Annotated in this window: 32 protein-coding genes and 1 pseudogene (1 of these 33 running past the window's edge); 13 read left to right on the forward strand and 20 right to left on the reverse strand. The window is 70.1% G+C overall.

Annotated elements, in window-relative coordinates; translation table 11 throughout:
* Nucleotides 1-178: 178 nt before the first annotated feature.
* Complete coding sequence (locus tag GA0115234_RS42290; protein WP_161275590.1) at nucleotides 179-349, reverse strand: hypothetical protein; 171 nt, start codon at nucleotides 347-349, stop codon at nucleotides 179-181.
* Nucleotides 350-680: 331 nt separating this feature from the next.
* On the opposite strand from GA0115234_RS42290, the gene GA0115234_RS12245 reads away from it, so the two are divergent.
* Nucleotides 681-1,961, forward strand: coding sequence for a helix-turn-helix domain-containing protein (locus GA0115234_RS12245; protein ID WP_093540928.1), 1,281 nt, complete (start codon nucleotides 681-683; stop codon nucleotides 1,959-1,961).
* Nucleotides 1,962-2,210: 249 nt separating this feature from the next.
* On the opposite strand, the gene GA0115234_RS42295 is transcribed toward GA0115234_RS12245, so the two are convergent.
* Nucleotides 2,211-2,381, reverse strand: a complete 171-nt coding sequence (locus GA0115234_RS42295) for a hypothetical protein (RefSeq protein WP_161275591.1) — start codon at nucleotides 2,379-2,381, stop codon at nucleotides 2,211-2,213.
* Nucleotides 2,382-2,538: 157 nt separating this feature from the next.
* Nucleotides 2,539-3,642 (reverse strand): hypothetical protein, encoded by a 1,104-nt coding sequence (locus GA0115234_RS12250; protein WP_093540929.1) that lies wholly within the window; start codon nucleotides 3,640-3,642, stop codon nucleotides 2,539-2,541.
* A gap of 719 nt (nucleotides 3,643-4,361) precedes the next feature.
* On the opposite strand from GA0115234_RS12250, the gene GA0115234_RS12255 reads away from it, so the two are divergent.
* From GA0115234_RS12255 to GA0115234_RS12285, 7 genes are all read left to right on the forward strand, one after another.
* A complete protein-coding gene (locus tag GA0115234_RS12255) occupies nucleotides 4,362-5,501 on the forward strand; it encodes a M16 family metallopeptidase (RefSeq protein WP_093540930.1) in 1,140 nt (379 codons plus the stop codon).
* Complete coding sequence (locus GA0115234_RS12260; RefSeq protein WP_141718423.1) at nucleotides 5,498-6,313, forward strand: hypothetical protein; 816 nt, start codon at nucleotides 5,498-5,500, stop codon at nucleotides 6,311-6,313. Before GA0115234_RS12255 ends, GA0115234_RS12260 begins: the two co-directional genes overlap by 4 nt.
* Entirely contained in the window at nucleotides 6,310-7,263 is a 954-nt protein-coding gene (locus GA0115234_RS12265; protein ID WP_093540932.1) for an ABC transporter ATP-binding protein, read from the forward strand. The genes GA0115234_RS12260 and GA0115234_RS12265 overlap by 4 nt, the downstream gene beginning before the upstream one ends.
* Complete coding sequence (locus tag GA0115234_RS12270; RefSeq protein ID WP_093540933.1) at nucleotides 7,260-8,033, forward strand: ABC transporter permease; 774 nt, start codon at nucleotides 7,260-7,262, stop codon at nucleotides 8,031-8,033. The genes GA0115234_RS12265 and GA0115234_RS12270 overlap by 4 nt, the downstream gene beginning before the upstream one ends.
* Nucleotides 8,030-8,821: an ABC transporter permease gene (locus GA0115234_RS12275; RefSeq protein WP_161275592.1), complete on the forward strand. Its 792-nt coding sequence runs from the start codon at nucleotides 8,030-8,032 to the stop codon at nucleotides 8,819-8,821. The genes GA0115234_RS12270 and GA0115234_RS12275 overlap by 4 nt, the downstream gene beginning before the upstream one ends.
* Nucleotides 8,822-8,909: 88 nt before the next feature.
* Nucleotides 8,910-9,191, forward strand: a complete 282-nt coding sequence (locus GA0115234_RS12280) for a hypothetical protein (protein WP_141718424.1) — start codon at nucleotides 8,910-8,912, stop codon at nucleotides 9,189-9,191.
* 221 nt (nucleotides 9,192-9,412) lie between these two features.
* Complete coding sequence (locus GA0115234_RS12285) at nucleotides 9,413-9,604, forward strand: hypothetical protein (RefSeq protein WP_093540936.1); 192 nt, start codon at nucleotides 9,413-9,415, stop codon at nucleotides 9,602-9,604.
* A gap of 26 nt (nucleotides 9,605-9,630) precedes the next feature.
* Here GA0115234_RS12285 and GA0115234_RS12290 read toward each other — a convergent pair.
* The 3 genes and pseudogenes from GA0115234_RS12290 to GA0115234_RS12300 form a co-directional block, all read right to left on the reverse strand.
* Nucleotides 9,631-10,737: pseudogene (locus GA0115234_RS12290) on the reverse strand (cysteine protease StiP family protein); the annotation flags it as partial.
* Between the two features lie 141 nt (nucleotides 10,738-10,878).
* The gene (locus GA0115234_RS12295; protein WP_093540938.1) at nucleotides 10,879-11,934 is read right to left on the reverse strand and encodes a FomB family phosphonate monophosphate kinase; all 1,056 of its coding nucleotides are present in this window, start codon (nucleotides 11,932-11,934) and stop codon (nucleotides 10,879-10,881) included.
* 112 nt (nucleotides 11,935-12,046) lie between these two features.
* A complete protein-coding gene (locus GA0115234_RS12300) occupies nucleotides 12,047-12,997 on the reverse strand; it encodes a nucleoside-diphosphate kinase (protein ID WP_093540939.1) in 951 nt (316 codons plus the stop codon).
* Nucleotides 12,998-13,881: 884 nt separating this feature from the next.
* Between GA0115234_RS12300 and GA0115234_RS12310 the strand changes: the two genes are divergently transcribed.
* Nucleotides 13,882-14,481 carry a histidine phosphatase family protein gene (locus GA0115234_RS12310; protein WP_093540941.1) on the forward strand — a complete coding sequence of 200 codons (600 nt, stop codon included), beginning with the start codon at nucleotides 13,882-13,884 and terminating at the stop codon, nucleotides 14,479-14,481.
* Nucleotides 14,482-14,747: 266 nt separating this feature from the next.
* Entirely contained in the window at nucleotides 14,748-16,133 is a 1,386-nt protein-coding gene (locus GA0115234_RS12315) for an MFS transporter (protein WP_161275593.1), read from the forward strand.
* A gap of 54 nt (nucleotides 16,134-16,187) precedes the next feature.
* Here GA0115234_RS12315 and GA0115234_RS12320 read toward each other — a convergent pair whose 3' ends face one another.
* From GA0115234_RS12320 to GA0115234_RS12335, 4 genes are all read right to left on the reverse strand, one after another.
* Nucleotides 16,188-16,667, reverse strand: coding sequence for an NUDIX hydrolase (locus GA0115234_RS12320; RefSeq protein WP_093540943.1), 480 nt, complete (start codon nucleotides 16,665-16,667; stop codon nucleotides 16,188-16,190).
* A 30-nt stretch (nucleotides 16,668-16,697) separates the two neighbouring features.
* Entirely contained in the window at nucleotides 16,698-18,284 is a 1,587-nt protein-coding gene (lnt, locus tag GA0115234_RS12325) for an apolipoprotein N-acyltransferase (protein ID WP_093541001.1), read from the reverse strand.
* A gap of 166 nt (nucleotides 18,285-18,450) precedes the next feature.
* Nucleotides 18,451-19,014 carry a hypothetical protein gene (locus tag GA0115234_RS12330; RefSeq protein ID WP_093540944.1) on the reverse strand — a complete coding sequence of 188 codons (564 nt, stop codon included), beginning with the start codon at nucleotides 19,012-19,014 and terminating at the stop codon, nucleotides 18,451-18,453.
* A 58-nt stretch (nucleotides 19,015-19,072) separates the two neighbouring features.
* On the reverse strand, nucleotides 19,073-19,858 hold the full coding sequence (locus GA0115234_RS12335) for a glutamate racemase (RefSeq protein WP_176729143.1): 786 nt from the start codon (nucleotides 19,856-19,858) through the stop codon (nucleotides 19,073-19,075).
* Nucleotides 19,859-19,916: 58 nt separating this feature from the next.
* Between GA0115234_RS12335 and GA0115234_RS12340 the strand changes: the two genes are divergently transcribed.
* Nucleotides 19,917-21,089, forward strand: coding sequence for a glycosyltransferase (locus GA0115234_RS12340; RefSeq protein WP_093540945.1), 1,173 nt, complete (start codon nucleotides 19,917-19,919; stop codon nucleotides 21,087-21,089).
* A 52-nt stretch (nucleotides 21,090-21,141) separates the two neighbouring features.
* Here GA0115234_RS12340 and GA0115234_RS12345 read toward each other — a convergent pair whose 3' ends face one another.
* The 5 genes from GA0115234_RS12345 to GA0115234_RS12365 all read right to left on the reverse strand — a co-directional run bounded on the left by GA0115234_RS12345 (nucleotide 21,142) and on the right by GA0115234_RS12365 (nucleotide 28,668).
* The gene (locus GA0115234_RS12345; protein ID WP_093540946.1) at nucleotides 21,142-22,455 is read right to left on the reverse strand and encodes a TerD family protein; all 1,314 of its coding nucleotides are present in this window, start codon (nucleotides 22,453-22,455) and stop codon (nucleotides 21,142-21,144) included.
* Between the two features lie 76 nt (nucleotides 22,456-22,531).
* Nucleotides 22,532-22,906 carry a nuclear transport factor 2 family protein gene (locus GA0115234_RS12350; RefSeq protein ID WP_093540947.1) on the reverse strand — a complete coding sequence of 125 codons (375 nt, stop codon included), beginning with the start codon at nucleotides 22,904-22,906 and terminating at the stop codon, nucleotides 22,532-22,534.
* Between the two features lie 114 nt (nucleotides 22,907-23,020).
* Complete coding sequence (car, locus tag GA0115234_RS44115) at nucleotides 23,021-26,422, reverse strand: carboxylic acid reductase (protein WP_093540948.1); 3,402 nt, start codon at nucleotides 26,420-26,422, stop codon at nucleotides 23,021-23,023.
* Between the two features lie 195 nt (nucleotides 26,423-26,617).
* Nucleotides 26,618-27,817, reverse strand: coding sequence for a cytochrome P450 (locus GA0115234_RS12360; RefSeq protein WP_093540949.1), 1,200 nt, complete (start codon nucleotides 27,815-27,817; stop codon nucleotides 26,618-26,620).
* Nucleotides 27,818-27,882: 65 nt separating this feature from the next.
* On the reverse strand, nucleotides 27,883-28,668 hold the full coding sequence (locus GA0115234_RS12365) for an SDR family oxidoreductase (RefSeq protein ID WP_256088711.1): 786 nt from the start codon (nucleotides 28,666-28,668) through the stop codon (nucleotides 27,883-27,885).
* 302 nt (nucleotides 28,669-28,970) lie between these two features.
* Here GA0115234_RS12365 and GA0115234_RS12370 point away from each other — a divergent pair, with 302 nt between their 5' ends.
* A complete protein-coding gene (locus tag GA0115234_RS12370) occupies nucleotides 28,971-30,059 on the forward strand; it encodes an NADH:flavin oxidoreductase (RefSeq protein WP_093540951.1) in 1,089 nt (362 codons plus the stop codon).
* Nucleotides 30,060-30,158: 99 nt separating this feature from the next.
* On the opposite strand, the gene GA0115234_RS12375 is transcribed toward GA0115234_RS12370, so the two are convergent.
* From GA0115234_RS12375 to GA0115234_RS12395, 5 genes are all read right to left on the reverse strand, one after another.
* Nucleotides 30,159-31,085, reverse strand: a complete 927-nt coding sequence (locus tag GA0115234_RS12375) for a LysR family transcriptional regulator (RefSeq protein ID WP_093541003.1) — start codon at nucleotides 31,083-31,085, stop codon at nucleotides 30,159-30,161.
* Between the two features lie 97 nt (nucleotides 31,086-31,182).
* Nucleotides 31,183-51,279, reverse strand: a complete 20,097-nt coding sequence (locus GA0115234_RS12380; protein WP_093540952.1) for an SDR family NAD(P)-dependent oxidoreductase — start codon at nucleotides 51,277-51,279, stop codon at nucleotides 31,183-31,185.
* Nucleotides 51,276-53,321, reverse strand: coding sequence for an asparagine synthase (glutamine-hydrolyzing) (gene asnB, locus GA0115234_RS12385; protein ID WP_093540953.1), 2,046 nt, complete (start codon nucleotides 53,319-53,321; stop codon nucleotides 51,276-51,278). Before asnB ends, GA0115234_RS12380 begins: the two co-directional genes overlap by 4 nt.
* 34 nt (nucleotides 53,322-53,355) lie before the next feature.
* Complete coding sequence (locus tag GA0115234_RS12390; protein WP_093540954.1) at nucleotides 53,356-53,613, reverse strand: acyl carrier protein; 258 nt, start codon at nucleotides 53,611-53,613, stop codon at nucleotides 53,356-53,358.
* A 3-nt stretch (nucleotides 53,614-53,616) separates the two neighbouring features.
* Nucleotides 53,617-54,558, reverse strand: a complete 942-nt coding sequence (locus tag GA0115234_RS12395) for an ACP S-malonyltransferase (RefSeq protein WP_202553615.1) — start codon at nucleotides 54,556-54,558, stop codon at nucleotides 53,617-53,619.
* A gap of 244 nt (nucleotides 54,559-54,802) precedes the next feature.
* On the opposite strand from GA0115234_RS12395, the gene GA0115234_RS12400 reads away from it, so the two are divergent.
* On the forward strand, nucleotides 54,803-57,671 hold the 5' portion of the coding sequence (locus GA0115234_RS12400) for a BTAD domain-containing putative transcriptional regulator (RefSeq protein ID WP_237541285.1). The gene runs 461 nt beyond the window's last position; only the first 2,869 of its 3,330 coding nucleotides appear in the window; the start codon lies at nucleotides 54,803-54,805; the stop codon falls past the right edge of the window.

The following is a 57,671-nucleotide window of genomic DNA, read 5'->3' on the forward strand; positions in this document are numbered from 1 at the left end:
GCGTGCCCGGGAAACGGGTCCACCCGTGCCCCCGCATTCCTGTAACAGGCATGTATGAGGAGGCGGGCGAGTGGAACGTTTCACGGGCCGAGGGGGGTCTCCATGATCAGTAGCGCTCGCTCGGACGAGCACCACCCGGCACTGACCGCAGAGGAAGAAACAATGCGCGTTCAGAGGATCACCGTTGCCGCCCTGACCCTCGCGGCGGTCTCTCGCCCACCGCCTGCCAGGGGAACGAGGACTCCGCCACGAACTCGAACGACTCCCCGGCCTCCCCTGCGTCCTCGATCGCGTCCTCCTCCCCGGCCGGGCCCTCCGGCGGCAGCGGCACATCCGGCGGGAACGCCACGATCACCGGCGGTGGACCAGCCACCGCGCGGGGCAGCGGTAACGGAAAGCTCACCACGGGCCCCGCAAGACGGCAGACCTCGACCTCAACGCCTCCCACAGCACGGCCGAGGGCGACCTCATGGTCGGCCCCGAGAACACCGATGGCGACGCCTGCTCGGTCGTCGTGCTGTTCCACGCTACGTGTCCGCAGGACACGCATCACGGGAATGCGGACACCCACCCGTTTCCGACGCCTTCCCCGGGCAGGGCGACAACCACAGTGATGGAGCGGCTCGATCTTCTTCGGACCGGCCCCCTTCGGAGACTTGTTCACCACGAGGAGCACATTCATGACCAGTCGACCAGCTGACGGGGTAGAGCCGGAGCAGTCGCACAGAGCCATCAACACGGCCCCCACGCAGTCGTTTGGGCCCGCCTTGAGAGCCGCACGACGCGACCGGGGGCTCTCACTCGGACAGCTGGCCCAACTGGTCAACTACAGCAAGAGCCATCTCAGCAGGGTGGAGACCGACGCCAAGACGCCGACCGAGATGCTCGCCCGGCGGTGCGACGAGGTACTGCGCACCGATGGCCGGCTGAGCGGTCTCGTCGACGCCCGCAGGTCCGGCCGCCGCGGCCCTTCGCTCAACCAGTTACCCAGGGCGGTGCCCGGCCTGGTCGGGCGGGCGGCGACCATGTCCGCGTTGGACCGCACTCTTCACCTGTCGGGTGCGCGTCGCGACTCGGCGGAGTGCACCGTCGTCGTTGTCGACGGGCAGGCGGGAATCGGCAAGACCAGCACAGCGCTGAACTGGGCCCACGGTGTGGCGCGCCAGTTCCCCGACGGCCTCCTGTTCGCCGATCTGGGTGGCTTCGGCCCCGGCGCGCCGGCCGACACGGCCGATGTCCTGCGCCACTTCATGACGTCCCTCGGCGGACAGGTGGACGCGGAGGTGCCAGCCGAACACCTCGCCGCCCGGTACCGCAGCCTGATGACCGGCAAGCGCGCGCTGATCATGCTGGACAACGCGGCCGATCCCGGACAGGTCAGGCCACTGCTGCCGGCGGCCGGCGGGTGCCATGTGCTGGTGACGAGCCGGAACCGGCTGTCCGGGCTGGTCGTACGGGACGGCGCGGAGCGAGTCACGGTGCCACCGATGACCGAAGACGAGGCATTACGGCTGCTCGAAGCCGTTGCCGGACCGTTGTTCGACCGATCAGCCGCGCCAGACATCGCGCAATACTGTGGATATGTCCCGCTGGCCCTGCGTGTCGCCGCCGAGAACATCGCCGGGTGGCATCAGTCGCCGTGCGGCGGCCTGTGTGGCGGGGCGGATGAGGCGACCGCGTTGCGGACCGTTCTGTCGTGGTCCTACCGCAAGTTGGCGCCTGCTGCGGCGAACGCGTTGCAACGCCTGGCGGTCACCGCCGGTGAGACCATCTCACCGACGACCGCGGCCGACCTGCTCGGCACCGGGGTGAACGAAGCCCACGCGCTGCTGGACGCTCTGGCGGAGATTCATCTGCTGCACCAGGTCGCGCCCGGCGCCTATCGTCTCGACCAGCTCACCGCGGCCTTCTCCGCCGGGCTGAACGAGACCCCACCGCTCCGGCCGGCGCCCGACGACTGACACGCCCAGGTGCGCCGCCTGCCGGACTCCCGTACGCCGCAACCGCCTGTGCGCAACGAGGACGGGGGCCCCGGCAGCGCCGCCCCGACACTCCACAACCAGCGGTCAGCGCCGAACCGGTCCAGGCATGCGGGGCCGCCGGACCCGTTCAACCTGCTCTGGATGCTGCCCGGATGCCACGTTCGCCGATGGCACCGGGCAGTGCCGGCAGCGTCCCTTCTCCGGGCACGCCGCCCTGGGCCGCCCATGTCACCGTGCCCGGAATGCCGCGGATCTCCGCTGCGGAGAGCAGCAGCGGGCCGAGCGCCGGGCGACCGGACCGGGTTCGTCACCCCGGGCGGCCAAGTCGTCGCCCGCGTCGTCCAGTTCGAGCAGGTCGGCGGCGCGCCCCGGGCGTCCGGTCCACATGATCGAGGTCACCCACGCCCCGTGGACCGGGACGTGGGTCGGGAATCACGCCCTCACACAGCGGGCGCGGCGAACACGGGCGCCTGGTGGCCGCGCGACCTGGCCGGCGGCCACGCGGAGATCACACCACCGGAGCCGCCGGAGGCGACCGGCGGCGGTCCGGGCCTGGTCAGCAAGCCGCACTCTCGTCACACGTGCGCAGCATTGCGAGGGCCGACTCGACGTCCTCTTCGGCCACCAGCTTGCCCGCCACCAACAGGTAGTCGCCCACGGGCGTGTGCAGCACCGCCTGGTCGCCGCTCCAGTGCGTGCGGGCCGTGGCCAGGTCGGTGCGGGTCCGGCGGCGCAGCAGCAGGCCTTGCGCGGGCTGTCCACACCGGACCATGTCGCGAAGCCCGGCCGGAGCGACGGCGGCCGGCAGGTTCTCCCGGCGGTCGAGTTCACGCCGAGCGGGCTCGGCCAGCACACGCATCAGCTCGGCGACGTCGCATTGCGGCAGCACGCGCGAGGTGTACCGACCGAGTCCGAGCAGCTCGGGCGCCAGTTGGAACTCCTCGACGAGCGCGGCGATGTCCGCGGCGGCCGGCAACCGCGGCCGCAGCACATACAGGTCGAGGGCGTCTCTGGGGTGGAACGGACGCTGGAGCCCCTCCTCGGTGAGGCACACCAGCGCTGCCAGGACGGGATCGGTCGGCAGGGTCGTCCGCACCCTCACCCTGTCGAAGTCGCCGAGCAGCGCGGCGGTGGTCAGCTCGACCCGGTACTCGTGATCCACGATCGGCTCGTCGGCTTGCCAGACCATGGTGACCAGCACGTTCCACGCCGGCTCCGCGCCCATCACGGTCACCCAGATCTGGCCCGACTCGTCCGTGGCCAACCGGGTGACCGTCTGCCACAGCCGGCTCTCGTCCCGCGCGAGCAGATCGACATCGCCCTGCGAGCGCAACACACCCGGCGGGTACAGCTGCGCCAGCGAGGCTCCCTTCAGCGGGACGACCTCGCCGCCGTCGGGCAGGTCGGCGACCACACCGGCGTATCTGGCGGCGCGGTGCCGGGCCCGGCGCAGCTCGGCGCCGGCGGTGATTCCCAGGTCGACGCCCTCGTTCTCCAGCACCGAGAGCACCAGCGCGGGCAGCGTGTAGTGGGCCACCCGCGCGTTGTGCATCAGCTTGGCGAGGCCGTCGCCCGGATCGCAGTCCAGCAGCCCGAACAGCAGGTCCAGCGTGATCTCGGGTGCGGTGGTGTGTGGGACCGTCGCGGTTTCAGTACTCATCCGATCACCTTCCACCGTCGGTTCGGTGCGGGCCAGCCGTTGTCCGTTGCCCGCTCAGCAGGAAACGCCGGCAGGTCCACGCGACAGGGAACACACCCGGAGCCGGTGCGGCCCGCGAACAGGATCCCGCCCGGCCGCGCGGTGCCCTCGGATGCGAAGCCGCGCTGTTCCGCCACCTGTTGCGAGGCGACATTCTCAGTCGCAGCGACCAGGACCAACCACGATCGGGGTGGCCCTCAGCGCCCACCAGGGCGGGAACGTCCGTCGCGGGGCGCAGTCATTCCACATTCCGCACCCAACGGCATTCCCGCCGACGGCCGTACTCATTGGGGAATCTCCGCTTTTCCGAGTTCCTACGCCATGCCGTCCCCTATTGCTCGACCAGTCGTTGCCGGGTTTCCTGCTGAGCAGACAACGGACAACGTCTGGCTCGCGGCGAGGTCGCCACGCCAGACTCGTCGAAGTCGGCAGCCGGCGACCGAATACGTACAAGCCGTACGTGCGTTGGCCGCAGACCCGGAAGGAGTGACCCCATGCGTAAGCACGTAGCAGCCATGCGCCCGCGTCTCGACAAGATCAGCAACATCAAGAAGCGCTGACCGGATAGGTCGCACGGGTGGGCGCCACCGCTTTTCGGTGGCGCCCACTATTACGGAAAACTGGTCCAGGAGAATGCCGTGCTCGTACAGAACGCGATTGATTCGGTTATTCGGAGCGATATGCGCACCGCCAGTATCTGCCTGGCCGTGGACATGGGCTCACGCGACGATCCCGGGGCGGCGTCCGGCGTCGCTCATCTGCTCGAACATCTGTTGATGGCTTCTCCCGTCCGGGACGAACCCTCGCTGGCCGAGTACGTGGAACGCACCGGCGGCCGGGCGAACGCGGAGACCGGGCTGGACCGGATGCTGTTTCAATGCCAGGTGCTCGCGGAGGATCTCGCCGAGGTCGCCGATCTGTTGATCCGCGCCACCACCACGCCCGAATACGACGACACCATCCTGGCGGCCGAACGCGCGGTGGTACTGCGTGAACTGGACGCCGCCGCGGCCGATCCCGCGGACACGGTGCAGGACGCGTTCCTGGCCGCGCTCTTTCCCGACCATCCACTCGGCCGCCCGGTCGGCGGCACGCCGGACAGTGTGCGCGGCATCGACCCGCAGGCCGTACGGGACCACCACGCCCTGATGTTCGGCGGCCGCCGGCTGGCGCTCTCCGTCGTCGGGCCGAAGGCGCCCGACATCGACCAGGCCCGGTCCGCGCTCGCGGCCGGTCTGCCGGTCGCACGGCCGCTCGCCCCGCTCGGCGCGGTACGACACCAGGAGATCCGCTGGCCCGAGGAGTACTCCTGGGTCAGCATCGGCGGCCGATCGGCTGCGGCAGCCACCCCGGAGCGCAGCCGCTTCGAGATCCTGGCGGCCCTGTGCGGTGCGAGTCCGTTCTCGCCGCTCTACCGCGCGCTGCGCAACGAGCATGGTCTGGCGTACTCGTTCCAGTCCTGGCACCGCGGCTACGCGGAGGCCGGTGCCTGGCGGGTGCTGATCGGCACCGACCCCGATCGCGGCCCGGACGTCGTGCAGGTGGTGACCGCCATACTGCGCGACCTGGCGGAGCGCGGTCCGTCCGACGAGGACCTCGACGCGGCCCATCGGCAGGCATGCGGCGCACTTGTGTTCGACACCGAGGACCCACTCGAACACGCCCGCCGGCTCGCCGCCGGCGCGGTGGCCGGTGCGCCGTTCTCCGCCGACGTGGACATGGCGCAGCTGCGCGCCGTCACGGCGGACGACGTAGCCCAGGCCGCTCAGCACATCCTGCGGGATCTCGTGGTGACTGTACGTCCGGAGCCCGCGCGATGACTGTGACGGACTACCTGGAGATGGCCGGCCGGGCCGACGTGCTGCGAGATTTCGAAGGCAGTCGGTTCGTGGCCGACGAGCAGACCGACCCGGTGAGCGGCGAGCGCCGCCTACTGGTCACCTACTGCCCGGCTGCCCTGGCCACGAACGCGGGCTGGTGGGCAGCGCTGCCAAGGATCGCCGCCGACCTCGTCGACGCGCCGGACGCCGTTCTCGTGCGCCTGCACCACACCGACGGCGCCCCGCCGCGTCCTTGGATCCGCCACACCAGCTACCTCCGCCACAGCGGCAAACCGGCCGCGGACACACCGGCCGCATCGGACATGATCACGGTGCGGCGGGCGGTGCCGGAGGACGAGGCCGCCCTGCGGCGCTGGGTCGGCCGAGCGCTGGTGGATGGGGCCGCCCACGGACCGGCCGGAACCCTGGGCGACACCGAGGAGATCGCGGCCGGACTGCTGGCCCTCCCCGGGCGGCAGAGTTTCGTGGCCGAACGCGACGCGACCGCCATCGGCCACGCCACCCTGCTCTGCGCGGAGCGGGACGAGGTCACCGGTGAGGCGTACGTCGAACTGTTCGACGTGCTCGTCGAGGCCGACGACGAGGTTCGGCGCACGGCCACCGACGCGCTCACCCGTGCGTGTGTTCGGCAGGCCGCCAAGTCCGGTGCTCCGCTGATCGGCGATGTCGTACATTCCGTCACTGATGGCGGGAACGGGCACGGCGACCGCATCGTCGCGAAGCTGCTCACTCAGGGGTGGAATCCCGATCACACGCTCTGGTACCGCCAGTGCGGGGTGACCGCGTCATGAGCGCCGTCGTCACGGAAGCGCTGACCCGGTCGTATCCGGGCAAGCGTTCGGATGCGACGCCGTTCGTCGCCCTGAACCACGTCGACCTGAGGATCGAAGAGGGCGAGGTACACGGACTGCTCGGGCCCAACGGCGCCGGCAAGACGACGCTGTGCCGCATCCTGTCCACGGTGCTGTGCCCGACCTCCGGCACCGCGCGAGTCTTCGGACACGACGTGGACATCGCGCCCAACGAGGTCCGGCGGATCGTCGGTGTGGTGTTCGGCGGCGAGCGTGGGCTGTACGGGCGGCTCAGCAGCAGGCAGAACCTGCGATTCTGGGCGGCGCTGTACGGGCTGCACGGCTCCGCCCTGCGGGCGCGCGTCGACGAGCTGCTGGAGCGCACGGGACTGGCGGACCGGGCGAACGATCGCGTCGACACGATGTCCCGGGGCATGAAGCAGCGGCTGCACATCGCGCGCGGGCTGGTCGCCGATCCGCCGCTGCTCATCTTCGACGAACCCACCGCCGGCCTGGACCCGATCTCCGCCCGCGACTTCCGCGCCCTGGTCACCGACCTGCGCGGCAACGGCCACACCATCATCCTGGCCACGCACGACATGACCGAGGCGGAGGCCCTGTGCGACCGGGTCACCTTCATCGATCACGGCCGGGTGATCGCTACCGAGAACACCATCGGAATACGGAATCTCGTCGCCCGTGTCGACGCCGTCGAAGCCCGGCAGGTGCCCCCCGACACCGTGGTCGGCCTCCGCGGAGTTCCCGGCGTACGCGCTGTCGAACAGGCGGCGGACGGCTCGATCCGGGTGCTGACCGACAGCGAGGCGACGACCCGGGCAGTGCTGACCTTCCTGCTGGAGGCCGGTGTGAGCCAGCTGAACACCCCCGGTCCGACGCTGGCCGACGTGTACCTCAGCCTCATAGAGGACCGTGGGATGGCGGTCCGGTGACGCGGCAGTTCTGGGCGGCGATCACCCTCCAGCTCCGGCTGTCCGCCGCCACCCCCGATTCCTACCTGGTCTGCGTCACCACCCCCCTGCTGACCACGTTCATCGTCACCGTGGACCGGTGGGCCGGGCACCAGACGCAGATCGGCAACGCCGTGGTCGCGCCCACGCTGATCGCACTGTGGATGCTCGCCCTGTCGGTGGCCGGCAACGCGATCACCGAGGACCGGCTCATCGGCACACTGGAGGCGCAGCTCGGCGCCCCGGCGTCGCTCGCCGTCACCTTGTTCGGGCGGATGTGCTCGGTCTCACTCATCGGGCTGATCGCGTTCGCCGAGGCCTGGACCGCGGTCAGCCTGCTGGGCGGCACCGGCTGGATGCCGGTGCCGCACCCGGTCGTGCTGATCTGTTGCCTGGTCACCAGCAGCTTGGCCGCCGCGGGCACGGCCACCCTGCTCTCGCCGCTCTACGTGCTGTTGCCTTCCGCCCGGGTCCTGCAGAACACCCTGAGCTATCCGCTCTACCTGCTCGGCGGCCTGGCGGTTCCCCTGACCATGTTCCCCTGGTGGCTGCGGACCGTGACGGACTTGATCTTCCTGACCTGGTCCGCGGACCTGATGCGGGCCAGTCTCGCCCCGGCTGCCGTCACCGACGCTCCATGGCGACTGCTGGCGATCGTGGCGCTCGGCGCCGCGGGTTTCCTCATCGGAACGGTCCTGATGCGCCGGATGATCGGCCGAGCATGCCGGGAGGGCACCGTGGTGCTGACATGAGCCGCACACTTCGGGTGGTCGCCTACAGCGCGGCCAACGCTGCGGCCGACATGCGTGCCCTCTATACCTGGCGCATCTGGTTGTTCGGCTGGCTGGGCCGGATGCTGGCGCAGGCCGTCTTCTTCGCTCTCCTGGGGCGCTCCGCCGCCGGCAGCCCGTCCCACACCGAGTACCTCGCGGTCGGCAGCTGCCTCATGAGCAGTGTGATCGAGTGCATGGCTGTGATCTCGTCGACGACCTGGGAGCGTGCCGCCGGCACGCTGGAGTTCCTCGCCGCAGTGCCGAGCCGCCCGGTCTGGGTGTTCTTCGGGCGCAGCCTCCAGTGGCCTGCCAGCGCCAGCGTGACCACGGTCGTATCGATGTTCACCGTCGGCCCGCTGTTCGGCGTGGCCTGGCGGCCGAGCCAGGTCCCCGCGCTGGTTGGCCTCATCGTGCTGACCTCGCTGTCCACCTACTGCTTCGGCCTGCTGCTCGCGGCGCTCGTACTCAACGCGAACGGTGCCCGCAACCTGGTGGCGAACGGCGTGTCGCTCACCATGATGATCATCTGCGGTGTGCAGATCCCGGTGGAACGCTGGCCGGTGATCGTGCGCGTCGTCGCGCTCGCGCTACCACCCACGTGGACCCTGCGGGCGGTGCGCGCGGTTCTGGCCAACGACGGAACCGTCGCCCTGGCCGCCGCCGGCGCGGCAACTGCGCTGGGCGTCGGCTGGCTTGTCGCGGCGGACGTGATGTTCACGATGTTCCTGAACCGCAGCAGACGTACTGGTCGGACCGACCACTTCTAGGGTGTGTGTCGGGTCGTGGTCAAATTGCGGGATTCGCCTTCGCCGCGGGACCTGGTCCGGTGGGCGCACACCCGCTTCCGGCAGTGGCGTGACGCCGGCGTCTTCGAGGCCCTGCTCGATCGAGGGCCTGATCGCGGAAGCCGTGGAGCGGGGCGAGGTGGACCTGTCCGTCGTGATGGGCATCGGCTCCACCACCGCCCGTGCCCGTCACGGCGTCGCCGGGACGCACCGGGGCCAGGACGTCGTCACCGCTTTGGAGAACACCACCGAGCGCCTGATCGGCAAGCTGAAGACCTGGCGAGGCATCGCCACCGGTACGACAAGACCCCGGACGGCCACCTCGTCGGCCTCCAGCCGCGCGCCTCGATGATCCGGCTCAAGGGCCTGACCCGAACCGCGGATTGATCACGACTCAATACGCGCCCTGACGCCCCGACAGCGGATGTTCACGCCGTCGCGACGCCCGGTACGCTCCCCCACTGCCTCAAGGGCGTGGGGGTGCCCCGCTCGCCGCACCGGGCACCAGCTCACGTGCATCCCGTACGAGGGCTTGCGCTCAGCGCCTTCCAGGCGCCGCACCGTACCCGGCCGGTGACGCAAGGAGCCTTTTCCGACCTGTCGTCCTCCGGGCCACGCCACCGGTTCGCCCTCACCACCCGGAGCCGCCGCGGGCGCAAGACGGTCGGCGAGCCGGTCCTGTTCAGCCGCCCGGCCGACCGGACCGAACACAACGCCTTCGTGGGCAACCTCCTGGCTCCCCTTCACAAGACCTCGGGCCGGTGAACCCGCGGCGACGAGAGAGCCCTGGTCTACCTGTGGGACGCCGCGTTCGCGCCGCGAACACGGACCAGGCCCACGCTGGAGTACGGCAGTTCGTCGACCTCCTCCACAGGCACGTCGCGCTGCTTGGCGAGCAGCCGCACAAGGTCGAGGTCGGCGCTCGCCCCGCGCCGGACGAGGACCCGCCACGGGACGCGGCGCAGCAGTACGCGGATGGTCTCGCTGATGCCGGGCTTGACGAACCTGGTGTGGTGGATGCCGTACTCCTCACTGATCCGCTCGACGGCTGCCCACCCCCACCATGTGGGCGTACGGTCGGCGGCGGCCAGCGCCTTGGCGTCGGCGGCGACATCGGCCTCGACGTCCGGGAAACGGGCGGAGACCGTGTCGAGGAAGTCGCGGGAGACGTCGGCGTCAGCGAGCTCGCGGTAGAACTTGGCTCCGTGGAAATCGTGCGGGCCGACGAGGTCGGCGCGGAGAACACTCTGCGATATCAGCCCGGCAACGGTGGAGTTGAGGCAGGCGGAGGGGATGAGGATGTCGTCGCGCGAGCCATAGGTCTCCACGCACGACCCGGGGTCGGCGAGGACCGTGAGGTGAGGGTCGAAGGGGGTGTCGCGCAGTTCCTCGGCCAGTTGGCGGGTGACGGAGCCCTTACCGGTCCAGCCGTCTACGAACACGACATCGGCCGGGTCGTGGTGGTCGGCCAGCCACCGCAGGGCGGTGGTGTCGATGCCGCGGCCGAAGATCATGGAAAGCGCGTAGTGCGGCAGGTCGAGGCCGTGCGCATGCCGCGCCCAATGGCGCATCAGTACGCCTACGGGGGTGCCGGCGCGGAGGAGCGAAACGAGGACGGGGCGGGGTGACCGCTCGCTGAGCACGGTCTCGGTGACGGCACCGATGGCGCGGGCGGTGCGTACCGCGGAATCCTTGAGCGCGGCCCGGTAGAGGTCCAGGTACGACGCATCCGGCTGGTACTCGATGGGCAGCGCCTCGCGGTAGCGGGCGCCGCCGCCCAGCACGGCTTCCTCGCGCTCCTCCGTGGGGGTGGTCTCAAGGGCCACTCCGGAGAGGTCCTTGAGCAGCCAGCCGACATCCTCGGGGGCGTACGAGGAGAACGCGGGGCCGCGCAGTGGGGTACCGGAAGCACACCCCTGACTCTCCGCCGGTAAAGGTGCACTGCGTTCGACTTCAGTTGCCATGGCCCGGCCTTTCTGCAAGGACAACACCGGCCGCGTACGCGGGAATCAGGGCCTCGTTCGGGAGGGACATTTCGTTCACTGCTCCGCGAGTCGCGCCAGCGTGCGGTCCCGAACGGCAGGATCGAGCATGTCCGCGTTTATATGGAAGCGCCGTGCTCCCCCGACAAGGTCGCTCATGCGCTGCTTCATTTCCGTGAAGGCGGCACTGTACCGATAGAAGTCGTTGTCCAGATGGGCGAACATGTCGTCCTTCAATCCGTAGGCACCGGGCGCACAGGCAAAGAGGTCCAGGAACGCCGCGAAAGGCTCCGCGTCGATTTCATCGAAGCAGGGGGGCCGGTCCGGGTTGTAATCGATGACGCACAGGTTGCGGACCGTGGCTCCGGCGATCCCCTGGCGACCGAAGATGAGATCGGGATCAAGCCGATATTCAGATGCTTCCAGATGTTTCTCCAACTGGCCCGAAGCAATCAGCTGATCGAAGCCCGGACCCTTCCGGACCCGCATCGCGGAAGGTACGCCATGTACTGTTTCTCCGTCCGTCAGCACATGCGTATTGCTCAAGAACCGCGCACCCGCGGCACAAGCCTGTGTAAGAAAGACGGTCTTCCCGGCTTTCTGGCGGCCGAACAGCAGGGTGGCACCCTGCGGCTGGACGAAAGCCGCGGCTTTGAGGTGCACGAGATCATGATCGACAGCGAAGTCGGTGAGCAGGCGTTTGGTGAAGTACGGCCAGAGGGTGCGCTCCAGCTCGCGACCGAAGACATAGATTCGATCACCACGAGTCACCAGGTAGGCGGGCGGACCGAAATGGTGGGTGATGTAGGAGCCCGCGCGAAACCGGTCGGCGCGGTATCCCTGGTCCACAAGGGGCTCGATCAGCGCCGGATCGATCGGGTCTCGGTTCAGATCCACGAAGACGAGTTCGTATGCGCAGGCCTCCTCGGGAGAGGCGAACCGAGTGTAGAAGGCGTACCCGGCGAAGTCCGCGACATTGCTGGAGACACGAACCTTGAACACGTTGAGATCGATCACCCGGGACGACCTGATCGTGTAGTGCCGACCGAGAGCGTCACGCACGTCATCACGTGTGTCCGGTTCGACCGAGGTCGGAGAGATCTGTGAAGTCATGCTTTCCTGCCTTTCAAGAATTCCTACGGCTTCCAGAGTGAACGGCCATGCCCACCTCACCGCCGCGATCGGTCCGAAGGGCCTGTCACAGCGGTACCGGGTCCCCGGGAGATCAGGAGTCGACCGACCAAGCGGACCGGCTCACGTCAGGAATTACTGGTTCGGCCGCCAGATGCCGGGCGCCCAGTTGGGCTGCCACTGATATCCGGTCCCAACGCGACCACCGCATCCCAAGCCTGTCCGCCAAGGCGAGAAGCGACTGCCAGTCCTTGCTCCGGCCGGATCGCACCTGTTGGAGCAGCAGGGCCAATTCCGCGCCGTCCGGATGGCTGGACAGCTGCGCGTCCAGTCTGTCCAACGCCCGTTTCCAGGACAGGTCGGATGCTTCGGTGCACACCTCGACTTCCGTCAGGGCCGCCAGCACCTGCTGCGTGACGTCCCGACGGCTGTCGAGGGCGGCGAGGAGGCGCTTCCGCTCCGACCTCTCGAAGAAGACACCCAACTCCCTGAGAATGTCGGCGGGTTCGTCCGCGACATGAATGTACGTGAGCGCCGAGGCTTGGGCTGCTCCCGCGATCCGCCTCAGATGGTGTGCCTTCCGATCCTCAGGGCGAGTCGGTCCCTTCATGTGGCTCAGTCTGGCGGTAGCCGGTATCTCTGATTCCGTCGTGTCTCGGAGCAGGATGTACAGCGCCTCCCCTATCGGCATGATCATGTCCATCAGATCGATGCGCTCGCGGGTCGCGACGTTCAACTGGTATCGCCACAGTTCGCGACTGACATGACGGTCGAACCGGAGCTTTCTCCATGCGACGGGAACAAAGCCCGCGGCGCGCACCGCGGCCAGCAGCCTCGCTCCGCCCCGGACGGCAACAGCGTCCGGCTTCAGAACCATTGGGGCGACGCGATGGAGCTGATCGGCTACGGTCCGTTCGGTGCCGAAGAGGTCGGCCAGGTCGTCCCAGGCGTCTCGGTAGTAGGGATCGACCGCGAAGGTTTCCCGCTTGCGCCCCTCCCGACTCAGCCATTCCGGTACGACACACGCTCTTTCGGATTGATCCATGCTCAATACCCCTCCCCTGGTATGCCGTTGGATTGCTGTACCGGCAGCGATGCCCGCCCTGCCGGAAGACCCTTCACCTGCCGGTCCGAGGTGTCATGACGTCTGCCGGGTCACCACCCAGGACGGACCGACCGATTCCACAGGCGTGGGCAGAGGTCGTCACCTCGAAGACCCGAGACCGACCCGGAAGTCGTCCATCCTGTCCGGGCACTTGGCGAGTCGATCCGTCACCGTCCCGGCTTCGCCGACGCCACCGGCGCAATAGTCAGTGCCCACCTCGACGGCCACCGTGCCCTGCACGTCCTCGGTGATGTGCCGCGCGCTCGCCGCCAAGGATCCCAACAGCCCGGCGTCCGCGGTCAGAGGCTTCCGGCGAACCTCTCCGGCTACGGCGTCGATAAGGGGTACCTCCGTCCTCGGCAACGCCCACCGGGGCAGCAGAGGCCGGGGGAACCGGCGTAGCCGGTGTCACGGCAGGGTGCGAAGTCATGAAGCAACTGTGGTAGCCGACAGCTCTTCGTCTCAAGACGTTGTCCGTTGCCCACCACAGAAGCAACGGGCAGCACCGGATTGTTCTTGCCGGTACGGTCCGGTCGGGCCCGGAACGTCGGCTGCCCCTCGAAGGTCTGCCGCCGCCCCCGGGCATGGAGCCTCGGCCGGATCGTGCTCCACCGCCGCCTGGCCCAGAGAGGCAACGGACAACGCCTGATCCGGAAGCCGAGCGCGAGTCATGCTGAGGGAGTGCGTACTGATGTTGCGCCCCCGAGTACGCCGGGCCTGCTGTTCGGAGCCGGACAGTGGCCCGAGCAGGGGCCTCACAAAGCTGTGGCGCAGGCACGAGTAACGCACCGCACGCAGCTCAATTCGCCCGGAAAGGCCCTGTCATGGCATCGCGCATCCTGCTGGCCCGGCATGGACAGACGGAATGGTCGCTGTTCGGCAAACACACCGGCAGGTCCGACATCCCGCTGCTGGATGAGGGACGACTCGGCGCGAAACTGCTCGGCGAGCGCCTGCGCCGGGCGCCGCTGGACGGCCTTCCCGGGGTGGAGATCCGTACGAGTCCGCTCGCACGCGCGCGTGAGACGTGCGAGATCGCCGGCTTCGACGACCGGGCGACCCCGTGGGACGCGCTCACGGAGTGGGACTTCGGAGCGTACGAGGGCATGACCTCCGACGAGATCCGGGCCGAACGTCCGGACTGGCTGATCTGGCGGGACGGTGTGCCCGAGGGCGAGAGCCGCGCCGAGGTCTCCGCGCGCGCGGACGAGGTGATCGAGTGGGTCCGCTCCGAGGAACGTGACGTGCTGGTCTTCGCCCACAACTACATCCTGCGCACGATCGGCGCCCGCTGGTTCGGCCTGGACATCGACTTCGCGGCCCACGGGCGCCTCGATCCCACGTCGCTCTCGGTCCTGGGGTGGTCCTCCTGCGGAGAGCCCGCGATCGAGACCTGGAACGACTGCGGCCACCTGAGCGCTTAACCGTTCCCGTCCAGGGACCCGATTGCCGGCCGAGTCAGCACGGGACAGGTGATCAGGGGTGCTGACACGCGGTTCCAGATCAGCGTCACACCAGCACGGGAGTCGGCGACACGGTCTTCGGAGCAGTCTCGACACGCCTGTCGTGGTGCCCCCGCGCACACCCGGCCCGAGAACTGTGGTGTCCCACCACATACGCCCCCGATCTGCCCCTTCCTACGGTGTGGCGACACGGAACCGTCCCCGTCCACCGTCCGGAAGTGGTACCCATGGCCGCCCCAGCAAGCTCCCCGCCAGCGCCCTCCAACCTCAAGCGCATCGTCGCCGCAAGTCTCATCGGGACCACGATCGAGTGGTACGACTTCTTCCTGTACGGGTCGGCCGCCGCGCTGGTCTTCAACAAGCTGTTCTTCCCCGAGTCCGACCCGCTCGTCGGCACGCTCCTGTCCTTCCTCACCTACGCGGTCGGCTTCGCCGCCCGGCCGCTCGGTGCCCTGGTGTTCGGGCACTACGGCGACCGGCTCGGCCGCAAGAAGCTGCTGGTGCTCAGCCTGTTGATGATGGGCGGAGCGACGTTCGCCATCGGGCTGCTGCCGACGCATGCCACGGTCGGGGCCGCCGCCCCCGTCCTGCTCACCGTCCTGCGCCTGGTGCAGGGCTTCGCGCTCGGGGGCGAGTGGGGCGGCGCCGTGCTGCTGGTGTCGGAGCACGGGGACGCCGGGCGGCGCGGTTTCTGGGCCTCCTGGCCGCAGACGGGTGCGCCGGCCGGGCAGTTGCTCGCCACCGGGGTACTGTCCGCGCTCACCGCGCTGCTGTCGGACTCCGCCTTCGGGGCGTGGGGCTGGCGCATCCCCTTCCTGCTCTCCGGTGTCCTGGTGGTCATCGGTCTGTGGATCCGGCTCTCCGTCGATGAATCACCGGTCTTCAAGGCCGCGCTGGCGCAGGCCGAGGAACGCAGGTCGGCGGCCGGGGCGACGGAGAGGATGCCGCTCGTCGCCGTGCTGCGCCACCACTGGCGCGATGTGCTGATCGCCATGGGCGCCCGGATGGCGGAGAACATCAGCTACTACGTCATCACGGCGTTCGTGCTCGTCTACGCGACCACCGCGGCTGATCTGAGCAAGCAGACGGCCCTCAACGCGGTGCTCATCGCCTCGGCCGTCCACTTCGTGGTCATTCCGATGTGGGGCGCGCTGTCGGACCGGGTCGGTCGCAAGCCGGTCTATCTCGTCGGTGCGGTCGGCGTCGGGCTGTGGACGTTCCCGTTCTTCGCGCTGATCGACACCCGGAACTTCGGGAGCGTGCTGCTCGCCGTCACCGTCGGGCTCGTCTTCCACGGGGCGATGTACGCACCGCAGGCGGCCTTCTTCTCTGAGATGTTCGCGACCCGGATGCGGTACTCCGGCGCGTCGATCGGCGCGCAGTTCTCGTCGGTCGCGGCCGGTGCCCCGGCGCCGCTCATCGCCACCGCGCTGCTCGCGGACTTCGACAGCTCGACGCCCATCTCGCTGTATGTGATCGCCGCGGTGCTCATCACCCTGCTGGCGGTCTCCTGCGCCAGGGAGACCAGGCACCGGGACCTCACGGACATCGACGGGACCGCGAGCGTCCCGGAGACGTCCGCGGCGCCGCCGGCGGACGCCCGTACCGTCTGAGCACCCCGCGCCGTGCGGGCCGGGAGAGCCGGCCCGCACGGCGCGTGGCGCTGCTCACCGCTGGACGGTGGGCTCGAACCAGGTGGGTCCGTCGGTCAGGGACTGCTTGATCCTGAAGAGCCCGAACTCGTTCAACGGCGGCAGCGCGTCCACCGGGAACCAGCCCACCTCCAGCGACTCGTCGTCGTTGACGCGGGCCTCGCCGCCGGTGGCCCGGCAGCGGAAGGTGACATCGAGGTACTGGCAGCGGTCACCGTTCGCGTACTGCACGGGGTCCAGAGCCTGGGTCAGCACCACCCGTTCCGCCACGCAGCGCACGGCGGTCTCTTCGTACACCTCGCGCTCCGCCGTCGCCGCCGGCTGCTCGCCCGGCTCGCAGATGCCGCCGATGACCGACCACTTGCCGGTGTCGGAACGCCGCCCGAGCAGCACTCTGCCCTCGTCGTCGAAGACGACGGCGGTGACTCCCGGCAGCAGGAGCAGTTGTTGACCCGCGGTGGCGCGGATCTCGCGGATGAAATCAGGAGTTGCCATGGACCGACCCTACGTGGTGCGGCCGCCTGGTCACCGGCTGCGCCGACCGCGTACCGACCGGACGGTGACCAGGCCGAGCCCGGCCACGGCGATCAGTGCGAGCACTCCTTCGGGGAGCGTGCCCATCCGGGTCGCGGGCGTCAGCGAGGACCGCAGCGGCACCTTGTCGACGAGCGCGTCCGGGGTGAACAGCTTCGTCTTCCGGACGATCGTCCCGTCCGGGCGGATGACCGCGCTGACCCCGCTGGTGACGGGGACGACGACGGACCTGCTGTGCTCGACCGCCCGCACCCTGGACATGGCCAGCTGCTGGTAGGTCATCTCGCTGCGGCCGAAGGTGGCGTTGTTGCTGGGTACGGCGATCATCTGGCCGCCGTGCATGACGGTGTCCCGTACGGCGTCGTCGAACGCGGCCTCGTAGCAGGTCACCAGCCCCACCTCGGTCCCCGCCAGGTCGAAGACGCCCACCTTCCTGCCGGGGCCGAAGTCGCGCTGCACCCGGTCCACGTCCGAGCTGAAGACCCGAGCGACGGAGCGCATCGGCATGTACTCGCCGAACGGCTGGATGTGCCGCTTGTCGTACGTGTCGACCGGGCCCTTCTCCGGATCCCACTGGATGAGGGTGTTGCGCAGCTTCCCGGTGTCGGGCTCGATGACCGCGCCGATCACGGTGGGCACACCGATGGCCTTCACCGCGTCGTCGATCACGATCCGGGCGTCGGGGTTCCGGTACGGGTCGAGGTCGGAGGAGTTCTCGGGCCACAGGACGAAGTCGGGCTGCGGCACCTTGCCCTCCTTCACCTCCCGGGCGAGCTGCTCCGTGCGGCGCACATGGTTGTCCAGGACGGCACGGCGCTGGGAGTTGAAGTCGAGTCCGAGCCGCGGCACATTGCCCTGGATCGCGGCGACGGTCGCGGTGCCGTCCTCGGCCGAGTCGTCGACGAGGGGCAGCGCGGCGAACGCACCGACGACGGGTACGAGGACGGTCGCGGCAGCGGCGGCGACGGCCGCCCGCGGCAGCGTGCCGGTACGACGGTGGGCACGGAACTGGCGTACCGCCTCGCAGAGACCGAAGCCGCACAGCACCACCGCGAAGGAGAGCAGCGGCGTGCCGCCCACGGCCGCGAGCGGCAGGAACACGCTGTCCGCCTGCCCGAACGCGATCTTCCCCCAGGGGAAGCCGCCGAACGGCACCCGGGCCCGGACCGCCTCGTCGAGTACCCAGACGGCGGCGGCCCACACCGGCCAGCAGGCGAGGCGGCTGACGGCGGCGATCCCGAGGCAGCCGACCGCGATGAATACCGCCTCGGCGGCGGCGAGGGCCAGCCACGGCACCGGGCCGACCTCCTCGCCGGTCCAGTGCAGCAGCGGCAGCATGAAGCCCAGTCCGGCGAGGAGGCCGAGTCCGAACCCGGCGCGCAGCCGTTGTCGGTGCAGCACCCAGCCGAGCAGGGCGAAGCCGGGCAGGACCAGCCACCACAGGGGGCGGGGCGGGAAGCTCAGATACAGCAGTGCACCCGCGATCACAGCGGCGGCGGGCCGTACCAGGCGCCGCTTCCGGGACACGGGGGACGGGGCCGGCTGCGCGGCTTCGACTGGGGTGATGGTGGCGCTCACCCGGCGGAGTCTACGGTGGTCGGCTGTGAGGTCGGCAGCTCCGCCCGTGCGGTGGAATCCTTCGTACCGGATCGTTCCGGCCCTTTCCCCCACAGACCGGGTCACCGCGTGGATCCGGCCGTTCCTGCCCTCGCCGTGTCCGCCGGGGTCCTTCGCGGGTCCGGCGTCAGGTTCCGGCCGTCGCGCCGGTCGCGGGCAGGTGCAGGCGTTCGCGGATGAACCGGACGCCCGCCTCCGCGTCGTCGACCGTGATGGTGAACGTCCGGCCGTCGCCGAGTCTGAGCACCAGACCCTCGCCCCTGCGGACGACCACGGCCGTGCCCTGTTCGGGGCGCCAGCGGTAGCCCCAGCCGCCCCACTGGCGCGGGGTGACCTCGGGGGCGAACTCCGCGCCCACCACATGGGTGAGCAGGATCCGGCGGCGCGGCAGGCCCATGTGGCCGCAGCGCACCTCCAGGGCGTCCCCGTCGATCCTGACAGCCACATTCACGAAGGCGAGGGTGCCGAACAGCATCAGCAGCCCGGCGGCGACACAGCCGATCACGGACATCAGCAGCGGAACGATCCCGGCGGTCCAGTTGGAGCTGACGGCCAGCTGCACGCCCAGCGCCAGGCAGGCCGCGCCCGCGGCCGCGAGTACCCACTGGGCCCGGTTGGTGGCCCGGCCGATCCAGACGGCGGAGTGGGGTTCGGCTCCGTTGTGTCGGGGTTTTCGGGGGTGGTCCCTCATGTCAAGCAGCGTACTGAAGATTCCGCACGCCAGGGATGGGCAGAAGGCCCCCGCCGGGTCAGCGGGCGGTGCTGACGGCTCCCAGCAGCTGTCCCTCGGCGTAGGCGAGAGCGGCCTCCGGCAGCTCCGCGGGGCGGCCGCTGAGGAGCACGGCGAGAGAGGCGGACGGTTCGGCCGACGGAGCGGGTTCGGCCCCGATCCGGCGCAGTGCCTGGGCGGCGACGGCTCCGGCGGACCCGTGCAGCGCGACGGGCGGCAGACCGGGCTGCCGCACCGCGGCACGGATGCGCTCGGCGACCAGCTCGTAGTGGGTGCAGCCCAGCACCACGGCCCGGACCTCGCGCGGGGTGCGGGCGGCGGCGGCCGCGATGGCCAGGTCGATCGCGCTCTCGTCGGCGTACTGAACGGCGTCGGCGAGCCCCGGGCACGGGACCTCGGTGACATCGACGGAGCGGGCGAATTCGCCGATGAGGTCGCGCTGGTACGGGCTGCCCGTGGTGGCGGGCGTGGCCCAGATCGCGATGGGGCCGCCAGCGGCGACGGACGGCTTGATGGCGGGGACGGTGCCGATGACCGGCAGCGTGGGTTCGAGCGCGGCGCGGAGCGCCGGCAGGGCGTGCACGGAGGCCGTGTTGCAGGCGACGATCAGTGCGTCCGGCCGGTGGGCGGCGGCCGCGCGGGCCACGTCGAGCGCGTGGGCGGTCACGTACTCGGGCGTACGCGGTCCCCAGGGCATGCCGTCGGGGTCGGAGGAGAGCACCAGATCGGCGTCCGGCCTGAGCCGGCGTACCGCGGCGGCTGCCGCGAGCAGGCCGATTCCTGAGTCCATGAGCGCGATCTTCACCCGGTCACCATAGTCGACCGCCCTTGCGGTTCCGCCGGGGTGGGGCAGACTGCGGCGAATGAGTGCCGTTGCCTGGATCGCCGTGGGTTCGCTGGCCGCATGGGTGTGGCTGCTGCTGGGACAAGGGTTCTTCTGGCTCACCGATCAGCGGCTGCCCCGCCGGAAGGACCCCGGCCGATGGCCGTCCGTCGCGATCGTGGTGCCCGCACGTGACGAGGCCGGCATGCTGCCGGTGAGTCTGCCGTCGCTGCTGGCACAGGACTATCCGGGGCGGGCGGAGGTCTTCCTCGTCGACGACTGCAGCAAGGACGGGACCGGGGACGTCGCCCGTGCGCTGTCCGTACGGTACGGAGGACTGCCGGTGACGGTGGTGTCGCCGGGCGAGCCCGAGCCGGGCTGGACGGGCAAGCTCTGGGCCGTGCGGCACGGGATCGCGCTGGCACGGGCCCGGGAGCCGGAGTACCTGCTGCTGACGGACGCCGACATCGCGCATGAGCCGGACAGTCTGCGGGAGCTGGTCGCCGCCGCCGTGTCGGGCGGCTTCGACCTGGTCTCGCAGATGGCGCGGCTGCGGGTGTCGAGTGTCTGGGAGCGGCTGGTCGTTCCGGCTTTCGTGTACTTCTTCTCGCAGCTCTATCCGTTCCGGTGGGTGAACAGGGCGCGCGGGCGGACGGCCGCGGCGGCCGGTGGCTGTGTGCTGCTGCGGACCGGGGCGGCGGAGCGGGCGCGGGTGCCGGAGTCGATCCGGCAGGCGGTGATCGACGATGTGTCGCTGGCGCGGGCGGTGCGGGACAGCGGCGGGCGCATCTGGCTGGGGCTCGCCGATCGGGTGGACAGTGTGCGGCCGTATCCGCGGCTGGCGGATCTGTGGCGGATGGTGTCGCGGAGCGCGTACGCCCAGTTGCGGCACAGTCCGCCACTGCTGCTGGGTACGGTGCTCGGGCTCGCGCTGGTCTATCTCGCGCCGCCGGTCGCGCTCGCCGTCGGGCTGCTGACAGAGGATCCGGTGGCGGCGTGGGCGGGCGGCGCGGCATGGGCGGTGATGGCCGGGACGTATCTGCCGATGCTGGGGCACTACCGCCAGTCGCTGTGGCTGGCGCCGCTGCTGCCGGGCACCGCCGCGCTCTATCTGCTGATGACCGTCGATTCGGCGGTGCAGCACTACCGGGGCCGGGGCGCGGCCTGGAAGGGGCGTACGTACACCCGTCCCGAGGCCGCGCCGGACCAGTGAGGGGGTCCGGCGGCGGGCCGGTGGCCGCGGGGCCGGCCGGACCGCCGCGGGGTCATTTGCGGCCGGGCGTCCAGTTCATGCCCCACCCATAGGCGTGGTCGATGGTGCGCTGCGGGCTCACCCCGCGCTCGGGGACGAGATAACGGGCCTCGCGCTGCACGGTGAGGTCTCCCCCGTTGTTGGTCAGGAGCGCCAGGGCGCAGACGGTGGACGGGACGGTGCATTCGTCGAGCGAGAAGTCGATCGGTGCGCCGTGCTGCGGCTGGAGCGTGACGGTCGCGTGGAGATCGGCGAAGCTCCGGGCGCCTTCATAGATGGTGACGAAGATCAGGACGCGGCGGAGCTTGTTCTTCTGGTCGAGATTGACGGTGAGGTTCTCGCCGGTGGCGACGGCGCCGGTGCGGTCGTCTCCGTCGAGATGGATATACGGAGGGTGCTGGAGGGCCCCGAACGCGTTTCCCAGCGCCTGCACGACTCCCTTGCGGCCGTCGGTCAGTTCGTACAGGGCGCAGAGATCGAGATCGAGGTCCGCGTGGTTGGCGACCGCTCTGCCGAGTTTGCTTCCCCAGCCCTTGAACTGTTTGTGCACTTCCCAGTTGAGATTGACGCGGAGCGCTCCCGAAGTGCCGCCCTGTTTGGCGAGGGAGACCGACGGCGCCTCCTTGGTGAGCGTCACCTTGGACAGGCGGACGGGCGGGGCGGCGGGGGGTGCGGAGGGCGCCGGGGGTGCCGTCGGCGGGGCGGGCGGCAGCCGGTCGGTCCGTGGTGCGCCCTGCGGCTGTCGAGGCGCTCGGGGCTGGTGATACGGCTGAGTCGGCTGGGGCTGCTGCGGTTCGTCGACGGAGATCCCGAAGTCGGTCGCGAGACCTTCGAGGCCGGTGTCGTATCCCTGGCCGACGGCCCGGAACTTCCAGGCGCCCTGGCGCCGGTAGAGCTCCCCGAGGATGAACGCGGTCTCGACCGTCGCGTCCGCGCTGTCGAAGCGGGCGATCTCGCTGCCGCTCGCCGCGTCCGTGATCCGTACGTACAGCCCGGACACCCGCCCGAACGTACCGCCGTCCGCGGAGGCCGCGAGGACCACGCGGTCGATGGCCGGCTCGACGCGCGCGAGGTCGACCGCGAGGGTGTCCGTCATCCCGTCGCCGGCGGTCCGCTTGCCCTCGTGGCGCACCGCACCGGATGCGTGGGAGGGCTGGTTGTAAAAGACGAAGTCGGCGTCGCTGCGCACCTTTCCCGATACGAGAAGGAGCGCGGAGCCATCGACATCCGGTGTCCCCGGGGAGGTGCGCCACCCCAATTCGACCCGCACGGCCTGAGCCGCCACCGGAACATTGGCTCCTTTTAGCATGGTCATGCTCGCCCCCATCGCGAGTCCGGCTGCCGAAGAATCTCTCTCCGCCAACCTAATCCCCCGGACCGCCACGGGCGTCACAGAGGGCGGATCAAAGTGCCTCGGCCGTGGGGACCGCGTAGATGCACTCCTCGATCCGGTCGATGAGGCCGCCGCTCTCGAACCGGAAGCAGACCGCCGCGTGGACCTTGCTGACGGACCCGTCGGCCCTGCTCAGGTGAAGCACCTGCTGCTGGAGCACCTCGTCCGCGTTCCGGAACTGGCGGATCACGTCGTACCGCAGCGTGTCCACGTCGGCGGCAAAGGCCTCGAACTGGCGCAGCGTCGCGTCGATCGCCCGCTCCCCCTGACCGTCGTTCTGCCAGACGGTGGCTCCGCCGGAGCACATCGCCCGGCACCCGGCGAAGTCGTACGCCTCCAGACGGCGCAGAAACGAAATCGCCTTCTCGCTGATGTCCTGTTCCATGTCGAGTGCCCTTTTCGCCGTCTCTCATTGAATGTGCGGCCGGGGGACGGCCGTTTCGCGCTGTTCAGCGGCCGGTGCCGGCAGGCGTACGCCACAGCCCTGCCGGGACCGCGCTCAGACCAGGCCGAGCAGCCGCAGGTCGGTGACGTACTTGGTGATGAGGGAGGCCGACAGTTGGGGGATGTCCTTGCCGGGGCCGACCTTCGCGGCGTGGACGGCGGCGTGGAACCGGTCCGCGGGTATCGCCGAACCAGGGACGCCCTCCTCCGGTTGCGCGAAGGCGTGCAGCAGGGGCAGCAGCGAGTGCTGACGCTGCTTCTCCGGCAGGGCGCGGAGCGCGGCCGTGATGCGGGCGAGCCATTCGCCGTAGTCGTCGATCCGCCGGATCGGGTGGCCTGCCTCGATGAGCCAGTCGACGAAGGTGTCCAGCGAGATGCCGTCGTCGTGCGGGTTCAGCACATGGAAGGTCCGGTAGCCCTCGGTGGCCCGCGCGCCCAGCGCGGTGACGGCCTCCGCGGTGAAGTCGGCGGGCAGGCCGTCGTAGTGCGCGCGGTCATCGGTCCGGTAGAACGAGGCCGGCGCGATGCCGGTGGCGAGCAGGCTCAGCAGCAGGCGGGTGAACAGGTCGGGGACGTTCAGCTGCCCGTGGTACCTGCTGTGCGCGAGGATCATGTCCGACCGGAAGGTGGCGACCGGCAGGCCGCACAGGTCGTGTGCCTCCCGGAGCAGGACCTCTCCGGCCCATTTGCTGGTCGCGTACCCGTTGGCGTAGCTCTCGTCGATCCGCCGTACCGGGCTGGTGCTGCGGATGTCGTCGTCCTCTCCGGGAGCCGGCGCCCCCGCTGCGGCCGCCACGGCGACGGTGGACACGTAGGTGACGGGCTTGATCCGTGCGGTGAGCGCCAGCCGGACCAGTTCTGCCGTGCCGACGACGTTGGGTCCGAACAGCTGCCGGTAGGGCAGTACGTGGTTGACCAGGGCAGCCGGGTGGACGATCAGGTCCACGGTGTCGGCCAGGCCGTTCCATGTGTCCTCGTCCAGGCCCAGGTGCGGCTCGCCGATGTCACCCGCGAGTACGTCCAGGGCTCCTTCGGCCAGGTCCCGGTACCGCCGGAGCAGTTCGGCGTCACCGCTGTCGAAGGCATCCTGGAGTCGCTGCGCCGCCGCAGCCGCGTTGCTCGCGCGGACGACGCAGATCAGCCTGCCGCCAAAGGGTGCCAGCCGCTCCAGCCACTCCAGGCACAGGAACCGGCCCAGGTAGCCGTTGGCTCCGGTCAGCAGGACGGTGCGCACGGCACCGCGCGGGCGGGGCAGCGTCGGCGCGGCGGCGAGCGTCGCCGCACCGATGAACTTGTCCAGCGTGAGGTCACCGGCGCGCGCTTCGGTGCTGTTCTCGCCATGCACGGAAGCGAAGGTGGGCCGCTGCGCCCCGGACGCGCGTTGCTCCTCGATGTAGCTCGCCAGCCGGGCCAGATCATGGGCCGGGCTGATGACCACCCCGACCGGCACCTCGATGTGGAAGATCTCCTTCAAGAGCTGGGAGAAGGACAGCGCGGACAGCGAGTCCCCACCCAGGTCCGTGAAGTGCGCCCCGGCGTCGAGAGCGGTGCCCGGACAGCCCAGCAGTGCCTGGGCGGCCCGGGTGACCGTCTCCAGCACCGGCCGGTCCGCAGCGGCTCGACCCAGCTCGCGCACCTCCCTGACCTGGCCCTCGGCGATCTCGTCGTACAGCCGGTCGAGAGCCTCCCCGTAGCGCTCCTTGAGCCTGGGGCGCAGCAGTTTGTGGCTCTCGGTGAGCAGGCCGTTCTCCGGGCTGAAGGGTTCGGTCTCGATCAGGAAGTCGCGCGGGATCTCGTACGAGTTGAGCTCGGCCTCCCTGGCCATCTGCTGGAGCGCCTCGCCGAGCAGCGGCTTGAGCGAGTCCGGCTCCTCGCCGTCGTCGCCCGGCGTATGGGGCGCGGGCACCACCACCGCGAGCAGGTAGGCGCGTTCGCTGTTGCCGTATACATAGATCTGCCGGATGAGGGGGCTGCCGGCGAAGACGGTCTCCAGGCGGGAGACGGCCACGAATTCGCCCTGGGACAGCTTCAGGGTGTCCTTGGCGCGGTCGACGTAGACCAGCCGGTCGGGTCCGAGCTCGGCCATGACGTCGCCGGTCCGGTAGTAGCCGTCCTCGTCGAAGACCCCGGCGGTGACCTCGGGCCGCTTGTAGTACCCGGGAATCATGCTCTCCGTCCTGAGCAGCAGTTCCCCGCGCGGATACGGCAAGTCGGTGCGGAAGTAGCCCAGTTCCGGGACGTCGGCCAGCTTGTAGTCGATCACCGGCGGGCGCTGCACCACCGTGTCGAGCAGCACTCCGCCGGCCTCCGTGGATCCGTAACCGGTGTACAGGTGGAGGTCCAGACAGGACTCGACGAACGCCGCCAGCTCCGCGGACAGCGGGGCGGTCCCGCAGAACGCCTTGGCGACGCGCCCGCCCAGGAAGTTCTCGCGCAGATCCGTCCTGACCGCCGTCTCGACGTCACCGGGTTCGCCTGCCCTGCGGGCCAGTTCGCTCCGGTACTGCTGGAAGAGCATGTCGCACAGGCGCGGGACCATGGTCAGCTCGGTGGGACGGATCAGCGCGATGTCCTCGAACAGGGTGGACAGATCGCTCCTGGCGGTGAAGTAGCCGATACCGCCCCGGACGAGCGAGCCCATCAGTGCGTAGCGGCCCGCGAGGTGGCTCTGCGGCATGTAGAGGACGCTGATCGGGGGCCCGTCCGCCGCCCCGTAGCTGAAGCCGTACCAGGCGGTGCCGACCAGCCGCTGGGTGTACATGGCCCCTTTGGGGGTCCCGGTACTGCCGGACGTGTAGATGAGCAGGGCCAGCGGATCGTCCCCCGCGTCGGCGACGAACAGGGGGGCGGGCGGCAGGCCGGCTCCGCGTTCGATCAGCGCGGCCAGTGAGTCGACGGCCACCGCGCGGCCGGCTTCGGCCAGGCGGCGACGGGCGGACTCGAAGGCGGCTCGCTGGTCGGCGATGTCCGGGCGGTAGTCGAACACGATCAGGTGCTGGATCGAGACCGCCCCGGTCACGGCTTCGACAGCGGTGTCCAGACGCTCGATGCTGGTGGCGAGGGCGCGCGGCTCCGTCTCCGCGATGATCGGGGTCAGCTGGGACAGCGGAGCACTGGACTGAAGGGGCACGGACACGACACCGGAGTGGATGCACGCGAGGTCGAGCGTGGCGTAGTCGGTGCTGGCGAAGCCGATGATGCAGATCCGGTCGCCCGCGCTCAGCGGATGCCGCGGATCGTGGTGCCATGTGCCGGCGAGCGCGCGGACTCGTGCCCACAGTTCGCGGTAGCTGATGGTGTCGAACTTCGGGAGCAGCCGCGTTGTCGAGGCTTCCTCGACGCGCTCGCCGAGGGCCGGCCGGTCCCCGTACCCCTCCAGTACGGCCGCCATGACCTCGGCGAGTCCCTTGCCGGGATCACGCACTGCCGCGGTGACCGCCTCCAGCGGTTCGGTCATGATCAGGCCTCCCTTGACGTCCCGATGATGCCGACGCGTCCTGGATGTGGATGTCGCCGGGCACTCGATTGCGTGCGTTGGCCGGCCCTGGAATGCGTACGTCACTCCTCGCAGCGGGCGGTGTGCGGCACGCACGAGGTGCCGCCCGGCCGTGGCCGTGGGCGTGGAGCACGCACCCGTGGGCGCGTGCGGTCCTCACCAGCTGACCGGCAGCGCCTCCACCCCGCGGATCAGGCGGTTGGTGCGCCAGGAGATCTGGTCGACCGGCACGGCGAGGCGCAGACCGGGCAGGCGGCGCAGCAGGGTTTCGAGCACGACTCGCAGCTCCATCCTGGCCAGTTGGGCGCCGAGGCAGTGGTGCACGCCGTGGCCGAAGGTGACGTGCGGGACGCTTCCCCGGTGGAAGTCGATCTCCTCCGGGTGGTCGAAGACCGCCGGATCCCGGTTGGCGATCCCCAGCTCGGCGACCACCGCGTCGCCCGCTCGAATGGTCTGTCCGCTCAGTTCCACGTCCTCCAGTGCGATGCGGGTGAAGCCGGCGGACGCGCTGATCGGGATGATCCGGGAGAGTTCCTCGACCGCGTCGGGCACCAGAGCGGGGTCGGCGACGAGCTTCTGCCAGAGATCGGGCCGGGTCAGCAGCGTGTAGACGAAGTTGCCGAGCTGGTTGGCGGTGGCCTCCTGGCCCGCGGACAGCAGGCTGACGCCGAGGCTGACCAGTTCCTCGTCGAGGAGCCGGTCCTCCTCGTCATCCACGTGGGCGAGCTCGCCGAGCAGGTCGTCGGTGGGGGTGACGCGGCGGAGTGCGATCAGTCCGGCGAGGTACTCGTTGAGGTGTTCTCGGGCCTGCGTGGACTGCGCCGGATCGGACAGCATCAGCAGGCCGTCCACCCAGACGTTGAACCGGTCGCGGTCGGCGACGGGCACGCCGAGCAGTTCGCAGATGACCGTGATCGGCAGCGGCCAGGTCAGCGTCCGGGTCAGGTCGGCGGGCCCACCCGCGGCGATCATGGTGTCGAGCAGGCCGTTCACGATCTGCTGGACGCGCGGGCGGAGCGCCTCGACGCGGCGCACGGTGAACGCGTTGGCCACCCGGCGCCGCAGTCGGCTGTGCTCGGGCGGATCCATGCTCAGCATGGAGGTGCTGGGCAGACCGGTGGCGACCGTGCGCGGGATGTCCTCGCCCACGGCGGCGGCACGGCTGAACCGGGGATCGGCCAGTACCGCCTTGACGTCCGCGTGCCGTGTGACCAGCCAGGCATCGCCACCGCCGTAGGGCAGATTCACGCGCAGCACCGGCTGTTCGCCGCAGATCTCGGCCAGTTTCGGGTCCACTTCGAGTCGGTCGACCGGACCGAACGGGTAGGCCCGCACCCCTTCCCCTGTGGCGGTCATCGTGTCGGTCCTTTCAGTCCTGGCAGACGGATACCTGCGCATACGGGCACACCGATGAAGGAGGTTCAGCTCAGGGCCGCGCTGCGCCCGCCGTCGATGACGAGCGTGCTGCCGGTGATCCATGCGGCGCGTTCCGAGACCAGGAAACCGACCGCTTCCGCGATCTCGTCCGACTGGCCGATGCGCCCGAGCGGGATTTCTTCGGCCCAGTCCGCGGAATCGTTTCCGAGGTAATCGACGATCTTTTCGCGTGCCTCGTCCGCCCCCGGTGTCATGACGTTCCCGAGAGAGACCGCGACGACGCGGATGCCTTGCGGCGCCAATTCGGCGGAAAGCCCTTTGCTGTAGGTCTCCAGTGCGGACTTGGCGGCCGCGTAGTGCAGGATCATCGGATAGGACGCGATGGTGGCGATGGACGAGACGTGTACGACGACTCCACCTCCGCTCTCGCGCATGGACGGTACGAGTGCTGAATTGATACGGACCGCGGCGAGGAAGTTGATGTCCATCGTGTACTGCCAGTCGCTCTCAAGGTCGAGCGCGCTCTGAAAGACCCGACAGCCGCCCGCGTTGTTCACGATGATGTCCACTCCGCCGAGATTCTCCAGAGCGGCATCGGCGAACTCGCGCACACCGTCGGGCGTACTGAGGTCGGCTCTGATGAACTTGGCCGCGGACGGGGTCTGCTCGGTCGGATTGCGGGCAGAGGTCACGACGGTGGCGCCGGCGTCGAGTAATTTCTGCACGATCGCGGCGCCGATACCGCGACTGCCGCCGGTCACCACGGCCCGCTTTCCTTCCAACTCATGGGCGAACTTCTCAGTCTTTTCGGTAAGGCGATCTCGGCTCACTCCGGGTTCCGCCCCCTTTCCTGCCTCAACAGATCCGAACGCGCAATGAATCGGGAATTTGGATCGACTCCCCGGATGCTCTTCCGGAACGAAATCCTCACTCCGGACGACCATGGTGACACGGAAGCACGAAGACCACTATCAACGGCCTCTCCGATACGGTCAAACTGATTGTTCCGATGCATTGGATCGCCTCATGCGATACAAGCCGGAATGATCTATGCGAGCTGGACATCGTTATCAGCGAGGTCGATAATCATGCGCTAATCCGTGTCCACAGTGCCGACCCATATGGAGGAAAAATGGCCAGCCTGGACGAGCCGTTCACCGTGGGCGACCTCACGGTCCCCAACCGGATCGTGATGGCCCCGATGACCAGGATGCAGTCCCCCGGCGGCGTGCCCGGCCCGGACGTGGCGGAGTACTACGCCCGTCGGGCGGCCCACCGGGTCGGGCTGATCATCACCGAGGGCACCTACATCAACCGGGCCGCCGCCGTCGCGTACGAGAACGTGCCCCACTTCCACGGCGAGCAGCCCCTCGCAGGCTGGGCCCATGTGGTGCGGCGGGTGCACCAGGCCGGTGGCAGGATCATTCCCCAGCTGTGGCACACCGGGGTCGTGCGCTTCGGGACGGAGCCACCCGCGGAGGGCCCGTCCGGGCTCGGGCTGGACGGCGCCCCGGCCGGTCGTGCCATGACCCAGCGGGACATCGACGACACGGTCGCCGCCTTCGCGGAGGCCGCCGCCACCGCGGAGCGGCTCGGGTTCGACGGCGTGGAGCTGCACGGCGCGCACGGCTACCTGATCGACGACTTCCTGTGGAGCCGCACCAACCGGCGTACCGACCGCTACGGCGGGGACCCGACCTCCCGAGCCCGCTTCGGCGCCGAGATCGTGCAGGCGATCCGCGCGGCCGTCGGTCCGGGATTCCCGGTCCTCTTCCGGCTCTCCCAGTGGAAGGTCAACCACTACGAGGCCCGCATCGCGGAGAACCCGGACGAGCTGGCGCAGCTGCTGACGCCGCTGGCCGAGGCCGGTGTCGACGCGTTCCACGCCTCCACCCGCCGTTACTGGCTGCCCGAGTTCGACGGCAGCCCGCTCAATCTGGCCGGCTGGGTGCGCAGGCTCAGCGGCAAGCCCACGGTGACGGTCGGCTCCGTGGGCCTGGACCAGCAGTACGGTGTGGGCGACTTCGCCCAGGGTTTCACCGAGCAGGCCGGCCTGACCGGCATCGAGGAGCTGGTGGCCCGCCTGAAGCGCGACGAGTTCGACCTGGTCGCCGTGGGCAGGACACTGCTGGCCAACCCGGACTGGGCGACGAAGGCGCTGCGCGGTGAGCTGGACCGGACCGTCCCCTACGACCCGGACGTCCTCAAGACCCTGGCCTGACGGCCGTACGTCCGCTCCCCGGGCGCGGGGGATCTCCCGCAGCCCGCAGTGGGCCGGCAGTTCATGCGCTGCCGGCCCACGTCCGCAGGACGTTCCGTATCACGCGATCGAATGCACTTCGCCGCTGATCGAAACCGCGGATCCCAGCACTTCCAGGAAGGCTCTGCCGCGGCTGCTGAGGTTCAGATCGGGCATCGTGGCCACGCCGAGGGACGCAGGAGGCACCTCTCCGGCGATCTCCACCGACCGGACGCTCCCGCCGTCCAACGTCCTCCCATGGGCGGCGCGTTGATACATCAACGCGAACCCGGAGCCCGCGGCCACCAGCCCACGCATGGTCTCCAGGCTCGTCGTCGTGATCACTCGCGGCATACGGACGCCCGCAGTGGCGAACACCGTCTCGACATGGCGGAGACCCGCCGGGACGTCCAGGGTGACGAGCGGTCGGGCGGCGAGCTCGTCCAGACCGATCGCGCCGGTCATACCCATCGGGTCGTCCTCCGCCAGCAGGGCATGGACGGGCAGCTCGGCCAGAGGGTGAAACCCGGCACCGTCCGACAGGAAGTCGTACGTCACCGCCAATTCGCACCGGCCGTCCCGCAACAGCTCCAGGAGCTTTTCCGATCCCTCATGAACGGTCAACTGCAGGGCCGCATACCGCTCTTCGGCCAGTCGGTGGACCAGAGGAAGCAGGAAGGGAGCGATCGAGAAGAAGAATCCGACGTCCAGCCGGCCGGCGGTGCGGCCCGCCAGGGCGTCGCCCTGGGCCTTGAGGTTTCTGGCCTGTCCCAGCAGCGCGCGTGCCTCCCGGAGCAGGTGGCGGCCGCTCGGGGTCAGGGTGACACCGCGGGCGTGATGACGGAGAAGCAGCTGCACACCGAGTTGGCGTTCCAGCCTCATCACGGCGGAGGAGACCGTCGACTGCGAGGCGCACAGTCTCTCCGCCGCCTCCGATATGTTGCCCAGCTCGGCGGATACGACGAAGTACCGCAATTGCGTGAGACTGAAGTCCAGCCGGTCGCTCATCGCGCACATCCGGGCAGCTTCTGGTGCGCGGTCCGTTCCCGCCGGGCACACGGTTCCGCCAGGGCGTCGGGAGGCGCGCACGGGTCGGCCGAACGATTCATGATCCCTCCTCCGCGTCCCGGCGCGAGAACCGCTGCGGGGAGGCGCGGTGTCCGCGGAGCCATTCATGAACGGCGAGTGCGGTCGGCTCCGCGTACTCCTCCAGCATGGAGAAGTGGTCTCCCGCCACCTCCGTCCGTACGTGTTCCAGCGGCCAGTCGGCGCGCGCGTCGTCGCCGAGCAGTTCGAGCAGGGTCTTGTCCTCCGCGGCGCCCACCAGGAGGGTCGGGGTGGTCACCGGCATCGGGCTCCAGCCTTCGAGCAACTGCGCGTACCACGCCATCGCCGTGAGCTGGTCGTCGAGGACGGGCAGTTGGGGGAACCGGTCCAGCAGCCGTCGCGTGAGCACCGACATTCCGCCGATCATCGCGGGACCGGCCGACCGGAGCGTATCGAGCAGCACCAGAGCGGCGGGCGGTGCACCGGCCTTCTCCAGCCGTCGTACCAGCTCGTGGGCGGGCCACCCTCCGGAGGAGTAGGCGGCGAGGGCGAACGGCCGGCCCTCGAACCGTCGGAGCAGCGTCCCGGCCAGCCGGTCCGCGGCCGCTTCCAGGCTCACCGGAAGCGGCTCACCGGCCACGTATCCGGGGATGGAGACCGTCCACACCTGACGGCGGCCGCGGAGTGCGGCCGCGAACTTCACGTACTGGTGGGCCCCGGTGGGGGCGATGAGGGAGGGCAGGCAGACCAGGGGCGGTTCCTGGTCGCCGTCCGACAGCCGCAGGATTTCCGGCTCCGGACCGGCTCCGGCCGCGGCAGTCGGCCGGAGCCGGGCGGCGATCGACAGCAGGTCACCGGCCTGCTGCGGGGTGCCGGTCCGCACCGCCGCGCGGAAGAGCGCGGCTATGGGCTGTGCCGGTTCCGTGGCGGGAGGCGCGGACGGCTCCGGCGGCCGGAACGCCGTGTCGGGGACGGGTGTCCCCGCTGTCGCGGGATTCAGACGTGCCAGGAGGGCGTCCACCCGGGGGCCGCCGGCCGCCAGGAAGTGGTCGGCGAGCTCCTCGACGGACTCGGCGTCGAAGAGCAGGGTGGACGGGACCTCTCCGAGGTCCTCGCGCAGCGCGGTGGTGAGCTGGAGGACGAGGATGGAGTCCATCCCGTAGTCGCTGAGCGGCGCGGCGAGTGCGATCTTCTCCGGCGGGATGCCGAGGGTCCGTGCGGCCTGGTCCCTGAGGTACCCGGCCATGGTGTCGGCCCGGCTCCCTGCATCGGCGCCGGACGCACCGGCCGTCCCGCCGCCGGTCGGGGGCTGTTCCGGGGCGGGGCCGGGGCGCGGGGAAGCAGTGGCTGCCGGCGGAGACTTCGGGAGCGCTCGCGGAGCGGCTGTCTCCGGGTGCGCCGGCGGGGCCACCGTCTGCCGGGCGATCCCGTCGCTCTCCGCGGCGATGATCTGCTGCCCGAGCTCAAGTGTCTCGGGCAGCACGGGGACGACGGAGGAGAAGCCTTCGCTCACCAGCACCTCCCGCCAGTTCGCGGGCGACAGCGCGGGCGAACCGGGTACGCGCAGCGCGTGGTCCTCGAAGAGCCACCAGCCCTCCAGCAGTCCGAACGTGAGATGGCTGGAGACGTCGAACGCCGCCAGTTCGTTCAGCAGGAGCCACCCTCCGTCGCGCAGCGTCGCCTTCGCGTTGCGGATGGTGTTCCGGGTGTCGCGGGTCGCGTGCAGCACATTGGCGGCGATGACCAGGTCGTAGCTCCCGCTCTCCATCCCCTGCCCGGCCAGCGGCTGCTCCGCGTCGAAGCGGGCGTAGGCGAGATACGGGACCTCGGGTCCGTACTCGGTCCTGGCGTGGTTCAGGAACGCCTTCGAGAGATCGGTGTACGTGTAGGTCTCGATGTGGTCCTGGAACGGGCGCAGGGCGGCGAACATCCCGACGCTCGTACCGCCCGTCCCGGCGCCGATCTCCAGGATGCGCAGGCGTGCGGCCGGGTCCAGGCGCAGCCGCTCCGCGACGATGGCGGCGGCGGTGTCCGTCATGGCGCGGTTGTACATGTCGGCCACGCGGTTGTCGCGGTACGTGCCTTCGACGAGCGCGACGGAACCGCGCGGGAACAGGATGTCGGTGGGCCTGGTCCTGCCGGTGAGGATGTCCGGCAGCGCACGGAGTGCGGCATCGAGCAGGGCGAGTTCCGCGGCCTTGTCCGGATCCGCGGACCACTGTGCGCGGCGCTCGTCCCACTCACGGACGAGGACGTCCAGCGGCGGGGCCGAGGGCGGCACGATCCGGAGCGCGTGGTCGAGCCAGGTGTCGTACCGCTCCAGGATTCCGGCGCGCCGGCGCAGTCGGGCGATGTCGCCGGGGGACGGCGGGGTATCGGGGCCGCGCAGGGCGCCGAGCGCTTCCAGGTGTCCGTGGACGATGCGTGCGAGGAGCGGATCGCGTTCGCTGCGGCGCCATGCGGCGATCGCCCGCATCGCCTCCCATGCGGACGGCGCCCTGGTGGCCGCCACCACGGCGGCGGGCGTGACGCGTGACCGCGCCCTTCCGTGGACCGTGAGCCGCGTCGCCGGGTCGATCCCCGCGATGGCGTCGGGCTTCCGCGACTTGACGAAGCTCAGCTGATGCTGCGGCCCGCGGAGCAGCGTGTCGAGTGCCTCCATCGCCTCGGGCGGCTCGATCGAGAGGAGGCCCCAGCGTGCCATGCGTTCCCGGTGGAGTTCGGTCGAGGCGCTGCCGATGCTCCCCCACCACCCCCAGTTCATCACCTTCACCGGGTACTCCCGGTGCCGGGCGAGGAATTGGGCGTAGGCGTCGCTGAACGTGCATCCGGCCGCGTAGTTACTCTGGCCCGCGGCGGTCGTGAACGACTGGACGGACGAGAAGAAGAGAACGAAGTCCAGGGTCTCGTCCGCGAAGACCTCGGCCATGGCCACGCTGACGTCGGCCTTCGCGGTGAGGGCGGCGCGCAGCGTCGCCTCGTCCATGCGCGCCAGGCTCTGGTCCCGCAGGTCCAGCGCCGCCTGGACGACGCCGTGGATCCGCGGATGGTGCCGCCCGATCTCCTCGTAGGCGGCCCGCAGCGACGCGGGGTCCGCGGCGTCGGCGGAGAGGTAGCGCACGCTGCCGCGCCCGGGGCAGGTGCTCAGCTTCGCTTCGATCGACGCGTCCTGCGGGCGCCGCCCGATCCAGATCACGTGGGCGCCGTGGCGCTGGACGACATGCCGGGTCCAGACGGTACCGAGCCCGCCCGCACCTCCGATCACGACATAGACACCGCCTTCCCGGTACGCGGCCCGCTGTACGGTCCCGGGCCGGCACGGCACCCAGCGCCGGACCAGCCACTGGCCCGCGCGGCGCACCAGGGTTTCGCCCGTCGCGCGGTCCGGTGGTGTCAGCAGATCCTCGGGCAGGTCGGCGGTGTCGAGGTCCGTCCGGCGGACCGACCAGTTGGTGTACTCCTGCCCGAGCGACCCGAAGAGGCCGTGCAGTCCGGCGTGGGCAGGTGCCGTCGGCTCGGTGTCGTACGTGGCCAGGGCGCTCCGCGTCACCAGTGTCACGGCGAGCGGACGGGCGTCGTGTCCCGTGCGGACGAGGGCCTTGATCATGCGGAAGGCCGCGATGACGCCGTCCTCCTGGGCCGCGGTGAAGCCGGCGGTGTCGGTCGGCAGGAGTGCCTCCTGGTCCTCCGGCGCCGCACCGGGCGCGATCCAGACGAGGTGGCCGACCGGTGCCGAGTCCCGGAGCCGGGACGTGATCTCGTCCGCGGACGCGCCCGGTCCGAGGTCCCACGCCGTGACCTGCGGGTGCCGGCGGACGAGCGCGGACCGCTGCCCGGTGGTCCCTCCCACCACGAGGATCTGCTCCGTGGGCGGCAGAGCACGTGCGCCGGAGGTGCGCTCGGACACGGGTTCCCAGACCGGTGCGAACAGTGAGGGCGTCGGTTCCTTCACCGGGCGCGAGGCGTATCCGGTCATCCGGACACAGACCTCCCCGTCGCCGTCGACGAGATCCACGTCGAGTCGGCTCAGCGCGGTCGCCGTCTCCGTACCGTCCGCGACATGGACGACAGCCCACATCGAGCCCGTGCAGGGGGCGAAGAGTTCCAACCGGTCGAGCGCGAACGGCACCACGGTCTCCACGGAGGCCCCGCCGTCGGCGAGTTGCAGCGCGATCGAGGCCTGGATGGCCGAATCCAGCAGCGCCGGGGGCAGGACATACCCGGCGTCGGCGGGGTCCGTCCCGGCCGGCAGGGCGAGCCGTGCCAGGACGGTGCCGGTTGCGACGTGTGCCGCGCGAACGGCGCGGAGAGACGGTCCGTGGACGATGCCCATCGCCGCGAGCGCCTCACCAATACGTTCTGCGGATACGGCCGTCCCGCACTCCGCGCGGAGCGACGCCAGGTCGACGCGGTCGGGGCGGGCCGTGGCGGAGGGCGCGATGCGTCCGGTGGAGAACACGACCGGACCGGTGTCCCGCCCGGTCGTCGAGGCGATCTCGAAGGTGAGTTCGTCTCCCGCCGTCGGCCTCACCAGGACATCGACGCTCAGTGGCCCGCCGTCGAAGGCGACCGGCCGTACCCACGTCATGTCCCGTATCAGCAGGGACGTCGTCGCCCCTGTGCCCCACGCACGCGCCGCCGCCTCGCGTGCCATTTCGAGGTGGGCGGCGCCCGGGAGGACGCGCTGCCCGCGCACCGTGTGGTCGCGGAGGACGGCTTCGTCGCCCGTGAACACCGTCGAGGCCCGCAGTGTGCCGGGATGGTCCGCCGCCACCGACTCCCCGTGGATCAGCGGGTGGTCCGGGACAGGCCGGCTCGGCGTGGTGACGGGCAGAGGTGACCGGGGCGGCGGTCCGGCCCAGTGGCTCTCGTCGGCGAACGGGTAGGTCGGCAGCGGGACCCGGAGATGGGCCCCCGCCGCGAACGCTGCCCCGTAGTCGAGGTCGACGCCCTGTGTGAAGTACCCGGCGAGGGCGGCGAGGTCCGCACGGTACGGAACGGCGTCCGCGTCGGATCCCGTCGGGTGTGCGCAGCGGTGGAGGCATTCCTCGCCATGGCGCTTCTCCGCCCCCGCGCCCGCGACGCCCTTGCGCGCCGACACCACCTGGCCGGTGAACGCCCTTGCACCGTCGGGCCCTTCGTCGAGGATGCGCAGCAGCTCCGCGCGGTCCGCCGCCACGCAGGCGAACCTGTGGGGGAACCAGTCCCTGCCGACGGCGAGGGTGTGGGCGAGGTCGCCCAGGTCCGGGAGGTCCTGGCGTCGGCAGTGCTCCGCCAGCCGGGCCATCTGCTGGACCAGCTGCTCACGTGAGTGCGCGGAGAGGACCACGAGATACGCGGGTCGCGGCGTACGAGCGCGGGCTCGGGCGGTGGGAGGCGCTTCCTCGATGACGAGATGGGCGTTGGTGCCGCTCGCTCCGAAGGAGCTGACCGCGCCACGGCGCGGTCCGCCGTCGGCCGGGGCCTCCCAGCGGTGGTTGCGCGTACTCAGGTAGAAGGGGCTGTCTTCGAGGGCGATGGCGGGGTTCGGCTTCTCGAAGTGGAGTGAGGCCGGGATCCGCTGGTGCCTCATCGCGAGGAGGATCTTGAACACCCCCGCGACACCCGCGGCGAACTGGGTGTGCCCGAGGTTCGTCTTGACCGAACCCAGCGCGCAGTAGCCGGTCTTCTCCGTACCGGCCCGGAACGCGCGGCTGAGCGCCGAGAACTCGATGGGATCGCCGAGCGGGGTACCGGTGCCGTGCGCCTCCACGAGCCGGATGGACTCGACGTCGATCCCGAAGGACTCGTAGGTGTCGCGGAGCAGACGCTCCTGCGAGACGGAGCTGGGCGCCGTGATCCCATTGGTCGCACCGTCGTGGTTGCTGCCCGTGGCGCGGATCACGCCATGGATGTGGTCCCCGTCGGCGAGGGCGTCGTCGAGCCGCTTGAGTACCAGGACACCGACGCCCTCGCCCGGTACGAAACCGTCGGCACGGTGGTCGAAGGTGTGGCAGCGTCCCGTCGCGGAGAGCATTCCGGCACCGCCGGCCAACTCGTAGAGGCGCGGCGTCGACTGGACGAAGACACCGCCTGCCAGCGCCATCTCCGTCTCGCCCGACCAGAGCCCCCGGCATGCCAGGTCGATCGCGACGAGCGAGCTGGAGCACGAGGTGTCGACCGCCAGTGCGGGACCCTTCAGGTCGAGGAAGTAGGAGACACGGGCCGGGATGAGGGACGCCATGTTCCCCCAGAACGCCTGGGCGGGCGCGCCGTCCCCGACGACCTCCTGGTAGTCGCCCTTGTAGCAGCCCACGTACACGCCACAGCGGGTCCCGTCCAGGTGCCGGCCGGCGTATCCCGCGTTCTGCAGTGCCTTCGACGCCTCCTCCAGAAGCAGGCGCTGCTGGGGATCCATGGCGGCGGCCTCGACGCCCGAGATACCGAAGAACAGCGGGTCGAACCGGTCGATCCCGTGGAGGAATCCCCCCTGCGTGCAGCGCGCGGAGCCGTCGGCACCGGTGTCCGCGAGATCCCAGCGGGTCGCGTCCGTGATCAGGTCGTCCCCGTTCACGAGATGTGTCCAGAGGTCGTCCAAGTTGTCGGACCCGGGGAACCGACCGCTCATCCCGACGATGGCGATCGGCGCGTGGGCGGCGGGCCGTTCCTCGGGAAGGGCACCGGGTGCGGTCCGCGGACGTGCCTCACCGGTGATGGCCGGCGGCGGGGCGACGGCGCCGATGTCGGCGTGCTCCGCGAGCAGATGGGCGACGAGACGGTCGGCGGAGCTGTGGTCGAAGACGACGCCGGTCGACAGGTCGAGCCGGAAGGTGTCGTTCAGCAGATGGACGAGCCGGACCGCGAGGATGGAGTCGAGCCCGTAGTCGGCGAAGGCGAGCCCGCCGTCGACGTCGTCCGGCTCCATGACCAGCACCTGCGCGATCGTCTCGCGTACGGTGCGGCCGACGCGTTCCTCGCGTGTGACATCGGGTGTGACACCGCGTGTGGTGTCCGACGTGACATCGGGTGCGACGTCAGGTGTGGTGTCCGACGTGACGTCGGGTGCGACGCGCGGCCCGGCCTCTTCGGACCTCGGCGCGGCGACGACCGGAATCGTGCCGGGCGCCGCCTCCCGGACCGGCTCCAGGTCCCCGATCCAGAACCGGTCCCGCGCGAACGGGTACGTCGGCAGGGATATCCGGCGGGGCGCCGCGGCTCCGTGCAGCCGCCGCCAGTCCAGCTCCATTCCGTCGGCCCAGAGCGCGGCCAGCTGGTCGTGCTTCCCCTTCCGGGCCCACCGTTCGACCAGGAGTTCCCGGAGGTCTTCGTCGGCCGCGATCCCGGCGGCGGCGCCCAGGCCCTGTCCGGCGCTGCCCCGGTGGAGGCCGGGTGTCCCCGCCCCGTCTCCGCTCTCCACGTACCCGCGCAGCACCCGCAGGAGCTCGGGCAGCGAGGCGACGGTCACCGCCAGGCGCTCCTTCATCGCCTCACGTCCGACCTGCAGGGTGTGGGCGAGATCCGCCAGGCCGACCGTCCCCCGCTCCGTCTCCTCGCGTTCGAGGAACTCCACCAGACGCGCGGCGGAGTGCCGCAGCCGCTCCGGGGTCCGCGCGGAGAGGACGACGAGCTGCTCGCCCCCGCCGGACGCCGGCCGGTCCGGGGCGGCGTCCGGCACGTACTCCTCGAGGATCACATGGGCGTTGGAGCCACCGGCGCCGAAGGACGAGACCGCCGCGATCCGTGGTGTCTCCGACTCCCACGGTGCGAGCGTCCGCTGGACGAAGAACGGCGTCTCCTCGAACCTGATACCGGGGTTCAGCTCCTCCGCGTGCAGGCTCGGTACGAGCGTGCGGTGACGGAGCTGGAGTACGGCCTTGGTCACCCCCGCGATCCCCGCGGCGGCCTCCAGATGCCCGATCATCGACTTCACGGAGCCGATCGCACAGAACTGCCGCTCGTCCGTGGACTCCTCGAAGGCGAGTGAGAGACCCTTCACCTCGATCGGGTCGCCCAGTTCCGTGCCCGTGCCGTGCGCCTCGACGTAGCCCACTTCCCGCGCCGCGATCCCGGCCCGGGTCAGCGCGTCGCGGATCAGTTCCGCCTGGGCGGTCGGGCTCGGCACCGTGTAGCCGTGGGACCGCCCGCCGTGGTTGATGCTCGTCCCGCGGACCACCGCGAGGACCTGGTCACCGTCCGCGAGAGCGCGGGCGAGGGGCTTCAGCAGTACGGCGCCCACGCCCTCGCCGGGCACGAACCCGTCGCCGCCGCTGCCGAAGCTCCGCACCCGGGCCTGCGAGGACAGCATGGTGCAGCGGCACAGCTCGACGTAGTCGGAAGGATGCAGATACAGGTTGACCCCGCCCGCGATGGCCAGCTCGCAGGCGCCCCGGCGCAGGTGCTCACAGGCTTCGTGGATCGCCGTGAGCGAGGAGGAGCACATCGTGTCGATCGTCAGGCTCGGGCCGTGGAGGTCGAGAACGTACGAGGTACGGGCGCTGAGCGAGGCGAAGGAGAGCGCGGGTACGACCGTTTCACCGGACGGCAGCCGGGCCGCGCCGTGCCGTGCGTGGCCGGACTTGGTCACCCCGGCGAAGACACCCACACGCCGTTGATGGCGCCGGGCCAGCTCCTCGCGGGTGTAGCCCGCGTCTTCGATCACCTCCCAGGAGGCCTGGAGGAAGAGGCGCTCCTGCGGGTCCATGGTGTAGGCGTCACGCGGTGCGATCCGGAAGAAGTGCGGGTCGAACGCGTCGAAGTCCCGCAGGAATCCGCCCCACTTGCTGTAGCTGCGCCCGGTGGCGACGGCTGTGGCGCGGTCCGGTTCGTAGAAGCCGTCCAGCGGCCACCGGCCGGGGGGAATCTCCGTGATGGAGTCGCGTCCCGCGGTGAGGTTGGCCCAGAACTCGTCGGTGTTCTCGGCCTGCGGATAGCGCCCGCTCATCCCGATGATCGCGATGGCGTCGTCCGGCGCGGGCGGGCCGGGATCAGCGGCTGTCCCGGGTGTGTGCCGCGCCGCCGGAACCCGGACCGCGCCGGACGGCCCGTCGGCCCGCGTGCCGGGGGCCGACGGGGCGGGTGCCCCGGCCAGCTCTCCGGCGATGGCCCGCAGCGTGGGGAATTCGTAGAAGAGCGTCGTCGAGACCTCGCCGTACGCCGAGGACAGCTCCCTGTTGAGTTGTACGACCATGACCGAGTCGAGGGCCAGGTCGTCGAGCGGCCGGTCGACGTCGATGTCGTGGAGGGGGAGCTTCGTGACCCGCGCGAAGAGTTCCACGACCGACCGGAGTGTCTCCCGGTCCGGCCGCGCGGCGGCCGTCGCCGGTGCGGGGGCGGCTGCGGCGGGCGGGGGTACGGGCACGAGCCCGGCCGGTTCGCCGTGGTGCACCCAGATCTGGTCCTCGCCGGCCTCGCCCAGCCGCCAGGCGTTCAGGAGGGCTTCGAGTCCTTCGTCCGACTCCATCGGCACGAGACCGCGGCTGCGCCGGAGGTACGCGCGGGTCGCGTCGTCGACCGCCATTCCGCCGTCCTTCCAGAGCGGCCACGCGATCGCGACCGTATGCCCCGACCGTTCGCCCGCCGCGACGCGCCTGTTGCGGTGGGCGGCGTACTCGCCGAGATAGCCGTTGGCCGTGGCGTAGTCGGACTGGCCGGGATTTCCGGTGACCGCCGTGCCGGACGAGAAGACGAGGAAGGACTCGATGGGCAGGTGTGCCGTCGCCCGGTCCAGGTGCACCGCGCCGTCGACCTTCGGGGCGAGGACCTCGTCCCACTCCTCCGTCGTCTTGTTCGTGAGGTACGCGTCGTGAATCACGCCCGCGGCGTGCACGATTCCGTGGATCGGGCCCGTCTCCTCGCCGACGCGTGCGACGAGATGGCGTACCTCCTCCCAGCGGGAGACGTCCGCGACGGCGTACTGGGCCACCGCACCGGCTTGCCGCAGCTCGGCGAGGAGTCGGCCGATCCGGGCATCCGGCGCCGAGCGTCCGACGAGGACGAGCGTCGGGCGTACGGCGTCCCGCGCGATCCGGCGGGCGACGAGGGCGCCGATGCCGCCGGCGCCTCCGGTGATCAGGTACACGCCTCCCGAGCGCCAAGGGGTGCCCGTGCCACCGGCCGTCCCGGGCACCCAGGTCCGTACCCGGCGCTCCGTGCCCCGGTGAAGAACGAGAGCGTCGTCCGCGTGCCCGGCGTTCTCCAGGACGATCGCCGCGATGTCGTCCGCGTCGCGCTCGCCGTCGAGAGCGAGGACCTGCCCGGCGATGTGGGGGCTTTCGAGCGCCGTCGTGCGCAGAAGTCCCGCGAGCGCGGGCCCGACCGCTTCGTCACCGTCCGCCGGTGTCACGACCTGCACGAGGGTGGCGCCGTCGTGCGTCTGCCCGGCGAGCTCCCGGACGATCTCGAAGACCTGGCGCGAGAGGTCGGTGAAGCGGGTCTCCGGGCGCCGCTTGGCAGTCGTGACGGCGTGGCAGCGTACGCCCGGCAGGCGGCGTTCCACGCCGTCCCGCACGGCCGCCGGTGCTCCGCAGAGGATCACGGTATGACGCGTGTGCGGGGCCCCTCCGGCCAGGTCCCGCGACGCGGTCTTCGGCGTCCAGCGGGGCACGAACAACGTCGTAGCGGCCGAAGGGCGGTGCTCAGCGACGCTGTTCGCCTTCTCGGCGCTGCCGGGGAGCCAGTACCTGTCGCGTGCGAACGGGTAGGTGGGCAGATGCGCGCGCCTCGGCAGGGCCGCACCGGCAGCCCCGTACAACCGCAGCCAGTCGACCTCTTCCCCTCCGCTCCAGCGCGCGACCACGTCGGCGAGGCCGTCCTGCGCCGGACGGGCGCCGTGCCGAGGCCCACTGGTCGCTCCGCTCGTCGTACCGCTCATCGTTTCGCTGATGAACTCCCTTAATTTCGAGGCGAGTTCGTGGCGCGAGGAGACGACCCAGCCGACCCGTTCGGCCATGGCCTCGCGCCCGGTCTGGAGCGTCCACCCGATCGAACGGAGCGCCGCGGGACGGGGGGTGTCCTCCAGGTGGGCGAGCAGGTTCCGCGCCCGCTCGCGGAGCTGCTGCTCCGTACGCGCGGAGAGGGGTACGGCGACCCGGTTCCCGGGGCCGTCCGCGTCCTGTGCCGGGCTCGTCCGCGCGGCCTGCCCGGTGTACTCCTCGATGACGACGTGACAGTTCGCGCCACCGAAACCGAAGCTGCTGACTCCCGCCCGCCGCGGCGCGAGGTCGCCGTCACGGCCGCGCGGCCGCTCCCACGGTTCATTGGCGCGCACGATGCGGAACGGGCTGCCGTCGAGCTGGATGTAGGGGTTGATCCGGTCACTGTGCAGGCTCCGCGGAAGGGTGCCGTGTTCCATCGCCAGGACCACCTTGAGCAGCCCGGCGATGCCCGCGGCGGCTTCCAGATGACCGATGTTGGTCTTCACGGAGCCGAGCCCGCAGGTGGCGGGGCCGTCACTGCCCAGCTGCCGGAACGCGGCCTGGAGCGCGCGCACCTCGACGGGGTCGCCCAGGGCCGTGCCGGTGCCATGGGCCTCCACATAGCCGATCGTGCGGGGGTCGATGCCGCCCATCGCCCGCACCACGAGGTCCGACTGCGCGGTGCCGTTGGGTGCCGTGAGGGAGTTCGCCCGCCCGCCGTGGTTCTCCGCGGTGCCGACGATCACGGCGAGGATCGCGTCCCCGTCGCGCTCCGCGTCGGCGAGGGGCTTCAGCACGACGGCGCCGACGCCCTCGCCGCGTACGTATCCGTTCGCGTCGCTCGCGAAGGTCTTGCACCGCCCGTCCGGGCTCAGCATTCCGGCCCGCCCTGCGCTGACGAAGGTGTCGACACTGAGCAGGAGGTTGACCCCGCCCGCTATCGCGGCGTCGCACGCCCCGGAGCGGATGGCCTCGACGGCCCGGTGGACGGCGACGAGCGAGCTGGAGCAGGCCGTGTCGACGGGCTCGCTCGGGCCGTGGATGTCGAGTACGTACGAGATGCGGTTGGCGAGCATGGAATGGGCGTTGCCCGTGGAGGTGAAGGCGTCCGGCGGGGCGCCGTGGGCCGCGAGCAGAGTCGCGTAGTCGGTCCCGGAGACGCCGAAGAACAGCCCGGTGTTCGCCGGCAGGCCCGACGGGGCGTAGCCGCTGTGCTCGACCGCGTTCCAGACCGTCTGGAGCGCCAGCCGGTGCTGGGGGTCCATCAGCTCGGCCTCGCGCGGCAGGATGCGGAAGAAGGCGGCGTCGAACGCGTCCACGTCGTCGAGGACGGCCGCATGGTGCGGGAACTCGGCCGCCTCCGCGATCCGCGCATAGGCCGCGTCGTACCGGTCGAGGGGAAAGGCCGTGACGCTGTCGGTCCCCGCGGCCAGGTTCGCCCAGTACGCGTCCAGATCGGGCGAGCCGGGGAACCGGCCCGCGGCGCCGATGACGGCCACCGGCAGCGGCGAGTCCGCCGGCGCGGGGCGCGGCGGGCCGGCCGGCGCGACGTCCGGAGCCCCGGTCGTCTCTCCGGCCGCCCCGGTCGTCTCTCCGGCCGCCCCGGTCGTCTCCTCGGCCGCCCCGGTCGCCTCTCCACGGGGCCGGCTTCCAGGACTCGGGGCGGGCTCCCCGGCGGGGTCCGGCGGGAGCGACCGCTCGTACGCCGCGCGCAGCGGGCCTTCGTGCTCCGTGAAGAGGTGCCTGCCCAGCGAGTCGAACGTATTCCGGTCGAAAAAGACCGCGGGGGTCAGATCGATGCCGAACCGTTCGCGTATCTGCTTCGACAGGGTGACGAGCGAGATCGAGTCGAAACCGAAGGCGTCGAAGCCGGTACGGGCATCCAGTTCACCCCGCTCGAACTTGAGGATGCCGCCCGCCATCTCACGCAGTTCGTCCACCGCGAAGGAGATGACGCCGTCGCTGCTCTCCGCCGGTGTCCCCCGGTCCGCCACGTCGGCTCCGTCCACCACTCGTTCGCTCACATCCGGGTCCTTTCGTGGTCCTTCGTCATCGCCGCACCACAGGTCGCAGAGCACGCCGACCACCTGGCCGTTCCGGTCCAGCAGGCCGACGGAACCGCCGAGCCCTTCGCCGTCGGCGGTCACGTCGAAGACGACGTACGCGACCGGGACGACCCCACAGCTCCCGTCGGTGAGGAGCCGGATCTCGTCGATGTGGTGGGGCGCGGTCCGTGCCCAGTCCGGTGAGCCCTGCCGCTTCGCTTCGGCCTGGAGGCCCTGCGCGATGGCGGCGAGGACGTGCGGAGCGAGGGTGACCCGCGGTTTCACATGGTCCCGCTGGAGTTCGGGGGTGCCGACCCTGAGCACCAGCCGCCCGTCCCGCAGGCGGAATGCGCTCTCTGTTCCGCTGAGTTCCGGCGCGTATCCGATTCCGCCCTCCGCGAGCTCCGCGAGGAATTCCGCCGAGGAGAGCGGCTCCGCCTGGTGGGGCGCGAGCACATCGGCGGCGATTCCCGCGAAGCGGTCCGTACGGGGGTGGCCGGACAGCGGCGTACGGTCCTCCTCACCCATCGGCACGTCGAACGCCGCCACGGGCATCCGGCTCCCCACCGCGTCCTCCGCGAAGACGTATCCGGAGGCGCGTTTCCCGTCGGGGGCGTCGAAGACCGTCACCAGGCGGGTGGCGGTCGTCCAGCCGACCTGGCCCAGGAGGCGCAGCCGGCGCACGGCCGACCCGTCGGCGAATCCGGAGACCTTCGTGGCGGCGATCGCCAGGTCGACGGCGAACGTCGGGATCACGCCGCGCTTCTTGTCCTGCCGCTCCCCCGAGGTGCAGCCGTAGTCGAGGAGGTCGTCCAGGTGCACGTCGAGCACGTACCGCAGCCCGTCTGCGTCCGACTCGTTCCTGCCGAGGAACGGGTGGAGCTTGTCGCGCAGCGCGAGCGGCGCGATCACGGACGGCGCGCCTTCTTCCGGGGTGACCCAGCAGCGCACGCGCTCGAAGGGGTAGGCGGGAAGAGAGACCCGCCGGGGCGCGCGTGCTCCTCTGTCGGCGCCGCTCCAGTCGACGCTCCTGCCGCCCACCCAGGTGGTCGCGAGCTTCCGCAGGTCCTCGGTCCGCGGGCCACCGCCCGCGAGGGCCGCACCGAGGTCCCGGTCTCCCGCCAGATAGCGGTCGACTGCGGCGACGGCTTCGCCCGTGGTCCTCGCGAGGAACGCCCAGCGGTGCGGGAGTTCGTTCTTGCCGACGCGGAGTGTGAACGCGATCGCCGCGGCGTCGGGCTCCGCCCCGGCGGTCAGGTAGGCGCGGAATCGGTGGAGACATGTCTCCAGGGCCGAGTCGTTCATCGCGGAGAACACGAAGAGTTCCTCGCGCCCGTCCGGTGCGCCGTGCGGATCGCGGTCGGGCCGCTGGTACTCCTCGAGGATGATGTGGGAGTTCATCCCGCCCGCGCCGATCGACGTGATCCCCGCCCGTCGGGGATGGGTGATCCTGCGTCCGTCCACGGTCGTCACCGCGGGTTCCCATGCGGCGAGCCGCTGCTGGAGACGGAACGGTGTACGGGAGAAGTCGATGTCCGGATTGGTCACCGAACTGTGCAGCGAGGGGGCGAGTTTCCCGTTCTGGAACTGGAGGACGACCTTGGCGATACCGATCATTCCGGCAGCGTGCAGAAGGTGTCCCATGTTCGACTTGACGGAGCCGATCGCGCAGAACTCGGTGTCCTGCGTGTACTTCTCAAAGGCCGTGGTCAGGGCCTTCACTTCGATCGGGTCGCCCAGTGACGTCCCGGAGCCGTGTGCTTCCACATAGCTGATGGTCCGTGGATCGACTCCGGCGTCGTCGATCGCCTTCTCGATCGCCCGCGCCTGCATACGCGGGCTGGGGACGGTGAATCCGTTGCGCACCCCCGCGTTGGCAAGGGCCGTCCCCTTGATGACGGCGTACACATGGTCGCCGTCCCGCTCGGCCTCGACGAGCGGCTTGAGGACGAGGGCGCCGACGCCCTCCCCGAGAATGGTCCCGTCCGCGCCCAGGCCGAAGCTCCGGATCACATCGGAGGTCGCCGTCGTGAAGTGCTCCTGCGACGAGCTGATGAGGTTGTACGGGTGCAGAAGCAGATTCACTCCGCCCGCGACCGCCATCCGGCATTCGCCGGCCCGGAGCATCTGCACGGCCTGGTGCACACAGGTCGAGGATCCGGAACACATCGTGTCCACGAACATCGAGGGACCGGTGAACCCGTAGAAGTACGAGAGCATATTGGGCAGCGTCGCCGTGTAGCTGCCGCTGGCCGGGGAACCGCGCGTCAGACTGTTCTGGAATCCGTACAGGCCGTAGTGGTTGCTCATGGATCCGGCGAGTACGCCGACGTCTCCGTCGTACTGCCGCTGGATCGTCTCGCGCGAGTATCCGGCGTCTTCGAGCGCCTCGACGCCCGTCTGCAGGAACAGGCGGACCTCCGGCGACATGTTCTCCGCATCGCGCTTGGAGATACGGAAGTAGCGGGGATCGAAGCTCTCGATGTCCCGGAGGAAGGTGCCGGTGCGGATGGAACTCTTGCCGAGGACACTGCGGTCGCGGCTGTAGACCGCGTCGTGGTCCCAGCGTTCACGCGGTACTTCGCGGAACTCGTGGCGGCCTTCTCCGAGCACGGCCCAGAGTTCGGCGAGGGTTTCGGCTCCGGGGTAGGTCCCGGAGATGCCGATGATCGCGATGTCGTGGTGGTCGTCGCGCGGCCCGGGTGCGGCAGACCTGTCATGGGAGGCGGGCGGGCCGGCGGTGTCGGGAACGGACGGTCCGGGTGCGGCGGGGGCCGGCGCGTCGTCCGTCCCGGCCGCGGGTGCTGCGGCTTCCGGCGCCGGTTCTCCGGCGGCGGTGATCTCGCGCAGCTTGTCACCGTGTTCCGCGACGAGGTGACCCGCGACGCCCTCGATACTCGTGTACTCGAAGAAGATCGTCTTGGAGAGCGGGCCGAAGAACACTTCGAGCGACGCGGTCGTCTCCAGGATCGCGAGCGAGTCGATCCCGTAGTCGACGAGGTTGGCCGTCTCGTCCAGCGTCAGGGGGTCGCGGTGCAGCACCTCGCCCACGACGCGGCGCAGGAAAGCGTTCGTACGCTCCATCAGGTCGTCCTCCGCGACGGCGGCCGCGGACTCCATCGGTGGGGTGTCCACGGGTACGGAGCGGGGCGCCTCCGGGGGCGGGGCGGCGGCCGTGAGCGTCGCGGCGGCGCCGTACGCCACCACGGTGTGGGCGGGCGCGTCGCGCAGTACGCCGCCGAGTACCCGCAGGCCCTCCTCCGTCGGGAGGGGCTCCCAGCCCCGGTCCCGGCGCATCGACTCCCGTGTCACGGGGTCCATGGACATCCCGCCGTCGGCCCACAGCGGCCAGCTGACGACCGACGTCCTCCCGCTCCGCTCGCCGATGTCCACCAGTGCCCGGCGGTGGTGGGCGAAGGCGTCCAGGAAGGCATTGGCCGCCGCGTAGTCCGACTGCCCGGAGCTGCCGAACACCCCCGCCACGGAGGAGAAGGCGACGAAGAAGTCGAGCGCGAGGCCGCGCGTGGCGGCGTCGAGGTGGAGAACACCGTCGACCTTCGGCTCCAGCACCGCCCGCACGTCCGAGGTGTCCTTGGTGTAGAGATACGCGTCACGGAGGATGCCCGCCGCGTGGACGATGCCGTCGATCGCCCCGTGATCCCGTACGACGGCGCGTACCGCACGGTCCACGTCGTCCTTCGAACCCACGTCGACGGGGAGGTAGTGGGCCTCGACCCCCGCCTCCCGCAGCCCGCGCAGGGCCGTCTCGCTCGCGGCACCGGGCGCCGACCGGCCGCTCAGGACGACGGTGATGCCCGCACACCGCCCGAAGTACCGTGCGACATGCAGCCCGAGGCCGCCGAGACCGCCCGTGATCCAGTAGACCCCGCCCTCCTTCAACGGCGGGATCTCCGCTCCTTCGTCCAGGCGGAATTCCACGGGCCGTGCCGCGTGCCGGGTGCCGTCGGCCCCGTAGCGGATCTCGCAGTCGGCCGACCGGTCCGCCGCCTCCGCCCGGAGGATGTCCGCGATCCGCTCCGGCGACGCGGTGTCGAGTTCCGCGACGCGTACGACACGGCCGGTGATGCGGGGGTTCTCCAGGACGGCGGTCCTGAACAGGCCGGTCAGCGGCGCGTGGTGGTGCCGTGGCGACCGGTCGTCCACCAGGACGACGAACCGGTACGCTCCCCCGGGCTTCGACCTCACCAGCTCCACGGCGTGCCGGAACACCTGGTCCACCACGGCCCCGACACCGTCGGCGACCCGACCGGGCGTGACATCGGGCAGGCGGGCGACGGTGAAGCCCGTGGTGTCCGCCACGGCGGCGGCGTGCGCGGCGGCCCGACCACCGAGGTACCCGCGCACGGACGGGAGGGCCGTCGCCCGCTCCTCCGGTACGTCGAGGGGTGTCGGCACCCAGGGAACGGCGGCGGTGACGGTGTCCGCGCCGGTTCCTCGTCCGGAAGCCGCCCCGTGCGTCCGCTGGACGAGTCCGCGCAGACTGACACGGACCACTCCCTCGGAGTCGCAGAGGTCGATGTCGAACACGTCGAGCGTGCGGTGTCCTTCGCGGCGCCGTACCCACGCCCAGGTCTCCGACACACAGGCGCCATGCACCGTGAGTTCCTCGAACGCGAACGGCATGGCCGGACCGTCGGCCGGTTCGCGCGCCGTCTCCGCCAGGAGCACGAGCGAGGACTGGAGGGCCGCGTCGAGGACGCTCGGCGGCAGGACGTATCCGGCGTCCGCCGCACCGGCAGCGGGCTTCCCGATACGCGCGATCAGCTCCCGCGTCCCCAGCCGGATCTCCTCGATCCCACGCATGGCCGGTCCGTACTCCAGGCCTCGGTCGTGGAACGCCGCGTACACGTCCGCCGGGCTGCGCTCCCCGGGGCAGGCTGCCCGCAGCGCGCCGAGATCGATGCGATCCGGCTCCTCCCGCCCGGCGGCCTCCACCACTCCCGAACTGTGGACCACGGCGGGGTCCGTGCCGGTGGAGACCTCGAAGGCGAGGGCGACGCCGTCCTGCGGGGTGAGCCGGACACCGACCTCGACCGGCGCGTCCCGCACGACGAGCGGGCGCGCCCATGCGACGTCGCGGAGCCGGACGACCGCCCGCTCCGCCGCATCGGACCCCACCGCACGCACGGCCGCCGCACGGACCATCTCGATATGAGCGGCTGCCGGCAGCACCCGGGCACCACCCACCACGTGCGAGGCGAGAAACGGCTCCGCTCCGGTGAACGTCGAGCGGTACCGGTGACCGGCGGGGCCGGAGGCATCGGCGTGGAGGAGTGGGTGCGCGGCGGCAGCCCCGTTCGCCGCCGATGGCGTCCCTGGCGTCTCGACGCCCTTCCGCGGAACCTCGACGCCCGTCCGGGAGATCTCGAAGTCCTTCCGCGGAACGCTGAACCAGTGCCGCTCGCGGGCGAAGGGATATCCGGGCAGCCGCACACGTCGTGGACGTGGCTCGGGTGCGCCGTGACCGAGCTGATCCACCCAGTCCACCGCCCCGCCCTCCGCCCAACGTGTCCCCGCCGCCCTCAGATCGGCGACTTCCTCCTCCGCGCCCCGCAGCGTCCCGCCCAGGTGAAGCCCGCCCTCCGCGCGGGCGCCGTCGATGAACTCCCTCAGAAGGAATTCGAGTTCGGCACGGTCCGCGACGGCGAACGCGACCCGGACGGGCATGGGCTCGCGGCCGACCCGCAGGGTATACGCGATGTCGGCGAGCGACTGCGAAGGGTGCTCGCCCAGGTGGGTGAGCAGGTTGCCCGCCACCGCCCGCAGCCGGTCCGGCGTCTTCGCGGAGAGCGGCAGGAGCTGCGGCCCCCGGAGAGGCCCGTCCTGCGCCCCTGCACCGGATTCATCGGCGAGATGTTCCTCAAGCACCACATGCGCGTTCGTGCCACCGAATCCGAACGAGCTCACCCCGGCCCGCCGTGGCCGGATCCTTCCGTCCGCCCCCGGGGTCGGCGCGGCCCAGGGCTGGGTGTCGCGGATGACATGGAACGGGCTGTCCTCAAGCTTGATGAGCCTGTTCTGATTCTGGAAGTTGACGTTCGCGGGCAGCGTCCGGAGCGCCAGCGAGCTGATCACCTTGGCGATTCCGGCGACTCCGGCCGCCCCTTCCAGATGCCCGATATTGGTTTTGACCGAGCCGATTCCACAACTCGCCGGCCGGGCGGCGGTGCCCTGTGCCGCGTGCAGGTTCCGGAAGGCCTCCTTCAGAGCCATGATCTCGATCGGATCACCGACGGGCGTTCCCGGTCCGTGCGCTTCGATATAGGTAACGGTTTCCGGCCGGATTCCGGCGCGGGTATAGAGTCCCTCGATCAGATTCGCCTGTGCTGTCGGATTGGTGACGGTGAGGGAATTCGTCCGGCCACCGTGGTTCGTGGCGACTCCCTTGATGACCGCGTGGATGGGATCGCCGTCCGCGACGGCCCGCGCGAGCGGCTTCAGGAGGAGTACCGCACCGCCTTCACCCCGGACGTAGCCGTCGGCGCTCTGGTCGAAGGCGCTCGCACGGCCGGTGCGGGACAACATGCTCGCCTGGCTGAACGCGACGAAGTGCTTCGGCGACCAGATCAGGTTGACTCCACCGGCCAGGGCGACACCGCACTCGCCGTTGCACAACGCGCGCACCGCTTCGTACACCGATACGAGCGAGCTCGAACATGCCGTGTCATTGGTGATGCTCGGACCCTGGAAGTCGAAATAGTAGGAGATCCGGTTCGCGATGATCGAGTACGCCGTTCCGGTGGGGAAATAGACGTCGGTCCTTGCCCCTTCGCGTTCCATCATTTCCGCGTAGTCCGCATGGCAGACACCCATGAAGACGCCCGTTTCCGTACCGGCCAGGGAACTCGCCGCATAGCCCGCGTTCTCGATCGCCCGCCAGGCGAGTTCGAGCGCCATGCGCTGCTGGGGATCCATGCTCTCGGCCTCGCGCGGGGAAATACTGAAGAACTCGGCATCGAAGCAGTCCGCATGTTCGATGAACCCGCCCCAGATGCTGTTCGTCTTCTGGGCCCCGAGCCGTGGATCACCGAAGTACCGTTCCTTCGACCAGCGTTCCGGGGGGACTTCCGAGATGAGCGAGCGGCCCGCGACGAGATGCCCGCCGAGCTCTTCCAGTGTCTCCGCGCCGGGGAAGCGCAGAGCGAGCCCGATGATCGCGACATCATCCGTCGCGGGCGCCGGATCGAACGTACTCATCGGTTTCCTCCCGCAGAGGGGAAGTCTTGGCCGGCCGGCTTCGATCCCCGCGATGTCCGCTGATCAACGATGGTGCTCACCTTGAAGTCGGCCCGTGCGGCCGTGTCCCCGGGCATGTCCTGTCCGAGTACGAACTGCTGATTGAGGACCGCGGTCGAGAGCAGGTAGACGAAAGCCTGGTCCTCTTTCGTACTGACCTCACCGGTGGGCGTGGCCATGATCTTCTTGACGAGCTTCCGGGCGAACACCGGGTCGATGCCGCCGATCTTCTCCAACTCCGTTTCCGAGAGGATGAGTTCCAGATAGTCGGGCCGTTGCTGCTTGAATACGGCCGCCCCGGGCGCGCGGTACGGCTGCTTCCGCCGGGTGAGACTCGATTCCGGCAGCTCGCCCCAGAACGCCTTCTTGAGAATGGCTTTCTCGTCGAAACCGTCGTCGAAGCGCATATTGATCGACGCCGCCGCGCGGACGACCGCGGGATCGAGGAACGGGCACCGGTTCTCGACACCGTGGGCGAGGCTCATGCGCTCTCCCTGGGTGGAGAGGAGATAGCCGGGCAGCAGCGTCTTGAATTCGAGCCACTGTGCCTTGCGGACCGGGCTCAGCGCCGCGTAGCCGGGTGTCGCGTCCGTCAGGGCCATGAGGTCCGCGAACGGATCGTCGCGTCGTTTCAGCAGACGGGCGGCGAACCGGCCGTTCTGGTACCGGAGTTCGTGAGAGAAGAGGCCGGGCAGCCGTTCGACGGCGAACTGCTCGAAGAGGCCCTTCAGCCGCGCCCGGTTCGCGGGGCCGAAGTGGCTCAGCTCCGGGTGTAGGCTGCCGATCCTGGCCATTCGCTCGTCGTCCGACAGTTCGCCCCATGAAGCGCGCAGCAGCGTCTCACGGAAGAGCGAATACCCGAGGAACGCCTCATCGGCGCCCTCACCGCTGAGGATCACTTTGATTCCGGCGTCCCGCGCATGGCGGGACAGAAGGAACATGGGGACGAACGCGGCACGGAACGCCGGTACTTCCGCGTGGTACACGGCGGACGGGAAGTTCGCGGCGATATCGGCACTCGACACGGCGATGGACGAGTGGCGCGTCCCGAGGTGCGAGGCGACGACCTGCTGGCTGCTCGACTCGTCGAAGACCGCGTCGTCGAACTCCACGGAGAATGTGCGGACCTCGTGCGCGGAGAGATCGGTCGTCAGCTTGGTCACGATGGAGGAGTCGAGACCGCCGCTCAGATAGACACCGACCTCGACATCGCTCCTGAGCCGCATCTCGACGCTCTCACGGAGGGCTTCGCGGACCGATGCGGCCGCTTCCCGTTCGGAGCCGGTGAACGGCGGTACGTCGAGTTCGAGCTCCGCGTAGTCGCCCAGAACCGCCCGCCCACCGCGAACGGTCAGATAACACCCCATCGGAAGCTGGCGAATGTGCCGGAAAGGGGTCCGGTCGGGCAACGGTGTCCACACCGCGAAGGTGGAGGCGAGTTCGCGGGGGTCGAGCTCGAAACGGAATCCCGGGAACGCACGGAAAGCCTTCATCTCGGAGGCGAAGAGGAATTCTCCGCTCCCGCCCCCCTGGGCTCCGCAGCCCTCGCGGTCGACGTAGAAGAGCGGCCGCTTGCCGTATCTGTCACGTGCCAGGAACAGGTCTCCCGACCTCACGTCCCGGATCGCCGCCGCGAACGCGCCGTTGAACCGGGGCAGGCACGCGGGCCCCCATTGGGCCCATGCCTGCAGAAACACCTCCGTGTCGGAGCGGGTACGGAACCGGCGGCCGAGCCCTCGCAGTTCCTCGCGCAGTTCGATGTGGTTGTACAACTCGCCGTTGAAGCAGATCCAGTAATGCTCCGTCGGGTCGGCCATCGGCTGGGCACCCGTGGCGAGGTCGACCACCGACAGCCGTGCCGTACCCATGGCGATGCCGTCGTCCAGGTAGTAGCCCGCCTCGTCCGGTCCGCGGTGGCGGATGAGCGACAACATGGAGGTCATCACCTCCGGCGTCGCTTCGGCGCGGAGCGAGGGCGCGACGAAACCTGCGATTCCGCACATGCGGGGTCTCCTTGATCCAGTGGTCGTCGCGGTCTCAGTGGCCGTCGCGCTCGGCGAGCTTTTTCGCTACGAAGACGTCGATGGCATCCAGCGAAGAGAAGATGTTCCTGAGCAATTCCTCGTCCGTCAGCTGGAGCGAGAAGTCCCTTTCAAGAGTGCTCAGGAGCTGGATGTATCCGAAGGAGTCGATCACGCCGGTCTTGAACAGATCCGTCTCGGCGGTCAGTTCACCGTCGAAATCCACGAGGAACTGGTCCTCGATGAGCTTCTGTATGTACTGCTTCCTGTCCATTTCTCACACTCCGCTCTTGCTGAGAACTTCCCGGGAATCGGCCTTCTCGATGCTTCTCACCATACGGAGAAGGGACTTACCACCTATCTCCTCGTATTCGAGACCGGTGCCGCGGGAAAGTAGGTACCGGATACTGTCGGCCCATCGCACCGGCTCCACGAGCTGTCTGCTCAGCATTTCCGGTATCGTGCCCCGCTCGTAGGGTCGCCCCGTGACATTGGAGATCACGGCCGTTCCGGGCTCCTCGAACGTGAACTCTTTGAGAAAGCTTTCAAATTCGGAGCGGACGGGTTCCATGTGACGGGAATGGAAGGCGGCGCCGACCCGCAGCGACGCGAAGCGGATACCCCGCGCCTTCAGAGCGGCGTGGGCGGCACGCAGCGCGCTGTCACCGCCGGCGATCACGACCTGGGCGTCGGTGTTGTAGGCCGCCACGTCCACCCCCTCGACGCCGTCCTCCCGCAACAGATCGAGCAGGCGCGGAGCAGGGGTGTTCATGACCGCGCTCATCCCGCCGCCCGATGCCGCCGCCATGAGTTCGCCGCGCTTCCTGACGATCCGCAGACCCGTCTCGAAGTCGAAGACCCCTGCCGCCAGGAGCGCGTTGTACTCCCCCAGGCTGTGTCCGAGGCAGTAGTCGGCAGGCGGGCCCTCGCGGCGCTCACGCTCGAACGTGTGCAACGCGTTGACGGTGAACAGGGCCGGCTGTGTGCACTCCGTCCGCGAGAGCACGTCGTCCTGATTGTCGCGGCAACGCGAGACCAGGTCGTACCCCAAAAGATCGCTGGCGAATCGCGTCATACCTGGATAGCGGCCGAAAACATCTGCGCCCATCCCCCGGAACTGCGCTCCTTGCCCGGGGAAGAAAATCGCGAACACCGTGATGCCTCCAGGGTCTGCGCCGGTGGCCGGCCTACGCCACGCGGCGATGTCGGTTCCGCACATGCTCTGCCACCCCCCTTGCGGTCCACTGGCCGGAATGCTGATGACCCGGCACGATCACTGGTCCGGATCCTTGCCTGACACCTGCCGTTCGCTTGCCGGTCGCATCGGTATGCAGGAGAAGCACATTGCCAATTCAGTGATCGCTTATTAGCCATTCATCAGCCGAATCACATGACAGAACGCCTACTGTTCTAGGATCAATTCGCCGGAGAAGTCTCAAGCGTGAGAACGAATGGGGCCGAAGATGTCTGCACGTCAGGCACAGAGCACACTGCTGCCGCCACCGTCTGCCGCCCGCTCCGGACCGGTGCTGCAGGTTCTGGGGCCCATGTCGGCCCAGTACGGAGGGCACGACATCCCACTCGGCCCGCCACGTCGCAGAACGCTGCTCGCGCTCCTGCTGATCAGGCTGGGCCGGGTCGTCCCCACCACCGTGCTCATCGAGGAGCTCTGGCGGGAGGAGCCGCCCCGGCGGGCCGTCGCCACCCTGCAGAGCCATATCTCCCATCTGCGCCGGGCACTGGCCCCCGCGGCCGGCCCCGACCGGTCGGCGGTCCTCCGCTACCGGGCCCCCGGATACGTCCTCGAACTGCCTCCGGAGCAAGTGGACGTCCACCAGTTCGAGCAGCTCTTCTCCACGGGGCGGCGTTCCCTCTCCCGCCAGGATCCCGTCGCGGCCCGCGACCGGCTCACCCGGGCGCTCGCGCTGTGGCGCGGCTCCCCCTATGCCGAGTTCATCACTCACCAGCCGCTCGCCGACGAGAGCACCCGGCTGGAACAGGTCCGGCTCACCGCCCTGGAAGCCTCCGCGGAGGCCGGTCTCGTCCTGGGCAGGACCGCGGAGGTGGTCACGGAACTGGAACGCGAGGTACGTCAGCACCCCACCCGGGAGCGCCTGGTGGGCCATCTGATGACCGCGCTGTTCCGATCGGGCCGTCAGGCGGAGGCGCTGGAGGTGTACGAATGGACCCGCAGCTATCTGGTCGAGGAGTACGGCGTGGACACGACGGCCGAACTCCAGCAGCTGCACACCGCTCTTCTCCGGCAGGAACTCGGTGAGCAGCGGACACGCACCGTACTGAGTGATGAACTGCCGCTCAGGGCCACCGAATTCGCCCGGCCCATCCGGACCGTGCTGTCCGGCGGGACGGAGCGGCCGACAGAGGTGTCTCCCGCCGCCGTGAAGACCGCCATGCGCGGTGCGGGGAAGCCGCAGGAACCGGACCGTACGGCACCGGCCACGTCCACGGCCCCCGGGCTCCCCCTCTTCGAACCCGTGCTGCCGCCGCCATTGACGGGCCGGGAAAGGGAGTTGCGGCGCCTGGTCGCCGCGACGGCCGGCGCGGCGAAGGGCCGCGGACATCTTGCCTGCGTATTCGGCTCGTCCGGGCTGGGCAAGTCCCACCTCATGATGGAACTCGTCCAGCGCCTCCAGAGTGTCGACGAGAGCATAGAGACGGTGCGGAGCAGCTGCTTCTCCGGCGAGGGGGTCCCGCCGTACTGGCTGTGGACCCAGGTGCTGCGCCGACTGTCGGCGGCGCGACCGGACGCCTTCGAGGCGGCTGCCGCGCCGTTCGGCTCGCTGCTCGCGTCGCTGCTGCCCGGATACACCGGGAACGGCCACGGCCCCGACGGCTCGCCAAGCCCTTTCCGGGTTCACGACGCGCTCTGCGAAGTGCTGCTCTCGCTGGCCGCGCAGAGGCCGCTGGTGCTGCTGCTGGAGGACGTGCACTGGGCGGACACCGTCTCCCTGGACCTGCTCCGGCTGCTGACCACCCGCCGCCAGGGGCACCCCCTCAGCATCGTACTGACCGGCTGGGACCTGGAGGCCTGGCCCGATGCCTCGCGGTTCGGGGTGATGACCGAGGTGCTCAAGGGTCCGGACGCGGAGATCCTGCGGCTCGCCGGCCTGGCCCGCTCGGACATCGCCACGCTGGTCGACGCGCACGCGGGTCCGGGCGTCGACGAGCGGGTCATCGATGCGCTGCACCGCCAGAGCACGGGCAGTCCGTACTTCGTCCTGCAGATGCTCTCCCTGCTCTGCGACGCCAGGGACCTGCGCGAGCCCGGTGCCACGGACGAGATCCTCACCCTGATCGTGACGTGCGCGCGCAAGGTACTTCGCCAGGAGTTCGCCATGCTGCCGGAACCGGTCCTGCGGCTTCTCCGTCTCTGCGCGGTCGTCGCACCCGATATCGACCTGGACGCGGTCTGCCGTGCCACCGGCGGCAATTCGGCCATCGCGCTCGTGGAGTCGGCCGTCCGGTACGGTCTGCTCGCTCCTGACCGGCAGCGCACCGGACGGCTCCGCCTCGGCCCTCCCCAGGCCAAGGAGGTGCTGGTCGGCGAGCTGACGGAGGAGGAGCGCCAACGACTGCACGCGCGATACGCCGATGCGCTGTCCCCGTACGTCAAGGTCGGGGGCGATCCGGCGGAGACCGAGCGCGTCGCCCACCACGCCTGGCTCGCCAAGGACGTCATGCCCGCGAAGCGGGTGCTGCCCTGGCTCCTGCGCGCGGCGGAGAACGCGGAACTGCGCCTGGCCTCCGAGGAGCGCGAGATGTGGCTGCGACGCGCGGTCGGCATGGCCGGCGCACTGCCCGACGGCACGACCGCCCGCGACCTGAAGCAGCGGCTCCACCTGGAGCTGGGCCATGTACTGGGCCAGGTACGCGGCTTCGGTGACGCCGAGGCGGAGGCGGAGATCACCCGGGGATGCGCCCCTCATTCGGCGCCTCATGCGCCGGACGACCCGGCGGTCCTGTCGATGCTGGCCATGTCGCTTCTCGTCCGCGGCCGCTACGACGAGTCACGGCGGCTGTCCGTCCTGCTGAGGAACATCGCCGAGCGCACCGACGGCCCGACGGCCCGGCTCGGCGCGGCGTACGGCGAGGGTATGGCGCTGCTCGCCCGCGGGCACCTGCCCGATGCGCTCAAAGAGCTGGAACACGGCGCGGAACTGGCGGAACGCCTCGCCCGCGAGGGCCGATTACCGGATGGAATGTACCGGTCCGACCCACGCGTCTACTTCCGCTGCTACTGCGTCCTCGCCCACTGGCTGCTCAACGACCGCGCGGCGGCCGCGGAGCAGCGCCGTCGCCTGCTGCGGCTGA

It is taken from the genome of Streptomyces sp. DvalAA-43, assembly GCF_900091725.1.
In the GTDB taxonomy this organism is placed as follows: domain Bacteria; phylum Actinomycetota; class Actinomycetes; order Streptomycetales; family Streptomycetaceae; genus Streptomyces; species Streptomyces pulveraceus.

Coding starts and splice junctions, on each gene's coding strand:
- GA0115234_RS12245 (WP_093540928.1), top strand. CDS start 681: ATGACCAGTCGACCAGCTGACGGGGTAGAGCCGGAGCAGTCGCACAGA.
- GA0115234_RS12250 (WP_093540929.1), bottom strand. CDS start 3,642: ATGAGTACTGAAACCGCGACGGTCCCACACACCACCGCACCCGAGATC.
- GA0115234_RS12255 (WP_093540930.1), top strand. CDS start 4,362: ATGCGCACCGCCAGTATCTGCCTGGCCGTGGACATGGGCTCACGCGAC.
- GA0115234_RS12260 (WP_141718423.1), top strand. CDS start 5,498: ATGACTGTGACGGACTACCTGGAGATGGCCGGCCGGGCCGACGTGCTG.
- GA0115234_RS12265 (WP_093540932.1), top strand. CDS start 6,310: ATGAGCGCCGTCGTCACGGAAGCGCTGACCCGGTCGTATCCGGGCAAG.
- GA0115234_RS12275 (WP_161275592.1), top strand. CDS start 8,030: ATGAGCCGCACACTTCGGGTGGTCGCCTACAGCGCGGCCAACGCTGCG.
- GA0115234_RS12295 (WP_093540938.1), bottom strand. CDS start 11,934: ATGACTTCACAGATCTCTCCGACCTCGGTCGAACCGGACACACGTGAT.
- GA0115234_RS12300 (WP_093540939.1), bottom strand. CDS start 12,997: ATGGATCAATCCGAAAGAGCGTGTGTCGTACCGGAATGGCTGAGTCGG.
- GA0115234_RS12310 (WP_093540941.1), top strand. CDS start 13,882: ATGGCATCGCGCATCCTGCTGGCCCGGCATGGACAGACGGAATGGTCG.
- GA0115234_RS12315 (WP_161275593.1), top strand. CDS start 14,748: ATGGCCGCCCCAGCAAGCTCCCCGCCAGCGCCCTCCAACCTCAAGCGC.
- GA0115234_RS12320 (WP_093540943.1), bottom strand. CDS start 16,667: ATGGCAACTCCTGATTTCATCCGCGAGATCCGCGCCACCGCGGGTCAA.
- GA0115234_RS12330 (WP_093540944.1), bottom strand. CDS start 19,014: ATGAGGGACCACCCCCGAAAACCCCGACACAACGGAGCCGAACCCCAC.
- GA0115234_RS12340 (WP_093540945.1), top strand. CDS start 19,917: ATGAGTGCCGTTGCCTGGATCGCCGTGGGTTCGCTGGCCGCATGGGTG.
- GA0115234_RS12345 (WP_093540946.1), bottom strand. CDS start 22,455: ATGGGGGCGAGCATGACCATGCTAAAAGGAGCCAATGTTCCGGTGGCG.
- GA0115234_RS12350 (WP_093540947.1), bottom strand. CDS start 22,906: ATGGAACAGGACATCAGCGAGAAGGCGATTTCGTTTCTGCGCCGTCTG.
- car (WP_093540948.1), bottom strand. CDS start 26,422: ATGACCGAACCGCTGGAGGCGGTCACCGCGGCAGTGCGTGATCCCGGC.
- GA0115234_RS12360 (WP_093540949.1), bottom strand. CDS start 27,817: ATGACCGCCACAGGGGAAGGGGTGCGGGCCTACCCGTTCGGTCCGGTC.
- GA0115234_RS12370 (WP_093540951.1), top strand. CDS start 28,971: ATGGCCAGCCTGGACGAGCCGTTCACCGTGGGCGACCTCACGGTCCCC.
- GA0115234_RS12375 (WP_093541003.1), bottom strand. CDS start 31,085: ATGAGCGACCGGCTGGACTTCAGTCTCACGCAATTGCGGTACTTCGTC.
- GA0115234_RS12380 (WP_093540952.1), bottom strand. CDS start 51,279: ATGAGTACGTTCGATCCGGCGCCCGCGACGGATGATGTCGCGATCATC.
- asnB (WP_093540953.1), bottom strand. CDS start 53,321: ATGTGCGGAATCGCAGGTTTCGTCGCGCCCTCGCTCCGCGCCGAAGCG.
- GA0115234_RS12390 (WP_093540954.1), bottom strand. CDS start 53,613: ATGGACAGGAAGCAGTACATACAGAAGCTCATCGAGGACCAGTTCCTC.
- GA0115234_RS12395 (WP_202553615.1), bottom strand. CDS start 54,558: ATGTGCGGAACCGACATCGCCGCGTGGCGTAGGCCGGCCACCGGCGCA.